This window comes from Nonomuraea sp. KM90, from assembly GCF_052246675.1.
In the GTDB taxonomy this organism is placed as follows: domain Bacteria; phylum Actinomycetota; class Actinomycetes; order Streptosporangiales; family Streptosporangiaceae; genus Nonomuraea.
On the sequence record NZ_JBQQCB010000092.1, the window covers coordinates 1 to 42,601 of the forward strand.

35 protein-coding genes and 2 pseudogenes are annotated in these 42,601 nt (G+C 69.2%); 19 read left to right on the forward strand and 18 right to left on the reverse strand.

The features are described 5' to 3' along the window. Positions 1 to 370 precede the first annotated feature (370 nt). Positions 371 to 1,258: a DUF1963 domain-containing protein gene (locus ACTWPW_RS47005; RefSeq protein ID WP_443172578.1), complete on the reverse strand. Its 888-nt coding sequence runs from the start codon at positions 1,256 to 1,258 to the stop codon at positions 371 to 373. A gap of 179 nt (positions 1,259 to 1,437) precedes the next feature. Between ACTWPW_RS47005 and ACTWPW_RS47010 the strand changes: the two genes are divergently transcribed. Then, positions 1,438 to 1,887 carry a hypothetical protein gene (locus tag ACTWPW_RS47010; protein WP_443172579.1) on the forward strand — a complete coding sequence of 150 codons (450 nt, stop codon included), beginning with the start codon at positions 1,438 to 1,440 and terminating at the stop codon, positions 1,885 to 1,887. Between the two features lie 8 nt (positions 1,888 to 1,895). Further along, positions 1,896 to 2,513: a hypothetical protein gene (locus tag ACTWPW_RS47015; RefSeq protein WP_443172580.1), complete on the forward strand. Its 618-nt coding sequence runs from the start codon at positions 1,896 to 1,898 to the stop codon at positions 2,511 to 2,513. 292 nt (positions 2,514 to 2,805) lie between these two features. Here ACTWPW_RS47015 and ACTWPW_RS47020 read toward each other — a convergent pair whose 3' ends face one another. Both ACTWPW_RS47020 and ACTWPW_RS47025 read right to left on the reverse strand, forming a co-directional pair. Next, the gene (locus tag ACTWPW_RS47020; RefSeq protein WP_443172581.1) at positions 2,806 to 3,264 is read right to left on the reverse strand and encodes an SRPBCC family protein; all 459 of its coding nucleotides are present in this window, start codon (positions 3,262 to 3,264) and stop codon (positions 2,806 to 2,808) included. Beyond that, on the reverse strand, positions 3,261 to 3,599 hold the full coding sequence (locus tag ACTWPW_RS47025; RefSeq protein ID WP_375117902.1) for an ArsR/SmtB family transcription factor: 339 nt from the start codon (positions 3,597 to 3,599) through the stop codon (positions 3,261 to 3,263). The genes ACTWPW_RS47020 and ACTWPW_RS47025 overlap by 4 nt, the downstream gene beginning before the upstream one ends. 87 nt (positions 3,600 to 3,686) lie before the next feature. Between ACTWPW_RS47025 and ACTWPW_RS47030 the strand changes: the two genes are divergently transcribed. Together ACTWPW_RS47030 and ACTWPW_RS47035 are read left to right on the forward strand one after the other, a co-directional pair. Then, complete coding sequence (locus ACTWPW_RS47030) at positions 3,687 to 4,175, forward strand: DUF1579 family protein (RefSeq protein ID WP_443172582.1); 489 nt, start codon at positions 3,687 to 3,689, stop codon at positions 4,173 to 4,175. A 147-nt stretch (positions 4,176 to 4,322) separates the two neighbouring features. Further along, the gene (locus ACTWPW_RS47035; RefSeq protein WP_443172605.1) at positions 4,323 to 4,538 is read left to right on the forward strand and encodes a hypothetical protein; all 216 of its coding nucleotides are present in this window, start codon (positions 4,323 to 4,325) and stop codon (positions 4,536 to 4,538) included. Between the two features lie 250 nt (positions 4,539 to 4,788). Here the strand turns inward: ACTWPW_RS47035 and ACTWPW_RS47040 are convergent, their stop codons facing one another. Beyond that, entirely contained in the window at positions 4,789 to 5,388 is a 600-nt protein-coding gene (locus ACTWPW_RS47040; RefSeq protein ID WP_375117904.1) for a TetR/AcrR family transcriptional regulator, read from the reverse strand. 97 nt (positions 5,389 to 5,485) lie between these two features. Between ACTWPW_RS47040 and ACTWPW_RS47045 the strand changes: the two genes are divergently transcribed. Then, positions 5,486 to 6,976 carry a carboxylesterase/lipase family protein gene (locus ACTWPW_RS47045; RefSeq protein WP_375117905.1) on the forward strand — a complete coding sequence of 497 codons (1,491 nt, stop codon included), beginning with the start codon at positions 5,486 to 5,488 and terminating at the stop codon, positions 6,974 to 6,976. Between the two features lie 784 nt (positions 6,977 to 7,760). Here the strand turns inward: ACTWPW_RS47045 and ACTWPW_RS47050 are convergent. Further along, complete coding sequence (locus ACTWPW_RS47050) at positions 7,761 to 8,426, reverse strand: tyrosine-type recombinase/integrase (protein ID WP_443172583.1); 666 nt, start codon at positions 8,424 to 8,426, stop codon at positions 7,761 to 7,763. Between the two features lie 775 nt (positions 8,427 to 9,201). Further along, the gene (locus ACTWPW_RS47055) at positions 9,202 to 9,348 is read right to left on the reverse strand and encodes a hypothetical protein (protein WP_375119191.1); all 147 of its coding nucleotides are present in this window, start codon (positions 9,346 to 9,348) and stop codon (positions 9,202 to 9,204) included. Between the two features lie 638 nt (positions 9,349 to 9,986). On the opposite strand from ACTWPW_RS47055, the pseudogene ACTWPW_RS47060 reads away from it, so the two are divergent. After that, positions 9,987 to 10,109: pseudogene (locus tag ACTWPW_RS47060) on the forward strand (TetR/AcrR family transcriptional regulator); the annotation flags it as partial. A gap of 863 nt (positions 10,110 to 10,972) precedes the next feature. Here the strand turns inward: ACTWPW_RS47060 and ACTWPW_RS47065 are convergent. Continuing rightward, entirely contained in the window at positions 10,973 to 11,665 is a 693-nt protein-coding gene (locus ACTWPW_RS47065) for a carbonic anhydrase (RefSeq protein WP_375119193.1), read from the reverse strand. A gap of 441 nt (positions 11,666 to 12,106) precedes the next feature. Between ACTWPW_RS47065 and ACTWPW_RS47070 the strand changes: the two are divergent. Further along, a pseudogene (locus ACTWPW_RS47070) lies at positions 12,107 to 12,297 on the forward strand (DUF4193 family protein). 757 nt (positions 12,298 to 13,054) lie between these two features. Here the strand turns inward: ACTWPW_RS47070 and ACTWPW_RS47075 are convergent. The 8 genes from ACTWPW_RS47075 to ACTWPW_RS47110 all read right to left on the reverse strand — a co-directional run bounded on the left by ACTWPW_RS47075 (position 13,055) and on the right by ACTWPW_RS47110 (position 22,518). Further along, on the reverse strand, positions 13,055 to 15,598 hold the full coding sequence (locus ACTWPW_RS47075; protein WP_443172584.1) for an ATP-binding protein: 2,544 nt from the start codon (positions 15,596 to 15,598) through the stop codon (positions 13,055 to 13,057). 487 nt (positions 15,599 to 16,085) lie between these two features. Beyond that, on the reverse strand, positions 16,086 to 16,877 hold the full coding sequence (locus ACTWPW_RS47080; protein WP_375119196.1) for a hypothetical protein: 792 nt from the start codon (positions 16,875 to 16,877) through the stop codon (positions 16,086 to 16,088). Further along, positions 16,874 to 18,802, reverse strand: coding sequence for a hypothetical protein (locus ACTWPW_RS47085; RefSeq protein WP_443172585.1), 1,929 nt, complete (start codon positions 18,800 to 18,802; stop codon positions 16,874 to 16,876). The genes ACTWPW_RS47080 and ACTWPW_RS47085 overlap by 4 nt, the downstream gene beginning before the upstream one ends. Next, positions 18,799 to 18,957 (reverse strand): hypothetical protein, encoded by a 159-nt coding sequence (locus ACTWPW_RS47090; protein ID WP_443172586.1) that lies wholly within the window; start codon positions 18,955 to 18,957, stop codon positions 18,799 to 18,801. Before ACTWPW_RS47090 ends, ACTWPW_RS47085 begins: the two co-directional genes overlap by 4 nt. Beyond that, positions 18,954 to 19,628 (reverse strand): carbohydrate ABC transporter permease, encoded by a 675-nt coding sequence (locus tag ACTWPW_RS47095; RefSeq protein ID WP_443172587.1) that lies wholly within the window; start codon positions 19,626 to 19,628, stop codon positions 18,954 to 18,956. The genes ACTWPW_RS47090 and ACTWPW_RS47095 overlap by 4 nt, the downstream gene beginning before the upstream one ends. Further along, positions 19,625 to 20,563, reverse strand: coding sequence for a carbohydrate ABC transporter permease (locus ACTWPW_RS47100; RefSeq protein WP_443172588.1), 939 nt, complete (start codon positions 20,561 to 20,563; stop codon positions 19,625 to 19,627). The genes ACTWPW_RS47095 and ACTWPW_RS47100 overlap by 4 nt, the downstream gene beginning before the upstream one ends. Then, the gene (locus ACTWPW_RS47105) at positions 20,553 to 21,788 is read right to left on the reverse strand and encodes an ABC transporter substrate-binding protein (RefSeq protein WP_443172589.1); all 1,236 of its coding nucleotides are present in this window, start codon (positions 21,786 to 21,788) and stop codon (positions 20,553 to 20,555) included. The genes ACTWPW_RS47100 and ACTWPW_RS47105 overlap by 11 nt, the downstream gene beginning before the upstream one ends. A gap of 76 nt (positions 21,789 to 21,864) precedes the next feature. Beyond that, positions 21,865 to 22,518: a GntR family transcriptional regulator gene (locus ACTWPW_RS47110; protein ID WP_375119200.1), complete on the reverse strand. Its 654-nt coding sequence runs from the start codon at positions 22,516 to 22,518 to the stop codon at positions 21,865 to 21,867. 119 nt (positions 22,519 to 22,637) lie between these two features. Between ACTWPW_RS47110 and ACTWPW_RS47115 the strand changes: the two genes are divergently transcribed. After that, entirely contained in the window at positions 22,638 to 25,376 is a 2,739-nt protein-coding gene (locus tag ACTWPW_RS47115) for a carbohydrate-binding protein (protein ID WP_443172590.1), read from the forward strand. A 181-nt stretch (positions 25,377 to 25,557) separates the two neighbouring features. Beyond that, positions 25,558 to 26,409, forward strand: a complete 852-nt coding sequence (locus tag ACTWPW_RS47120) for an alpha/beta fold hydrolase (protein WP_443172591.1) — start codon at positions 25,558 to 25,560, stop codon at positions 26,407 to 26,409. 99 nt (positions 26,410 to 26,508) lie between these two features. Here the strand turns inward: ACTWPW_RS47120 and ACTWPW_RS47125 are convergent, their stop codons facing one another. Continuing rightward, the gene (locus ACTWPW_RS47125; protein WP_443172592.1) at positions 26,509 to 27,000 is read right to left on the reverse strand and encodes a DUF7737 domain-containing protein; all 492 of its coding nucleotides are present in this window, start codon (positions 26,998 to 27,000) and stop codon (positions 26,509 to 26,511) included. 564 nt (positions 27,001 to 27,564) lie between these two features. Here ACTWPW_RS47125 and ACTWPW_RS47130 point away from each other — a divergent pair. The 6 genes from ACTWPW_RS47130 to ACTWPW_RS47155 all read left to right on the forward strand — a co-directional run bounded on the left by ACTWPW_RS47130 (position 27,565) and on the right by ACTWPW_RS47155 (position 34,098). After that, positions 27,565 to 28,884, forward strand: a complete 1,320-nt coding sequence (locus ACTWPW_RS47130) for an ABC transporter substrate-binding protein (protein ID WP_443172593.1) — start codon at positions 27,565 to 27,567, stop codon at positions 28,882 to 28,884. A 26-nt stretch (positions 28,885 to 28,910) separates the two neighbouring features. Then, positions 28,911 to 29,807, forward strand: coding sequence for a carbohydrate ABC transporter permease (locus ACTWPW_RS47135; RefSeq protein ID WP_443172594.1), 897 nt, complete (start codon positions 28,911 to 28,913; stop codon positions 29,805 to 29,807). After that, entirely contained in the window at positions 29,797 to 30,660 is an 864-nt protein-coding gene (locus ACTWPW_RS47140; protein WP_443172595.1) for a carbohydrate ABC transporter permease, read from the forward strand. Before ACTWPW_RS47135 ends, ACTWPW_RS47140 begins: the two co-directional genes overlap by 11 nt. Continuing rightward, the gene (locus ACTWPW_RS47145) at positions 30,657 to 31,967 is read left to right on the forward strand and encodes a Gfo/Idh/MocA family protein (RefSeq protein ID WP_443172596.1); all 1,311 of its coding nucleotides are present in this window, start codon (positions 30,657 to 30,659) and stop codon (positions 31,965 to 31,967) included. The genes ACTWPW_RS47140 and ACTWPW_RS47145 overlap by 4 nt, the downstream gene beginning before the upstream one ends. A 68-nt stretch (positions 31,968 to 32,035) precedes the next feature. Continuing rightward, positions 32,036 to 32,881 carry a PmoA family protein gene (locus tag ACTWPW_RS47150; RefSeq protein WP_443172604.1) on the forward strand — a complete coding sequence of 282 codons (846 nt, stop codon included), beginning with the start codon at positions 32,036 to 32,038 and terminating at the stop codon, positions 32,879 to 32,881. Further along, positions 32,878 to 34,098, forward strand: coding sequence for an ROK family protein (locus tag ACTWPW_RS47155; RefSeq protein WP_443172597.1), 1,221 nt, complete (start codon positions 32,878 to 32,880; stop codon positions 34,096 to 34,098). Before ACTWPW_RS47150 ends, ACTWPW_RS47155 begins: the two co-directional genes overlap by 4 nt. A gap of 1,199 nt (positions 34,099 to 35,297) precedes the next feature. Here the strand turns inward: ACTWPW_RS47155 and ACTWPW_RS47160 are convergent. Together ACTWPW_RS47160 and ACTWPW_RS47165 are read right to left on the reverse strand one after the other, a co-directional pair. Then, positions 35,298 to 36,269, reverse strand: a complete 972-nt coding sequence (locus ACTWPW_RS47160; RefSeq protein WP_443172598.1) for a pectate lyase family protein — start codon at positions 36,267 to 36,269, stop codon at positions 35,298 to 35,300. 430 nt (positions 36,270 to 36,699) lie between these two features. Then, a complete protein-coding gene (locus ACTWPW_RS47165) occupies positions 36,700 to 37,755 on the reverse strand; it encodes a pectate lyase family protein (RefSeq protein WP_443172599.1) in 1,056 nt (351 codons plus the stop codon). An 845-nt stretch (positions 37,756 to 38,600) separates the two neighbouring features. On the opposite strand from ACTWPW_RS47165, the gene ACTWPW_RS47170 reads away from it, so the two are divergent. The 4 genes from ACTWPW_RS47170 to ACTWPW_RS47185 all read left to right on the forward strand — a co-directional run. After that, the gene (locus tag ACTWPW_RS47170; RefSeq protein ID WP_443172600.1) at positions 38,601 to 38,819 is read left to right on the forward strand and encodes an AbfB domain-containing protein; all 219 of its coding nucleotides are present in this window, start codon (positions 38,601 to 38,603) and stop codon (positions 38,817 to 38,819) included. A 1,081-nt stretch (positions 38,820 to 39,900) separates the two neighbouring features. Beyond that, positions 39,901 to 40,035 carry a hypothetical protein gene (locus ACTWPW_RS47175; RefSeq protein WP_443172601.1) on the forward strand — a complete coding sequence of 45 codons (135 nt, stop codon included), beginning with the start codon at positions 39,901 to 39,903 and terminating at the stop codon, positions 40,033 to 40,035. After that, complete coding sequence (locus tag ACTWPW_RS47180; RefSeq protein ID WP_443172602.1) at positions 40,032 to 41,474, forward strand: family 43 glycosylhydrolase; 1,443 nt, start codon at positions 40,032 to 40,034, stop codon at positions 41,472 to 41,474. The genes ACTWPW_RS47175 and ACTWPW_RS47180 overlap by 4 nt, the downstream gene beginning before the upstream one ends. Before the next feature lie 400 nt (positions 41,475 to 41,874). Next, positions 41,875 to 42,601: RICIN domain-containing protein (locus ACTWPW_RS47185; protein WP_443172603.1), on the forward strand; the 727-nt coding region annotated here is incomplete at its 3' end.

Sequence of the window (42,601 nt, forward strand, 5' to 3'; positions counted from 1 at the left end):
TAGGGCTCGATGAACTCCCACTCCACATCCGTCAATTGCACTCGCGTCACGCAAAACGATCTACCGGATCGGACCCCGAAACGAGGGCGGATCCCGCAGATTGATCACAACCAAATACACGCCCTAGACCGCCTACGCGACGTGCCGCAAGCAGTGCGGTCAGTGCCGTACGTGACCGGCGGCGCGCGGCGGCGGTGGGAGCACGGCGCCTGGGTGATCCGCCCTTGCACAGGTTGGAGATCGTACTGATGAGTTAGCGGCCGGGACAGGCTCTGATCTGCGGCACGACACCCTGGCTCGGACGGTTTCGGAGCGGACTTGTTCAGGTCGCTCCGTGCTGAGAGGAACTCAAACGTCCGGCTAGTAGATGTCAGTGCCCTTGGACATAGGGGAAAACCTGGCTGAAGTCGCGGGCGGCCAGCCGGTCCCGGCGGATGCCGAAGATCAGGATGCCTCCGTCTCCGAAGATCATCCCGTTGTCCTCGTCAAGCTGGAGAAGATTGACCCACTGGGAGGCCTCCGCCGCGAAGCCGGGATCATCCGGCCTCAGCCCGGCCGCGGACGCGGCCGCGGTTTCGACCGGCGACTGCAGGGCGTCAGAGTAGCCGCCGACCTGATGCTGCGGCCCAGGCCTCTTACGCCGTTGGTCGTATAGCTCAAGCTCCCAGGCGAAGGTCTCGCCACCGTCCCCGATGTCGGGATCCTCGTCGTCGAGGTTCTCGGCGTCGGCGTACACCATGCGGTCCCACACCAGTTCCCTGGCCGCATCCAGACTCCCGAAGGCGTCCAGCACAGCGGGATGGCCAAGATCTGGCCAGCTCGGCTCGGTGACTGCGGCGAGCGGCACCTCGGGGAACACCCGCGCCTCCCCGCGGAGGGGCACCTCGCGCTCGGGGACGCGTACGGCCCCGGGAGGCAGCGGGACCACCTGCGCGGCCGTGCAGTCCCAGGTGGCGAAGAACAACAGCGTTCCCTCGGCGGGCAGGTCGATGTCCGACTCGTAGGCCGCGAGTGCCACGCAGTCCAGTTCGGCGAGGAACTGCATCGCGGGACCACCGTCGCCGGCGCGCGGCCACGGCATCCCTTCAGGGAGCCGGGGCAGGCCGCCCAGCCGGCCGACCGTGGTCGCGCCCATCTCGGCGATCGACAGCCGGATGGCCGGACGGGCCAGGGCGAGGAACGGCTCGGCGAGCTCCTCGGGTAACAGCTCCCGGACGTACTCCGCGAAATCCAGCATCCAGTCCTGCACGCCGCTCATACTGCCCGGACCTGATCTCGAACGGAAGCGGTGGGCGAGCAGCGACACAGCCTGCCGCCCACGGGGGCGTACCGGACCTCGAACCTCCCGTCCGAGGGACAACTCAACCTGAACACCGACACGAGCACCGCAACAACACGCGAACACCGGCACGTTCAACTGCAACCGACCTTGGTAGCGTGATCTTGGTAGCGGCAAAGCAGGAAGCAACATGGCGGGAGCGCGCCCTCAACGCCGAGGACGCGTTGAAGGCAGCCCACGCCAAGATCGTCCAACAGCGGGGCCGCATCGGCGAACTCCTGGGCCGGATCCGAGATCTTGAGGCTGAGTGGACGCAAGACGCCATCCGGCGCATCACCACCGAGAACACCACCCTCAAGCAGCGAGTACGGCAACTCACCACCGACAACCGGACCCTGGACGAGCGGTTGAAGGCCGCACGGGCGAACCTGCGGTTCCAGGACCGTCGCCTCGCCGACCTTGAAGCACAGCTCGCCGACCCCCGGCACGGCGACCTGAGACCCGACCCCGACTTGCCAGTGGCTGCCCGACTTGTTGACGTCGAGACCATTACGGTGTACAGACCCCTGCGGCCCACTCACCACAGGAGCCGGCGGGCAGCCCGATAATGGCGGACATGGTCATTGTCGATGTCGTCCTGGAAACCTACGACGCGGTTGACTTCACGGCCTGGCCAATCGCCGAGCCGTCCAGCGATCGGCTTCTCGCGCTCTCCGGCCAGATGTCCCCAGCTGAAGTCGGGACCGCGATGGCCGTCATCTTCAGCTACAACCGGCTCCCTGTCGAACCTGTCGCCAGCATGACCCAGGCCCACCTGGAACAGCACCTCGCCGAAGCCGAAGCCCTGATCGCTCCAGGCGGACTTCGTTTCCGTGACACCGGCACGGGCGTCGAGGTCGCGCCAGGCTGCTGCTTCGGACTGGAGAACTGGCGCGACTGGTGGGACGTGCCCCTCGGCCAGGAAACCTGGCTCGGACACGCCCCGACAACCCAGCTTGAACACCAGGGCCAGACCATCCGGCTCCGGCAAGGCGACCAAGACGATACCCCGGTCCACGCCATCGAATTCGCCTTCGGCGAGTTGCAGAGACTGCTCATCTCAGCGCAACAGCAGCTCAGCGGATTCCTCGAGCTCGTTCAGCGATGGGCCACCAACATCGCCCCCGGCCTGACCGACAGTCTCATCACTGTCCTCGATGAGCACCTGAGGATCAACGAACCACTGCCCTCTTGATCTTCCGTGGACTCCTGCGGTCGGTGAAGTCGATGAGGCCGACCGGCTCAAGACCGCGGGCCTGGAACAACTGCGTGACCATTACGACCGCAGCCGCCTCGGCATGCCCGGCATCGCGAAACGCCTGGCCCGCTACCCCAGCTCTACAGCCGTATCGAATTCGTCCACGAAGACCGGCCGGTGTCCGCCTACCAGCTCACCTTCGTCCTGCAGCGCCACCGAGCCGCCCTCGGACTACCGCTGTCGGCCGACGACTTCACCGACGCCGAAGCCATCGCCGTCGTCCACCGCATCACCACCGGCAACTTCCGGCTTCTCCAACGCCTCTTCGCAGTTCCTGGCGTTCTGCCGTTTCGCCCAGACGATGGAGCAGGTGCGCCCAGCCGTCGCTGGTCTCCTCTTCGAGTACGGCCGGCAGACCGCTGTGGCGCAGGGTGAGCTCGGTGCCGTCACCGTCCGGGGTCAAAGTGACTTCGACTCGGGATGTCTCTGGTGCCATGTCGGGCGCTCCCGGTGTGGCCTCCCAGCCGAAGGTGAAAACGAGACGTTCGTACAGCACGAACTCCACGAACCGTCCGCGCATCACTGGGCGTGGGCCCTCGTGCATCGCAACCTGCAAGCTGCCGCCGGGACGGGCGTCCAGTTCGGCCGTTCCCCACCATCGCGCCAGGCGTGCCGGGTCGGTGAAGAACCGCCAGACCGTCTCGGGACGCGCACGGATGTGCAACGTCTGCTCAATCGTCCTGCTCACAACGATCCCTTCACGTCCTGGGCACCAGTGTGCGCGCGTTCTTCTTGCTCGGCTTCGTACTGGAGGCGGCTGAGCGAGGTGGACCACATTGTCTCCAGGAACGTCACCGCCTCGGCCAGCCCCTCCGGACGCAGCCGATAGAAGCGGCGATTGCCTGCACGGCGGACGTCGACGAGGCCGGCCGCTGTCAGCGTTCGCAGATGTTGGGATACCGCAGGGCGACTGATCTCGGGAAAGCGCTCGGCGATCTCGCCTGCCGATACTTCGCGATCCCGCACCAGGACGAGGATGGCGCGGCGGGTCGGGTCCGCCACAGCGCGAAGCGCGTCGTCCATGGGCCACCGCCTTCGTTTGCGCACTACCGGGACAGTATGTAAGTGTTTAAGCAACATCTTACACTCTATCGATGACGAGGATCCGCCATGTCAGGAGACGACAGCACACGCGCCCCGCGATCGGAGAACCAGCGCCTGCATGCGCTGGTCGGCCGTTGGCGTTCGCAGGGGCGTATCGCGGCCACCGCGACCGACCCGGCGATCCGCGTCGCCGGGTCGGACACCTACGAGTGGCTGGCGGGCGAGCACTTCCTCATTCACCGTGTGGACGTGCGCATGAATGAGGAACACGTCGAGGTCATCGAGATGATCGGGCCCTACGATCCAGCGAGCCGGACCTATCCCATGCGCTCCTTCGACAATCAAGGCAACTTCGTCACCATGCGGGCAAGCGTCGACGACGGGGGTGTCTGGACGTTCGCCGGCGAGACGGAGCGGGCGACGCTGGTGATCGCCGAAGACGGCGACTCCATGACGGCCGAATGGGAGCGCACGGACAACGGCTCGAACTGGCGGCACTGGATGGACATGAGCTTCACGAGGGCTCCCAACCCCAGCGCCATCCCTCGCCGCTGAATCCCTCGCAGATCAAAAGCCTCACCGTCGAGTTTCGCCTCGCCGGTCCTGGCGCAGGCACCACAACACCATCATGCTTCGCGCGTCTATCCGTACGCGCCTTTGCACATGGAGGTGTACGCCGACACCTGATCACGGTTCCGGGTGGTGATCCCGGTCTGGGACAAGACGCTGCCGACCATCGTGGCCTGCCCGGATGCCACATGCGGCGGATCGGCGGGCCCGGTCACCGCTGAGATGTGCGCGCGGCTGTCGCCGATCCAGTACGACCACATCAACTTCCTGGGCCGCTACGCCTTCTCCCGAGCTGATGTGGCCGGGGATTTGCGCCCCTTCCACGACGGCGCCCACGAGAGCAGCTGAGCGTCGGTTCAGGGAACTGATCAGGAGGCCGCGCGAACATGGAGCCGGGTGAGGGTCAGCCGGTGGTTGACCGCCACGGTGCATGGGGCTCGGTACGGCGGGCGTCGGCGCGGACGCTCAGGACGTAGATGCGAAGGTCGTCGCCGGGCGCGGTGCCGAGGTAGAGGTGGCTGGTCAGATGGCACCAGGCCGGGGAGCGGCCGGACCAGAGCTGATCTTGTCCCCACCTGCCCCCGTGTCCGGGGGCAGGTCACGTACTCCTGAACAGCCGGTCCAGCTGCACGTCGATCGCGGCGAGCGCGTCCTGGGGCTCGATCACGTCGAGTTCGATCAGGGAGGTGAAGCCGGTGAGGGCGAGGAGCAGGTTGGTCTCGGTCGCCGGGTCGCGGCCGGAGTCGATGTGCCCGTCGGCGATCGCCTGGCGGACCAGCTGCTCGACGAGGGCCCGCCCTTGGACGAGGCCGCGGCGCGCCTGCTCGTGCACGGCCTCGTCGTGCAGCGCCTCCAGGACGTAGGCGGCGCTCATCCGGCTGGTCGCGCGGGCGTCGGCATGCAGGGGGAGCATTTCCGCGAGCGTCAGTCGCAGCACGTCACGGGGGTGCGGACGGTCACCGAGCTTTTCGAGCCCCTGGTGTACGCGCACCGAGGTCTGCTCGGACGCGAAGTCCATGGCGAAGGAGAGCATGGCGGTCCGGGAGGCGAAGTAGTGCTGCAGCTGCCCGAGTGACATGCCCGCCTCCTGCGCCACCACGCGCATCGTCAGCTGTGTGACGCCGCGCTGCTCCACCACCCGCCACAGTGCGCGGGCGATCGCTTCGCGGCGTTCGCGGTGATCCACCTGTTTCGGCATCGCCGGCCCCTCCCTCGTATCCCGGGACTTTTCCAATACGATTGACATAATACATCTGACCCATAATCCTGGGGTCCACTCGAGGGAAGGAATCGTCATGTCCGAACAGCCGAAGGTACGGACCACGGAAGGCGTCGTGCAGGGGCGCCGGCGGCAGGGGCACGCGGTGTTCCGCGGCATCCCCTACGCCCAGCCCCCGGTCGGAGCGCTCCGCTTCGCCGCGCCCGCGCCGCCGCACCGCTGGGAGGGGACGAGGCAGGCGGTCGAGTTCGGCCCCGTGGTGCCGCTGTCCCTGCCGATCGACGTGCCCCCGCAGGGCACCGACTGGCTGACGCTCAACGTCGGCACTCCGGATCCCGGCGCGGCGGGACTGCCGGTGCTGGTGTGGATCCCCGTGGGCGGCTACCTCTCGGCGGCGTCGAGCGACCCGATGTTCGACCCCGCAGCGCTGGCCGAGGCGGGACTCGTCGTGGTGACCATCAACTGCCGCGTGGGCGCGGAGGGATTCGCGTTCCTCGACGACGCGCCGCCCAACCGCGGATTCCTCGACCAGATCGCGGCGCTGGAGTGGGTGCAGCGCAACATCGCCGCCTTCGGAGGCGACCCCGGCCAGGTCACCGTGGCCGGGGTGTCTGCCGGGGCAGGGTCGGTCGCCGCCCTGCTGACGATGAAGCCGGCGCGCGGCCTGTTCCGGCGGGCCATCGCCCATTCGGTGCCGGGGCTGCACAGCACCCCCGCGCTGGCACGGCAGGTCACCGCCGCGTTCGCGGACCGGCTCGGCGCTGCGGCCCCCACCGCCGAGGCCCTGCGCGACATCGACCCCTGGCACCTGGCCGCCGAGCTCACCTCCTTCAACGCCGGCCTCCACGCGCACCGGGAGAGCTGGGGACGCCTCACGGAGACCGGCACCGCGCTGTGCCCCGTCGTCGACGGCGAGGTCCTCCCGGAAACGCCCTGGCCCGCGCTGACCGGCGCGCGCGCGAGCGGCACCGAACTGCTCGTCGGCCACACCCGGGACGAATTCCGGTACTTCAGCGTCATGAGCGGACGGTACGGCACCTTCACCGAGCAGGACGCCCACGCAGCCCTGGAACTGCACGCCCCGCAGCCGGACGGCGCGCGAGCCTACCGTGCCGCGTTCCCGCAGGCAGGCCCGGAGGAGCTGGTGGAGACGGTGTACTCCGACGCCCTCTTCCGCATGCCATCACAGAAGCTGGCCGAGGCGAACGCCGCAGCCGGCGGCACCTCGTACCTGTTCGAACTGTGCTGGGTCGCCCCGGCCCTCGGCGGCATCCTGGGCGCCTGCCACAGCCTCGACGTGCCCCTGGCGTTCGGCACGCTGGACAGCCCCGTCGGCACCCAGCTCATCGGCGAGAAGCCCATTCCCGAGGCCGTCGCGCTCTCCCGCGAACTCCAGCAGGCATGGGTCCGCTTCGTCACCACCGGCGACGCGGGCTGGGCCGCCCACCGGCCCGGCGGGCACCTCACCCGCGTCCTGGACACCGAATCGAAGACTCTGCCCTACCCCGAACAGGCATCCCGCCAGATCTGGGAAGGCCACTCCCCCGCCCCCTTCGATCTCTCGTAATTGTCCGGGTCGGCTCCTACGGCTGCGACGCCGCCACTCACCTGCCCATCGGGACAGCGCGAACTGGCGTACAACCAGGCAACACCCGGCCCGCTTGGCATCAGATCCCACCCGAGGGTGACGGACGACATCAAGAACCGGGAGAGGCCACGGGAGAGGGCCCAGGTCACGGACGATCCCGGCCAGGGCCCGGATGGGCTCGCTCTCCGCCTCCCTCCGCCGCACCAGCGCGTACGGCAGCGGCTCCAGATCGGTGACCGGCAGGTAGGCGATGCCCGGCCGTGCCCAGTAGCGGGTGACGTGGGCGGGGAAGAGCACCACGAGCCCGTCCATGCTGGCCAGGGTCATGGCCTCTTCCGCGTCTCGTACCACGGGGCCGCGCTCGATCTGACGGCCCCGTCGGGTGAAGCGCGGGGCGTCGCCTCGGTGACGCCGGTCTCTCACCCCCAGGGCAGCGGAGTGCCGACATCGGGCGCGGCCGAGATGTCCCGGTCGCCGGCTAGTTCGACGGGAGCGGAGGGGGCGGTGAGGTCGCGGAAGATGGCGGTGCCGGGCCGCCGCGAGCGTCAGCAGTACGGAGAGCACCTCGGTGCCGAGCAGCACCCCGAGGGAGAACGTCTGGTTCCAGGACAGGCCCGTGGTGTCGAGACTGCTGGTGAACGTCCGCGCGAACCCGGCCGGCGCTCCCCGGCCTGGGCCTCGGCCAGCAGCCTGTTCACGATCGGGGCCAGACCGAGTACGAGAGAAAGGGGCAGCGTCCCCTCCCACTCGGAGAAGTTCCTGATCAGTGGGTACGGCGGCGGGGTGCCAGGACCTCGGTGACCTTGGCGATGGCCTCGGCACCGGGTTTGAGGTAGCACATGACGGTGCGGGGGTTCTTGTGGCGGGTCTTGCCCATGATGAGCTGCAGCGGGACTTCGGCTTCGCCGAGGTGGGTGGCGGCGCTGTGGCGTAGCTGGTGCAGGTCGAGCCCGGCGTAGGTGTCCAGCAGGACGCGGGCGCGGTCGTAGCCCAGGCGGGCGCGGCCGGTGTGCGGGCAGATGTCGGCGGCCGCGGGGCGGCGGGCCGGGACCGGGCGGCGTTCGGACAGGAACAGCGGGCCGTGCGTGCGCGTGTTGCCGTCGGGGAGCCGGAGGAGGCGGGGTAGCAGGTGGGCGGTGCCGCTGTCCCAGTACACCCACTCGGTGGCGTCGCCCTTGGAGCGGACAGGGGCGCGGCGGTGCTCCAGGTCGAGGTCTTCGACGTTCAGCGCGAGGATCTCGGCGGCCCGGGCGGCCGTTTCGTACAGCATCCGCCACAGGGTCTTCTCCCGGAGCGGGATGTCGCGGCGGGACAGCAGCCAATGGATGGTGGTCTTGGCGACCGCGCGGGTCTCGTCAGCGCTCTCCTTACGGCGTTCGGCCTCAGCCGGGACCGACCGGCGCGGCCCAGTGGCTTCTTGGTGCGGCACCAGGCCAGCCAGGAGGTGACGGCGGCGCGGTTACGGTTCCAGGTCGCCGGCGCGCTGATACCCCACAGCTCGGCGAGCGCGGCGCCGATGTCGGCGTCGGTGACGTCGGCGAGCGGCCGGTCGCGGCCGAGTCGCTCGATGGTGCGGTCGATGGCCGAGGCGTAGGCGCGGTGGGTGTTGGGGTTGGCGGTGCGGGGGTGGCCAGGAAGGCGTCGGCGGCCGCGGCGAGCGTGACGTGCCCGCCGCGCAGGGCGGTTACCTTCGGCACGGCGCTCATGCCGGCCGCCGCGCGACGCCCGGTGCGATGTACCGGATAACGTGCCGGAGTCGCGCACCTCCCCAGCGAGGAGTGTTCCTGGTCGCCGCGCCACCATGACCGCTCATGTACGTGATGCGATTCGCTCACCACGCCTATCCACGCGCCCGACCGTATCCTGGCCGGCTTCGCCGCGCACACCTCATCGCCGAGCCCTCGTCATCGCCGACAGAATGATCAGCGGTTGACACGTTGCCGACAGATCATCGCGACGGCGAGGGCCATGCGGATCCGCGCGCACCAATCCATGGCCAGGATGGCCAACACCGCAACCGACTCCACTTCCAGCCCAGCGCTCAGCCGCCCTCGAACCCCTGCAGCAACCATCGCCGCCCTGCGACGTCCAACGACAACACCAGCACCCCCCGAAGCCTGCTCCGAACACGGCCTGCCCCCGATAACGCCACATATCGAGCCGAGCCTCGAACGGCAGATCCTCCCGCCACCACTGCCGTGTCCTCACCCACGCCCCAGCACCTCCTCCACCCAGTAGAAGCGTGCCCGTCCACCGCGGCGTGTCCAGGTGAACGTCGCCGGGCGGCCCAGAAGGAAGACCAGGTTGTCATCCTCAACGGTGACGACCTCCACCAGCCGCTCCTCTCCCATCCCGCCAACGTAGGCCGCCGAGCTACACCGGCCAGCCCGACGCGCCGCCACCCCCGCCACCTTCGTCCTGCCACAACCCCTCATCGCCGGACGCCACCACCGCACATCCCCAACGCGGCGCCGAGGGATGCCAGGGTAAGCGTGGAGTGAGCCGGGGCAGCCGCTCCCCCACCAGCGGATCTGCAGGTGCCGCTCGACAAGGAAACCGTGAGCGGAAAGGCCGACACGACGCCGTACAGCGCGCCAGGGAGATCGGCGGCATTGTCGGCCCGTCAAACCACAGAATCCGTCTTCGACGGTCTGTACGGGCGAAGCCCGTTCCCCTCGGGTTCTTACGAACAGACAGTAAAATTCATGCTGCCGCCTTTACGTTGTAGATTAATACAGCAGCGTTGCTGCAGGTCGCACATCACCCGGGCAAGATCTTCCCCGGGCGACCTCGCCCACCTCTCACTGCATGGTCGCGCACGCGCGGACGATGACTGGTCTGCCTCCCTGAGGGCCTCGGCCTGCTGGGCGTCGAGGGTGAAGCCTGCTGCGATGATCGCGTCCACATGCCGTAAGTCCCCGAGCCGTGGCAATCGCCTCACCGTGGTGGCGGATCGCCCCGCGCGGACGTCCAGCGCAACCGCGCGGCCCTGCTCGAAGCGGCGCAGCGGCACTTCCTGACGTACGGGGTCGGCACCTCTTTGGAGGCAGTGGCCATGGAGGCCGGCCTCGGGCCCGGCACGCTGTACCGGCACTTCCCCACCCGGGAGGCGCTGCCGGCGGCCGTGCTGCAACCGCGCTCGGAGGAACTGGTGGCCCGCCAGGCGGACATCGCGCAACTCGGCGACGAGTGCGAGGCGTTGCGGCAATGGTTGCGGGCGATGGAGGACTACTTCAGCGCCTTCAGCGGGCTGCCGAAACCACTCATGGCCGCGGCCGGAGCACAGGTGCCAGACAATCCGCTCACCCTCCCCTGTGACACCCTCATTGCCACGACCGACGAATACGTGCGGGCCGCGCAGTTCACGGGGCGGGTGCGAGCCTCGGTGACCGGGTACGACCTGTTCCTCGCGTCCGTCTCCAGTGAAGAACACGTGCGGCACCCGCGCAGACGTCAGCCGCTTGAACTGCGGACAGGCGGTTCGCTCGATCCACGTCATCCCAAGGCCGTCCCTCGCCTCGATCCCAGCGTCCAGACGCCGGAAACCGTAGCGACGATCAACTCCAGCAGATGCCTTGTTCACCAAAAACGCAATCAATCCCAGCGGAGGGTCACATCATCCGAGAAACGCCCCCTCTGACTAGCAGTTCAGCAGCCCACTGTCCCTTTCTCCCGTACGTGGTCTACCCCCAGAACCGGCGCGCCTGCAGGGCGACCAGCTCGACCAGCGATGCGGCGAACGGGCCGGCCTGCTCGGCGGGCAACGCCTTCAAGGCGGCCTGGAAACGGGCCGGGCGTGCGCTTCGGGGAAGAGCTCCCGGGCCCGTTCCTCGGCCAGGCGTGCCCGCTCGGCGCCCTCCATCAGCCGTGCATGCTGAGCGAGATAGTCCGCGCGTTCGCGCAATCATCCGACCTGGACCCTTCCGACGTAGCCGGGACCTGATACGCGCCAGCCCCGGCCACGTCGCGAAGCGGTCACACCAGCCGGGTGACCTTGCCGGTGTCGAGCGAGTAATACCCGCCCACGATCTTGAGATTCCGGTCGGCGATGCGCGGGGCGAGCAGCTTGTCGGCCTTGAGTTCGGCCACGACATTGGTGGTGTTGATCCGGATCATCCTGTCCACGTCCCCGCGGGCTTGCTCATAGGCCGGTCGCAGGTCGGTGACGATGCGGTGCAGGTGGCCGGGAAGCTTCGTGCCCGTCTTGAGGGCGTGGGCGGCGGCGGTGACCGCGCCGCAGCGCTGGTGGCCGAGCACCATGATCAGGGGTGTGTCCAGTTCGGCGGGGCCGTACTCGATGGCGCCGGCGATGAGGGGGTCGATGGTCTGGGCGGCGCTGCGTACGGTGAGGATGTCGCCGATCCCCGTGTCGAAGACGATCTCCGGGGGGACGCGGGAGTCGATGCAGGAGACGACCACCGCGTACGGTTCCTGCTTCTGGGCGACCTCCGCGCGCCGGCCGAGGTCCTGGTGGGGGTGGGTGGAGGCGTCGGCGGCCCAGCGCCGGTTGCCCTCGCGCAGCTTCGCCCACGCCTCGTCCGGGGTGGCGGGCCGGCGCGCGGAGGGTCGTGCGAGGCTGTGCGCCGCCCCGCCGTCTAACAGGACCTGTCCGGCGACCAGTCCAGCGGCGAGCAGTACTGTACGACGGCCCATGATCTTCTTAGGCATGGGATCCAGTATGCAGTACACCGACTACGCGTTGATCGCCGGGGCGCCCTCACGGACCTGCGTCACCCTGTTTCCGCGCGGAAAGACCGGTAAAGCGTGGGGCGACACCACCCTCCCGGCAAAGGCCCTCCGCCCCGGTACGTGTCCCTAGACGCAGCGCTTGCCAGAGGTGAGACGTTCGTCAGCGAGACCGCTCTCGCCGACCCTGCCCATGGCCTGCGCAGCCTGCCCGGCGCGGGACCGGCATCATCTCCGGACGGGCCGTCACCAAGCTCCGTGGCCGCCCAACCGGTCGGCCACCGCCATGAATCGTTCCTGACCGCTTGGAGCCGGATGGTTCGTTGTGGATTCGTGCGAGCAACGGACGGGAATCTCCCGGCGGATCGGTGCACACACAACAAGCGGCCCCGGGAAGACGCATAGATGAGGCGTAAGGACACCATGGCAACTGACTACGACAGCCCCCGCAAGACCGACGACGACCCGGCAGAGGAGAGCCTGGCGCCGATCTGTCGAACGAAGAGCTGTCCGTGCGGGTGATCCCGCCCCAGGACGACGAGTTCACCTGCTCGCGCTGCTTCCTGGTGCACCACCGCAGCCAGCGCGCCGCTCCTCTCATACGGTCGGCGTAACAGGCCGGTTCGGCTTCAGCGACTTCACAGTGAGCACGTAGGGAGTGCACCTCGTGGTCGGGTTCGGCAGCCAGACACAGGACTGCGGCACGAGCGGCACCTCCACGCTGGTCCTCCAACGCAGCCGCTGGTACGGCTGGCAGGACCTCGCCAACACGACGGTCACGGGACGCGGCTACGACGCCTACGTCCGTTACAACTGCTCGGGCACGGGAACCCACACCTATCGCACCATCCACGTGGCCGGACGATCGGCGGCAGCCCGGCGTTCAAGGAGTCCAACCACCTGCGCGTCTCCTGCTGACAGTCGGGATCGACACCAGCGGCACACGGTAGGCAGACTGCGGAAGATCTCCGACCGTATCCGGGTGAGCGCCTGACAGACAGCACTGCGGGGCCCCGCGCCTGCTCCCGGGATCCGGGCCCCGCCTGTACCGCGTCGCAAACGCAGCCACGAGGCTCTGACCTGTGGTTTGCCGGGACCTGGACCCGCAAGCAAATCGCGGGGCCTTCAGCTTCGCGATGGCGGATGGCGGCCTTCACCCTGCCGCGCCGGTTCGACCCGAGCCTGGCCCGGGCCGGCTTTCGCAACAGCCGCAACAGGCGGGCCTTCTCGGGTGTCGCGCAGGCGTACGCGGGAGCCGGGCGCGCGAAGACGATGGTCGGGGCGAGGGCGGCGAGGAATCGTCATGGCAAGCTTGGTCCGGCCACCCCGGCGATCAGGCGAGCCGGCGGGCGACGCCGCAGCAGTTCTCCTTCAAGATTCAGTAGATGCGGGTTCGAGCCGGGCCAGGTGGGCGCGGATGGTCTCGACGTCCACGCCCCCTTCGTCGCCTTGGTCGGTGCCGAGGTCGCTCAGGATGGTCAGCGTCCGGGACCAGTGGTGGCGGGCCTGTTCGTACTGGCCGAGTGCGGCGTGGGCGTGCGCGAGGCCGTCGTGGGCGCGGGCCTCGTCGCCCGGTTGATCGAGGTCCGAGGCGAGCTGCCGGGCCTGGTCGTGGCTGTCGAGCGCCTGGTCGTCCTGCCCGCAGGCGTGCTGCAGCCGGCCCATGCCGTGCACGGCCTCGAATTGCCAGTTGCGGTTGCCGATCTCGCGGGCGAGGTCGAGTGCCTGCTGGTAGCAGTCGCGGGCCTGCTGGTGACGCTTCTGCATGCGGTGCAGATCGCCGAGCGCGGTGACGCTGTCGAGCTCGCCGAGCCGATGGTGCGTGGCGCGCGCCAGGTCCAGGGCCCGCGTGAAGTGTTCGGTGGCGGGCACGTGCTCGCCCCGGCCGAGGTGGATGTGCCCGAGCCCGAGCAGGGCGCGCATCTCACCGGTACGGTGGCCGATCGTCCTGGCGATGTCGAGCGCCCGCACCAGGTTGTCGCCGGCCGGCTCGGGCCGTCCCGTCATCCGGTGGATGTGGCCCAAGCCGATCAACGCGTCCAGCTCGCCGGTCCGCTGCCCGATCTGCTGGGCGAGGTCCCGCGCCTGCGTGAAGTCCTCGGCCGACTGCTTGTACTGCCCGTGGATCGCGCGGAGCAGGCCCAGGGTGTTCAGGGCGCGCAACTGGCCGGAGCGGTTGCCGATGGCGCGGCCGATGTCGAGGGCACGCGAGGTGTCCTCCATGGTGATGGTGTACCGGCTCTGCTTGTAGCGGATCTCGCCCAGCCCGAGCAGCGCCTCCATCTCGCTCGTACGGTCGTCGGCGGCGCGGGCAGCGGCCAGCGCCCGCGCGTGCAGCGTCTCGGCCTCGGCGTAGCGGCCACGGGTGCGCAGGCACCGGTGCAGGGTGACCGACAGATGCTGGAGGTGCTCGGGGAAGCCCTGCTCGGCGGCGTGCTGGGCCAGCGAGAGCAGGTTGACCAGCTCCGCGTCCAGCCAGGCGGTGGCCTGCGCCGCATCGGCCATGGACACGGTGCCCGAGGGCGGGAGCGGGCGCGTGTCGGCCTCGTAGGGGTAGAGGCGGTCCATCGCCGCCGACGCGCCCTGGGCGTAGTGGTCCAGCAGCCGGTTCAGCGCGGCGCGCCGATCGGCCTCCGGCTCCTCCTGCGCGGCCACCTCGGCGGCGTGCGTGCGGATCAGGTCGTGGAAGCGGTAGCGGCCGGGCACCGGCTCCTGCATGACATGCACCTCCAGCAGCCGATCCAGCAGCGCAGAGGCGTCCTCGACGCTGGTGGCCAACAGCGCGGCGGCCGCGTCGGGCGGGATGTCCACCCCGGCGTGCAGCCCCAGCAGCCGGTACGCGCGTCGCTCGGCGCCGGTGAGCTCCCGGTAGGACAGGTCGAGCGCGGCGACGACGCTGCGCTGCCCGGCCCGCAACTCGCTCAGCCGGCGCTCGTGCTCCTCCAGGCGTCCCAGCAGGTGTGCCACGGTCCAGGTCGGATGCGCCTTCAGCCGGGCCGCGGCCAGCCGGATCGCCAGCGGCAGCAGCCCGCACCGATGCACCACCTCGGCCAGCGCCTCGCGGGGGGCGTCCGCGACCCGCTCCGGCCCCGCGGTGCCGGCGAACAGCGCGATCGCGTCCTCGGCAGGCAGCACGTCCACCGACACCGTACGCGCGTCATTCAGCTCGACCAGCCGCCGCCGGCTCGTCACCAGCACCAGGCAGCCTCCCGCGCCCGGCAGCAGCGGCCGCACCTGGGCCTCGTCGGCGGCGTTGTCCAGCAGGATCAGCATCTTCCGGCCGGCCAGCACGCTCCGGTAGAGCGCGGCCCGGTCGTCGACGTGCTGGGGGATCGACTCTCCGGCGACGCCCAGCACGTCCAGCACCCGGGCCAGGGTGTCGGCCGGGTCGGCCGGGGCCATGCCCTGGGTGTAACCGTGCAGGTCGACGAACAGGTCGCCGTCCGGGAAGCGGGCGGCCAGCCGGTGCGCGGCGTGCACGGCCAGCGCGGTCTTGCCGACCCCCGCCATGCCGTCGATGGCGGTGATCACCACTGTGGACGCGCCGCCGGCCTCGTCCAGCAGGGCCAGCTCCCGCGCCCGGCCGACGAACTCCACGTCGGCGGGCAACTGCCGCGGCGTCGGACGCAGCAGGGGCGGGGGCTGTTCGGCTCCGCCCGCGGCGCGCTTCAGCAGCCACAGCTCCTCGGCCCCCAGGCCCAGAGCCTCGGCCAGCAGCCGTACCGACGCGTGGCGCGGCCGGCGCAACTCACCCGTCTCCAACCGGCGGACGGTGCGGACGTTGACACCCGCCCGCTCCGCCAGCTGCGCCTGGGTCAGCAGGGCGCGATCACGCCAGGTGCGCAGCAACGTGCCCAGGTCCGGCTCCTCCTCCGGAGGGCTCGCATGAGGTCGGTCACTCGCTCCTGACAGCATGACGACATCTCCCGCGCGCACCGGCTTGGATCAGGGTCAGACTACGGTAAACGCGGCGAGTCAGGGCGCGGTTCACCGGCCCGCCACCCGCGCCGATCCCCGCGGCCGGGCGCTGGACGGACACGTCGCCGTCCTTCGTTGTCCGGCGGCGACGATCGCAACGTCTGGGTGCGCAGTCTCGACACCGGGCAACTTCTCGCCGACCCTTCGCCGGCCACACCGACACCGCCACCGCTCTGGCGGCGGACGGCCATCGACGCCATCGGCCCGAACCTCCTGCCGTACACGATCGGCACCCCCGCCTGCTACGGCCTCGCGGGTCGGGCCGGCGGTCGGATCGGTCGAGACCGGGGTCAGGGGCGGGCCGGCCCGCGGGGCCACCGTGCTCGCAAGCTCGACCGACTGGGACTACACCGGCCCGTTCCTGCTGCCCGACGGGCGCGAGATCGAGGCGACGTGATCCGGTCCAGTGATCGGGCCCGTGGCGTCAGAGGAGCGGCAGGCGACCGGCGTCGCGCCACGCCTCGTACTCGGCGCGGCTGTCCGGGCTGAGCGGGTAGTAGTCGGACAGCCGGGCCCCTTGTTCGAGCCGCATCCGGCTGAACTCCTCCCAGTTCTCGTGGTCCTCGGCCGACTGCACGAGCTCGAGCGCCTTGCCCGAGGGCACGATCACCGCGCCGTCGTCGTCGGCGACCACGACGTCGCCGGGCAGGCAGAGCACGCCGCCGGCGGCGACCGGGACGTCGTACGCCCAGGGGAACAGGTCGGTCTGGGAGGCGTAGTGCGGCGTCGTGCCGGTGCACCAGATCGGCACCCCGAGCTCGCGCACGCGCCCGGAGTCGCGGATGCGCCCGTCGACGACGATCCCGGCGCCGCCGCGGCGCTTGAAGTAGCGGACGAGCATGTCGCCGAAGCAGCCGGTGAACGAGCTGCCGTAGGCCTGGACGACGAGCACGTCGCCCTCCTGCACGGTCTCGAGGACGGCCCACAGGGCGGTGTCGCGCTCGACGTACTCCTGGCCCAGGCCGCTCGCGACGTCCTCGCGCTGCGGCATGAACTGCAGCGTCAGGGCGGAGCCGACGACGCTCCTGCCGCGTTCGAGCGGGGCGGGACCCTGGACGGCGGTGCGGGTGATGCCCATGCCGTTGAGCTTGGCGCAGGCCGTGGCGGCGCTGACCGCCTTCATGCGGCGCAGGATGTCGGGGTCGGCCCGGTCGAAGGGCTCACCGCGGACGGGCAGGGGCCAGACGGCCGACGGCGACTCGGGGGCGGTGTTCATGCGTGGTTCTCCTGAGCGGTGCGGACGAAGTCCTGGTGGGAGGCGCGGTGGACGCGCCGGGTGATCTCGAGGTCGAGGGCGATCCGCGTGCGCGCGGGCAGCAGCACCTCGATCCGCGAGGCGCCGACGGCGACGCGGTGGCGCGTGGCCGGGGCGGGCGGGATGTCGTATCGGCGGTCGTCGCCGGGGTAGCCGGGCTCGGCGGTGTCGTGGCCGGCGCTGACGATCTCGTCCTCGCCGAAGGCGCCGGCCTGGACGACGGCGAGCTGGTCGTCGTCACCGAGGTTGACGAGGTCGAGCGCGACGCGGCGTTCCTCGACCGCCCTGACCAGGGCCGCGACGCCGGGCGGCAGGCCGGGGCGGCCGCGCGCCCCGTCGCCGACCAGGACGCGGGCGAGCGCGAGGCCGCCGTAGTAGACGGCCGGTGGCGCGCCGGTCACGAGCTGGCTCAGCACCTCCGTCACGACGGGGTTGAGCCGCTGCCAGAAGTGGATGTCGCCGTCCGCCGGTTCGCCGGGGGCCTGCGCGATCAGCGCCATCCGCCGCAGGACCTGGGCGAGGGCCAGCTCCAATGCACGTTCCGGGTAGTCCGGGTTGCGTCCGGCGAGGTAGCCGATCCAGGGCGCCTCGTGGCCCTGCTCCTCCTTGTCGTGGAACCAGCGCACCGCCTCCCAGTCGGAGTCGGAGGCGGCCCGCAGCCGTTCGATGCGCGGGTCGTGGGCGATGTCGCCGCGCGCCCAAGCGAGCCAGAGCACGGGCGCGAGCGGCACCGGGTGCCGGTCGAACCAGCCCCGGGGGCCGTGCCGGTAGGGCACGAGCAGCTCGCGGGTGCTCTCGCCGGCGCCGAGCCGCTCGGCCCAGCCGGGGCCGAGGCTGCCGCGGGTGGCGATGCGGTCGGCGACCTCGCCCTGCGCCATCACGGCGTCGAGGGTGCCGCCGACGAGGTCGAGCCGGTCGAGTGTGCCGGTGAGCACCACGGTGTTGAGCGCGGCGACCGTGGCGGCGGGCGCGATCGAGTGCAGGCCGTGCGGCCAGGTCCAGCCGTAGTGGCCGCCGTACCAGGCGCCGCCGTGCAGCTCGCCGACGGTGCCGCCGGGGCCGACGTTGTCGGGCAGCACGCCGCCGTTCGCGGCCGCGCGCTCACGCCAGGCGTCCACGTACTCGAGCACCCATGCTTCGAGGCGCGGGTCGTGGTCGTAGAGCCAGGCGTTGACCGCGAGGGTGGTCGCGGCGAGGTTGACGGCGGTGTCGCCGCGCCCCATCCGCTCCTGCATCGCCTGCCCCATGGCGCGGGCCGCGGCCGGGTCGCGCAGGTCCTCCCAGTCGCGGACGCCGGGGACGTCGAGCAGCGGCAGGCCGTAGATCTCCATGCCGGGCTGGTCAGCGCGGTACTCCTCCCAGTCCTCGCCGACGCCCCAGCGCGGGCCGCCGGAGCCGGTGTGCGGGGCGACGATCGTACGGGTGAGCGGGTCGTAGTTGCCGGCGCCGGGCAGGTAGAGCTCGGCGAAGCGGCGCGCCCGCGCCCGGAAGGCGGCGTCGGCGGGGTCCGCGGCGCAGATCGACAGGAAGAACGGCAGCGACTCGCCCTGGTGGAACCAGTCGTAGCCGAGCTCGTACTCCTCCCGGACGAAGCCGAACTCGGTGAGCTGCCGGGTCACGCCCTCCCAGTGGTGCTTGGCCGCCTCCAGCAGGTCGCCGGACCCGCCGAGGCGGTACAGCACGGGCCAGTTGAAGAACGGCTCGTAGAAGTCGTCGACGCCGTCGCGGCCGTACATCCGGCCCCGGTAGCGCAGGCGGCCGTCGGGCTCGCAGAAGCGCCGCTCGAACTCGCGCCAGGCCCGGTCGAGGCGGGCGAGCAGCTCGCGCTCCAGGACCGCCCAGCGGGGCAGCTCGCGCAGGGGCACGGTGGCGGAAATCCTGATCATCCCTTGACCGCTCCCGAGGTGAGGCCGCCGATGATGCGCTTTTGCAGCAGCACGTAGAACACGAGCGCGGGCGCGACCGCGAGCAGCATGTTCGAGTAGACGATGGTGAAGTCGGTCGAGTACTTGCTGACCGCCGCGAACACCCCGGTGGTCACACCGTGTAGACGCCGGATCCGGGTCCCAGGATGATCCGCGGGTTCACGAAGTCGGACCAGACGCTCACGGAGTTGAGCACGACGGCGGTCGCGACGGCCGGGCGCATCAGCGGGAAGATGATGCGCCAGAACGTGCCCATCCGGCTCGCGCCGTCGATCCGGGCGGCCTTGTCCAGCTCGCGCGGGATGCTCTGCACGAACGCGGTGAACAGGAACACCGTCGTGGGGATCGTCAGCGCCGTCTGGAACAGGACGAGCCCGGGCACGGTGCCCATGAGGCCGATGGTCCGCAGCACGTAGATCACCGGGATGACGATCGCCTGGCTCGGGATGAACAGGCCCATCAGCAGCACGAGCAGCACCAGGCGGTGGCCGCGCCGGGTCCCGCGGGCGATCGCGTACGCGGCCGGCCCGGTGACCAGGATGGACAGCACGTTGACCGCCGCGACGAGGAGCGCGGTCGTGCCGTACGCGCCGAGCACGTTGAAGTCCGCGGAGGTCGCGGCCCGCACGATGTTGTCGAGCGTGAACCCGTCGGCGGGCACGCCGAACGGCGAGCCGACGATGTCGTCCTGGCTCTTGAACGCGTTGGTCGCGAGCAGGTAGAGCGGGGCGGCCATCACGGCGGCGAGCACGACGAGCACGACGCCGCGGAGCAGGCGGGCGGTCATGCGGCCACCGCCTGCTCGCCGCGCCGGCGGAGCTGGGTGACGACGACCGTCATCGCGATGATCGCGATCATCAGCACGACCGACTGGGCCGCGCCGTAGCCGAGCTGCGAGCGGCTGAAGGAGGTCGTGAGGATGGTGAACACCGACGTCTGGGTGGCCCCGGCGGGGCCGCCGGCGGTGAGCGCGAGGACGAGCTCGTAGACCCGGAGCAGCCCGATCGCCGCGAGCACGACGTTGAGCGTGACGGTCGGCGCGAGCACGGGGAGCTTGACCCGCCAGAACGTCTGCCAGGGGCCGGCCCCGTCGATGACCGCCGCCTCCAGGAGCGAGGCGTCGATCGTCTGCAGGCCGGCGAGGTAGAGCACGACGTTGACCCCGAAGCTGGCCCAGATGATCACCACGACGGTGGTGGCGGTGGCCCACACGGGGTCGGCCAGGAAGGGCAGCCGCTCGACGCCGAAGCCGGTCAGCAGCGCGTTGACCGCGCCGTTGCTGCCGAGGATCGACGCCCAGAGGAAGCCGAGGATGACCGGCCCGATCACGTACGGCGAGAAGACCAGCACGCGCATGACCGTGGTGACGCGGTTGCTGCGGTTGAGGAGCACGGCGATGCCCAGGCCCAGCGCGTTGCAGGCGATCGTGCCCACGACGGCGATCACCGCGGTGAAGCCGGCGGCCCGCAGCACCTCGGGGTCCTGCACGAGCCGCTCGTAGTTGCGGGTGCCGACCCACGACGGCGGGATCGTGAAGCCGTCCCAGTTCGTGAGGCTGAGGTAGACCGCGATCGCGATCGGGACGAGCACGAACAGCGTGACCAGCGCGAGCGCCGGCGCGATCATGACGGTGTCGGTGAGCAGGTCGAGGCGGGCGCCCCGGACGCGGCGGGTGGCCGGCGCCGCCCCGGCGGCACCGGCCCGGGTGCTGCTAGCCGGCATTCAGATCCCACCACGAGTCCAGCGCGGCCGCCGCCTTCGCCGGTGCGGTGCCGACGTAGAGAGCCTGGACCTGCTTGTTGAGCTCGTCGCCGAACCCGCCGGGGATCGTGGGGCCGGAGGTGCCGAGCACCAGTCGGGGCGCGGCGTCGTGGATAGCCGCGACCTGCTGGTTGAGCGGGCTGCCCTTGTACGGGTGCCCCTGGCGGAAGTTGCCCTCCGAGGCGAGCGACGCGGCGACCGCCGCCTTGTCGCTGACCAGGTACTTGACCAGGCTCAGCGCGAGATCCTGGTGCTTCGAGGCCTGCAGGATCGAGTACGGCTGCGCGGGTCCGCCGAGCTGCCCGGCCGGCCGGCCGTCGAGCGACGGCGCCGCGAAGACGCCCACGTCGAACGAGGGGGCGGCCTCGTCGATGGAGGGCACGATCCAGTTGCCGATCACGTACGTGGCGGCCTTGCCGGAGGTGAACCCGTCGATCGAGTCCTGGTACTTCAGGCCCAGCGCGTCCCGGTCCACCAGCCCGTCGGCGATCCAGCCGGCGTAGGCGTCGAGGTAGTTCTTGTACGGGCTCGCCGCGAAGGTGGCCGTGCCGGCGTTGCGCTGGGCGTAGAAGTCGCCGGACCCGAGGAGCTGCGGGTTGGCCAGCATGGCGAACTGCGCTCCGGTGACCCACTCCCCCGCCGTCTGCAGCGGGAGGTAGCCGGCCTTCTTGAGCGCCTTCAGGTCCTGGGTGAACTCCTCCAGGCTGGCCGGCGGCCCGTCGATGCCGGCGTCGGCGAAGGCCTTCTTGTTGTAGAAGACGAGCGACTGGATCTGCGCGCCGGTGGCGACCTGCCAGATCTTGCCGCCGACCTTGTTCTCCTGGACGAGCGGGGTGTCGAGCACCCAGTCCTCCTCCGGGAAGGCGAGCAGCTGCGGCGCCACCACCGGGTCGAGGTTGCTGGCGACGATGTCGGGCACGTCGCCCGAGGCGAGCTCCTGCTGGAGGGTCGCCTGGACGTCCTCCGCGCTCGGCACCTCGATGGTGACCTTCACCCCCTTGTTCTGGGCGACCCAGGGCTGGACGAGTTTCTCGTAGTACTGCTTGGTCAGGACCGGGGTGATGTTGGCGAGGATGCGGAGCTCGCCTCCGCCCTCCTCGGCGCCACCGCTCGCGCATCCGGTCAGGAGTCCGGCCGCCATCGCCGAGCCGAGCAGGATCGCGACGCCGCGCATGCTGTATCGCATGATTTTCCCTTGCTAAGACAATCGCCTATCGATAGGCGAGTGGCACAGTAGACCGTGGTCCATCTGTCTGGCAAGCCTAGGACGACGACCGGTCGGTCCCGAGGTCGCCCGCCGCGTGCGCCGCGAAGGCCACCGCGGCCACCTCCGGATCGCCGCTCACCAGGGCGTCGATGAGGTCGGCGTGCCAGCGGACGACCTGGGCCCGGTCGCCGAGGTAGGAGGGGTCGCCGATCGCGCGCTGGCTGATGAGCATGGGTTCGAGCGTGTCCCAGAGCCGGGCGAGCACGGAGACGCCGGTGGAGGCGATCACGCTGCGGTGGAACTCGACGTCGAGCTTGCGGAAGGCCGCCCAGTCCCCCGAGGCGACGACCTTCTCCATGCGCGCGACGATCGCGCGCAGCCGGGCGAGGTCGGTGGCGGTCGCGGCCGTGACGGCGAGGCGGGCACCCGCCGCCTCGATCGAGGCGCGCATCTGCCGCGCGATCGCGAACTCCTCGGGCGAGATCTCGGTCACGTAGCTGCCGTGGCGGGGCACCGAGACGACGAGCCCCGCGTGCACCAGCCGCTTGACCGCTTCACGGACGGGCGCCTGGCTGATGCTGAGCTGCCGGGCGATCTCGGACTCCACGACGCGGGATCCGGGGGCGCGCGTGCCGTCGAGGATGGAGGTGAGAATCAGGTCGTACACCTGGTCCGAGAGCAGTCCCCGGTTGATGCCGGTGTCGGTCATGGCGCCTTTCCTTGCGTTCCGATGGTGCTGCCTAGGCTAGCGATAGTCGATTGTCCCCATTGACGCGGCACGACCCTGGTCACTAACTTCTCGATAATCGATTAGTGATTGGATCTTGGATGGCCCGTCGGATCGTCGCGGCCCGTGCCGCCGCACTCGCCACGACCACCGCCGCCGCGTTACTCGGTGGCACCCTCACCAGCACACCCCCCGCCGCAGCCGCGGGAGGCACCACGTACTACGTGAGCACCTCCGGCTCCGACTCCAACCCGGGAACCTCCGGCTCCCCGTTCCGCACCATCCAGCGATGCGGCACGGTCATGACCGCCGGTGACACCTGCCAGATCGCCTCCGGGACGTACCGCGAGACCGTCAAGCCGGTCGCCGACGGCACGGCGGCGAACCGCATCACCTACACCGCCGCCCCGGGCGCGGCGGTGATCGTCGACGGCAGCGACCCGGTGACCGGCTGGTCCCAGGTCACCGGAGCCCAGCTGGCCGCGCTCCAGGCGGCCGACCCCACCCTCACCGGGTCGGAGTTCGCCGCGGCGGTCGGGGCCGGCCGGATCTACCGGGCCCCGGTCACCGTCAACGGCGCCCTGCCCGGGCAGCAGGTGTTCGTCGACGGGGCGATGCAGCCCGAGGCGGCCTGGCCACACCCGGGCAACAACCCGGCCGAGCCGGTGCTCGCCTCCGCGCAGTCCGGCACCCAGACCTCGCTCTCCGACGCGGCGCTCACCCAGCCGGCCGGCTGGTGGGTCGGCGCCCGCCTCACCTCGCACAACTGGTTCGTCAGCGAGTCCGGCACCGTGACCAGTTCGGCGGTCGGGTCGGTGACCGCGAGCAGCCTGCCGGCCTGCGTGGGGCTCAGCCCCAACCAGCGCAACCTGTACTCGCTGAGCGGCAAGCTCGCGCTGCTCGGCAAGGCGGGCGAGTGGCACCACCGCGCCGCCGACGGCCACCTCTACCTCTGGACCCCCGACGGGGCCGCCCCGTCCGCCCACACCGTCGAGGTCAAGCAGCGCGAGCTCGCCTTCGACCTGTCCGGCCGTTCGTACACGACCGTGCTCGGCATCGGCATCAAGGGCTCCACCGTCCAGACCTCGTCCTCGACCCACCACGTGACGCTCGACGGGATCACCGCCCGCTACGTCTCCGCCTACAGCGACCTCGTCGTCGACCCGGCCAAGGTCACCCCCGCCGACCCGTGCGACGTGCTCACCGCCGGCGAGACCACCAGCGGCATCCAGCTGCGCGGCACCGGCAACGTGCTGCGCAACAGCACGATCGACTGGAGCGCCGGCAACGGCGTGCTGGTGGCGGGCACCGGCAACACGGTGACCAACAACCGCATCACGAACGCCGACTACATGGGCAGCTACGCGGCCAGCATCAACGTGCTCGGCAGCGACCACCTCATCAGCCACAACACGGCCTGGGGCAGCGGGCGCAGCAACCTCAACATCGACAACAAGGTCGCCGGCACCGTCTCCTCCGGCCACCTGATCCGGTACAACGACTTCGGCGACTACGGCAAGCTCGTCAACGACGTCGGGGCGATCTACGTGTGCTGCCGGGTGAACCTGGCGAACACGATCATCGACCACAACCTGCTGCACGACGCGGCCCCGGGCGTGGCCCAGGACGGGCCGGCGCCCGGCGTCTACCTCGACCTGGAGACCTACAACGCCACGGTCGCCGACAACGTCGCCTGGAACCGCACCACGTACGGCGTCGTCCTGATCAACCCGAACGGCGGCACGACCTCGGGCAACAAGATCTACGGCAACACCAGCGGCACCGACCCCAAGGCGGTCAGCCTGTTCGGCGGCACCTACTCCACCTCCGAGGTGAAGAACAACATCGGCATCGTCGACACCATGCCGGGGGTCACGGTCTCCAACAACCTGCCGAGTTCGACCGACCCGCAGTTCACGAACGCCGCCGGGCTCGACTTCACCGTCACCTCCGGCTCCCCCGCCCGCAACGCCGGCGCGGTGCTGCCGCCCTGGACGGACGGCTCGACCGACGCGACCCCCACGATCGGCGCCTACCAGTACGGCGCGACGAAGTGGACCGCCGGCGTACGCTCCGTCGGCGCGACCATCCAGGCGGAGTCGGCCGCGGCCTCCTCCGGCACGAACACCCGCTCCGGCGGGACCGGCACGGTCGTCGGCAGCTTCGACGGCGGCGACTGGCTGCGCTACGCGAACGTCGCCTTCGGCAACGGGCGCACCATGTTCGCGGCGACCCTCGCGACCGAGGTGCAGTACGCCAACCAGCGCTTCGAGATCCGCATCGACTCGCCCACCGGCCCCGTCATCGGCACCGCGACGGTCTCGGCGACCGGCGGCTGGGACCGCTTCGTGCCCCAGTACACGCCGATCACCCCGACCAGCGGCACCCATGACGTGTACCTCATCGCCCTGGGCACGGGACCGGGCGTCGGCGACATCGACACCATCTCCTTCACCCGCACCCCGGCCAAGCTGGAGGCCGAGCACGCGGACGCCGGCTCCGGCACCAGCGTGGCCGCGGGCGGGACGGGGAAGTTCGCCGGGAGCTTCGACGGCGGCGACAGCCTGACGTTCCGGTCGGTCGACTTCGGCATGGGGCGCACGTCGTTCTCCGCCTCGGTCGGGGTCGACCCCGCGTACGCGGGCCAGAGCTTCGAGGTACGGATCGACGGCCCGGCCGGTCCGGTGATCGGCACCCTCACGACGGCCTCGACCGGCGGGTGGACCCGGTTCGCCACGCAGAGCGTCGGCATCGCCGGCACGAGCGGTGTGCACGACCTGTTCCTGGTGGCGAGCGGGGGCGCGGGCGTCGCGAACATCGACTGGGTGGCCCTGGAGTGACCACCCGGCCGGCCCGCCGGTAGCCGGGGACCTGCTGTCCCGTACCGGGCGGCAGCGCTACCGGAGGAGCCGCCGCCCCGAACCCGGACGGCGTCCCCGGCAGCCGATCCATCCGGGATAGCAGATCCCCAATTCTCCCCCAAGTTGTCACATACCGGACAGCTGGCTGGTCTTAGGAGGCATGATTGCGACCTCAACCCCTGAGACCAGCCCCTCCTGGATCCGTACGACCCTGGCCGGCGCCGGCCTCGCGATCGTCACCCTGGCGACCGTCGGCCTGACCGGCACCCCGGCGGCGGACGCGGCCGCGGCCGAACGCGCCATGCCCACCGTCATCCTGGAACACGGCGCCTTCGCCGACGCCTCGAGCTGGACGGGTGTCGTCAAGCGGCTGCGGCATGACGGGTATCCCGTGATCGCCGCGGCCAACCCGCTGCGCAGCCCGGCCAGTGACGCCGCCCACCTGCGCGGCCTGGTGGAGAGCGTGCGAGGTCCGGTGGTGCTGGTCGGTCACTCCTACGGCGGATCGGTCATCAGCACCGCCGCCGACGGGGACGACCAGGTCAAGGCACTCGTCTACATTGCGGCCTTCGCGCCGGACACCGGTGAGAGCGCCGCGGACCTGGCCGCCAGGTTCCCCGGCAGCACGCTGTCCGAGACGCTCGAGCCCGTGCCCTTCACCCTGCCGGACGGAACCTCCGGCACCGACCTCTACATCGACCAGGACAAGTTCCGCCGGCAGTTCGCGGCCGACGTCCCCGCCACGATCACCAAGGTCATGGCCGCCGCCCAGCGCCCCGTCACCGCCGCCGCGCTGGAGGAGAAGGCCACCAAGGCGGCGTGGAAGACCATCCCGTCCTGGACGCTGATCACGACGCGGGACAGGAACATCCCGGCGGCCGCGCAGCGCTTCATGGCCAGGCGCGCCCGCTCGCACGCCGTCGAGGTCGACGCCTCCCACGCGGTGTCCGTCTCCCGGCCCGACACGGTCACGCGCCTGATCGAGCAGGCCGCCAATGCCACTGTCCGCTAGAACACACCTCCCCCGCTCGGACCCCCGGGGCGCTCCGGCGCGAGCGACGTCGGAGCGCCCCGGGCACCACCTCGCGTGTCGCGGCGAGCTGCGGGACCGTCAACGCGGACCAGAAAGTACGGAGAGCGGGCCAGGCTCCGGCCGCGCGAGGCAGCGCAAACCCGAGCGGCCGAGACCCCGGACACAGCCCTGCACCCGGACCTGGCGGAGGATGCTCTCGTCGGCGATCCGGGCATCGCGCCTACGGGCCGGGACGACGCACAGGTAGGCGCCGTCGGGTTCCATGAGGACGTTCGCGCTGCCTAAGTGGATCTTGTACGTGCGCAGATCCCCGCCTACCACCAGGAACCGTTCGGTGAGCGTGAGCCGGTCGGCGATGGCCGCGCGGGGCGGCCGCGCCAGCGCGTCGCGGCGCACCTCGGCCGACGGGGGCAGCGGGCCGACGGAGGTCTCCCTCCAGTAGTCCCGGTGTTCGTCCTCGCCGCGGTCCTGCCATTGCGGGTCGGCGGCGATGGAGGTGACGGCCACGAAGAGGTCCACGTCCCGCATCGCCTCGCTGAACACCAGCGGCGGCACCTCGGCCGTCTCCACCTGTACGAAGCCGCGCCCCTCCCGCCGGTCGAAGCGAACCCGCCCGGTGGTGGCCAGCGACCGAGCCGCAGCGTGTCGAAGGGCTGGGTCTCACGGCCGTCATCCGCCCGGGCCGGATACCTGCCGTCCTTCCGCCTCGGGCCCCGGTTTCGCCGCGCCGTCGCCTCCAGCGCCGGAGCACTGAGCCGGATGCTCTCCCCGTCCCGATCCGCCACTCGCGATGTCGCCGACTGACAGCATCATTCCTCGGAATCGATGAACTCGCCGTAGTGCCAGTGGCACCGTCGACCGATGCGGTTGGTTCCGCCGACGGCTGGAGCCATCGCCTGCGGCGGCGGGGTGGCGCGAACGATCACGGAGCTCTTCGGTGCGGTAAGGCGGAGCGCGGGTGTGGTAAGCGCTTGCTACCAGTGGTGACGGCAGTGTACGAGCGGGCTCGAATGAGAGTCAAAGACTTTGGGCCTTTATTTGTTTCATGGATTGACGTAACCAGCCTGCGGCCGTAACGTGACCGTCAACTCGGGGGAGACATATCGACACATTGCATGAAGGGACCGCGCCCCGATGATGGATAGAGCCCACATCGCGCCCAGCCGCCGCGAGCTGATGAAGATGACCGGGCTCTCCGGCCTCGGCCTGGCCCTCGCCGCCTGCGGGCGGGGCTTCGGCGGGGGCGGCGAGTCCTCCGGCGGCGGGATCGAGCTGAACATGGTCTGGTGGGGCGACGCCGACCGCGCCGCCAAGACCCAGGCCGCGCTCGACCTGTTCATGAAGCAGAACCCGACCATCAAGATCAAGACCGAGTACCAGGACAGCGGCCCCTACAAGGACAAGTTGGCCACGCGTTTCGCCGGGGGCAATCCGCCGGACCTGATGATGATGCGGATGGACTCCCTGCGGGAGTACGCCGACCGCAAGGCGCTGCTCAACCTCAACGACCACGCCGGCGCCGTGGACATGGCCAGCCTCAGCCAGGCGGCCAAGGACCTCACCAAGGTCGGCGACGCCACCTACGGCATCCCCTCGGGCCTGAACACCATCGGCTTCGTCGTCAACAAGGCGATCACTGACCAGTACGGCGTGGCCATCCCCGACGGCAACGCCTGGACGTGGGAGGACCTGGCCACGTTCGCCAAGGAGATCTCCGACAAGAGCGGCAAGAAGGTCTACGGCACCCTCGTCGACCCCGCCACCATGGCCAACGTCATCGTCTATGTCGCCCAGCAGGGCGAGGACTTCTTCACCGCCGACGGCAGGTTCGGCGCCGGCGAGGCCACGCTGACCAAGTGGTTCCAGATGTTCGAGGACATGCGCAAAGAAGGCGGCTTCCCGCCCGCCGGCTTCGTGGAGACCGTCGGCTCCTCCCCCGAGCAGTCCTACATCGCCAAGGGCTCGGTCGCCTCGCAGATCATCCCGACCAACAACTTCCTGCGCTACAACCAGGTCTCCGGCGGCAACCTGCAGCTGCTGCGTATCCCCGGCGAGGTGGGCGGCAAGCGCCGCGGCATGAACATCGGCACCCCGGCTCTGTGGTCGATCGCCGCCGCCTCCAAGCACCCCCAGGAGGCGCTCGAACTGCTCAACTTCCTCATCAACGACGTCGAGGCGGGCAAGGCGCTGAAGACCACCCGCGGCGTCCCGGCCAGCAGCGCCGTCGCCGACGCGATCAAGCCTTCGCTGGACAAGGAAGACCAGGTGGCCACCGACTACCTGATCGGTCTGCAGAAGGAGAAGCTGCTGGTGGTCCCGCCGTACCCGAAGGGCGCCAGCGCCATCCAGGACGCGCTGACCGCGGTCGCGCCTGAGGTCGAGCACGGTCGTGTGACGCCGGTCGAGGCCGCCAAGAAGATCATCGCTGAAGCGGCGAAGGCCCTGCCGCAGTGACAGTGACGCACGTCAAGGACCGGGCCGTGTCCCTGGTGACAGCGGCGCCCAGGAAGCCGCGCCAGGACCGGTCGGGTTACCTGTTCATCCTGCCCTGGTTCCTCGGGATGGCCTTCACGGTCATCCCGTTCTTCGCCTCGCTGTACCTGTCATTCACCGACTACAACCTGCTGAACGCGCCGAGCTGGATCGGACTGGAGAACTTCGCCAAGATGTTCTCCGATGCCACCTGGTGGCAGTCGGTGAAGGTCACGGTGGTCTACACGTTCGTGTCGGTCCCGCTCTCGCTGGCCATGGCCCTGGGGATCGCCATGCTGCTCAACCGAGGAGTGCGCGGCCTGCCGGTCTACCGGGCGGTCTTCTACCTGCCCTCGCTGCTGGGCGGCAGCGTGGCGCTGGTGCTGCTGTGGCGCTACATCTTCGGCCTGGACGGCATCGTCAACAGCTTCCTCGGCTTCTTCGGCATCGAGAAGATCGCCTGGACCTCCGACCCCGACTTCACCCTCACCACGCTGATCATCCTGCACATCTGGACGTTCGGCTCCCCCATGGTGATCTTCCTGGCCGGACTGCGGCAGATCCCGGCGATGTACTACGAGGCAGCCGCGATCGACGGGGCGAACAAGTGGATGCAGTTCCGCAAGATCACACTGCCGCTGCTCAGCCCGATCATTTTCTTCAACCTGATCCAGTCGCTGATCTCGTCCTTCCAGACCTTCACGCAGGGCTACATCTTCAGCGGCGGCAAGGGCGGGGCGGCCAACTCCACCCTGTTCTACAACCTCTACCTCTACAAGCAGGGCTTCGAGCAGTTCCACATGGGATACGCCTCGGCCATGGCCTGGATGCTGTTGATCATCATCGCCGCGTTCACCGCGCTCAACTTCCTCCTGGCCAAGAAGTGGGTGCACTATGACAACTGACGACAGCTACGTCGAGCGCATCGGCCACAGCCGCGGTAAGCGCTTCGGCAAACATCTGCTGCTCTGCCTGGCAGGTGGCGTCATGCTCTACCCGCTGGCGTGGCTGGTGGCCAGCTCGCTCAAGCCCAACGACCTGATCTTCAAGGACCTGTCGCTGTGGCCCTCGGAGTGGGACCTGTCCAACTACACCGAGGGCTGGACGGCCCTGGCGTATCCATTCGACCTCTACTTGGTCAACTCCCTCGTGATCGCGGTCCTGACCATCATCGGCAACCTGATCTCGTGCTCGCTGGCCGCCTACGCCTTCGCCCGGCTCAACTTCCGCGGGCGCAAGCTGTTCTTCGCGCTGACGCTGGGCACCATGATGCTCCCCGGTCACGTGCTGCTGGTCCCGCAGTACATCCTGTTCAACAGAATGGGCTGGCTGGACACCTTCTACCCGCTGATCGTGCCGAACTTCCTGGCCACCAGCGCCTTCTACATCTTCCTGATGGTCCAGTTCATCCGGTCGCTGCCCAAGGAACTGGACGAGGCCGCCCGCATCGACGGCGCGGGCACGTTCCGCATCTTCTGGAGCGTCATCCTGCCGCTGTGCAAGCCGGCCTTCGCCACCACGGCGATCTTCACCTTCATCTCGTCCTGGAACGAGTTCTTCAGCCCCTTGCTCTACCTGACCGAGCAGGAGCTCTACACCGTGCCGCTGGCGCTGCGACAGTTCATCGATTCGGAGGGCCAGTCGCAGTGGGGGCAGATGTTCGCCATGTCGTTCGTCTCGCTCGCGCCGGTCATCGGCTTCTTCATCGCCGGCCAGAAGTACCTGGTCAAGGGCATCGCCACGACAGGACTGAAATGAGACGCTACGCCTTCGTCGGCACCGGCTCGCGCGCCCAGATGTACCTGAGCGCCCTGCTCGGCCCCTATGCCGACGTCGGAAGGCCGGTCGCCTTCTGCGACACCAACGAGGTGCGCATGGCCTACTACGACCGTTTCGTCCGGCTCCCCCACTTCGGCGCGGAGCAGTACGACGAGGTTCTCAAGCTCGCGGACGTCGTCGTGGTCACCTCGCCCGACCACACCCACGCCGGCTATGTCGGGCGCGCGCTGCGGCACGGCGTGGCTGCGATCGTCGAAAAACCCATGACCATCGACGTGGCGGGGGTCCGCGAGATCCGCGAGGCCCTGGATTCCGGTACGGCGGAGCTGACGGTCACCTTCAACTACCGCTACTCCCCGCGCAATTCCCTGGTGAAGGAGCTGATCCCGCAGATCGGCGAGGTCACCTCGGTGAGCTTCGAATGGTGCCTGGACACGGTGCACGGCGCCGACTACTTCCGCCGCTGGCACCGGGACAAGTCGGCCTCCGGCGGGCTGCTGGTGCACAAGTCCACCCACCACTTCGACCTGGTCAACTGGTGGCTCGACGACGTGCCCGAGGTCGTCTTCGCCCGCGGTGGGCTGCGCTTCTACGGTGCGGAGAACGCCCGGCGAAGAGGGCTCGGGCCACGGCCGGAGCACGATCAGATGGATGGGGATCCCTTCGGCATCGACCTGGCCGCCGACGATCGCCTGCGCGAGCTGTACCGCGACGCCGAGCACCTGGACGGCTACATCCGCGACCGCGACGTCTTCTCCGACGGCATCACCATCGAGGACAACCTCAACGTCGTGGTGGGCTACCGGCGCGGGGCGTCGATGTCCTACTCGCTGCATGCGCACTGCCCGTGGGAGGGATACCGCGTCGCGATCAACGGTACGGCGGGGCGCATCGAGCTGGAAGTCGTCGAGCGCGCTCACGTGGAGGCCGGGGGCGCGGCGGTCAGGATCGGCGCGGCCACCGCCTCGGCCGTCCTCGACCCCGCCGCCGAAGATGACGGGAGCGTCGGCCCAGAGGGAGGGCCACGCATGCGCGGCAGCCGCCTGCTCCTCCAGCGGCACTGGGAACCGGCACGTCTGATTCCCGTACCCGAAGGAGCGGGTGGCCATGGCGGTGGCGACGCGATGCTCCTGCGCGACGTCTTCCGCGGTCCCGCGGAGGACCCGTTGTGCCGGGCGGCGGGGTTCGAGGCGGGCGCGGCGAGCGTGCTCACCGGGATCGCCGGGAACGAGTCCCTGCGCACGGGCCGTGCCGTCCACTTGGAGGAGCTCGATCTGACGGGATGAGTGTCCTCATCGAACTGCCGTACGCTGGGGAATCGCAGCGGCTGAGACGGAGAATCGGCGAGGTGACCATGCGAGTTGCTCCGGAGGGCGCCGCCATGCTGAGCGTGTCAGGGCAGGAGGTGGCCCGCTACGTGTGGCACAGCGAGCTGCCCTTGTCGAGCTCGCCCCGGCCGTTCCTGCACCCGGTGCGCACGCTCGGCGGCCACACGGTCACCGACGCCGCGCCCGATTCCCACTCCCACCAGTTCGGGATCAGCATCGCCTTTCCCGACATCGAGGGGACCAACTTCTGGGGTGGGCGCACCTTCGTCGCCGGACACGGACCCGCCTGGCTGGACAATCATGGTCAGGAAGTGCACCGGCGCTGGCTCCGCCGGGCCGACTCCCACCTGTCGCACCTGCTGAACTGGGTCGGCGCGGACGGAAACGTCCTGCTGCGAGAGAGGCGCACGATCACCTGCCGGGCGCTGGACCTGACCGCCTGGACACTGAGAGTCGACAGCCGGCTGACCAACGCCACCGACCGGCCGCTGACCGTATGCAGCCCGGCGGCCAAAGGCCGGATCGGCGCCGGATATGGTGGGCACTTCTGGCGAGGCCCGACCGAGGCCGGCGCAACCGTGCTCTCGCCGTTCGGTGAGGGGGTGGAACAGATCCACGGGCGGGAAGCGGACTGGGTTGCGGTCACCACGAGCCGGTGGAGCCTGATCTTCGTCCCCGGTGACGCGGCCACCGCGCGCGACAGGTGGTTCGTGCGCGCCCGCGACTACCTGGGCGTCTGCTCCGCGCTGGCCTGGGACGAGCCGCTCGCGCTGCCTCCCATGCAGACCGTCAGCCGCCAGGTGATCACCGTCGTCGTCGACGGGCCCGTCGATACCGAGCTCGCCGCGAAGCTTGCCCGGACGGCGACATGACGGGACGCCTCCAGCCCAACCCCCTGCCGAACAGCGCCGTCCGGCAGGAAAGCCTGCGCAGCATCAACCTGGAGCTGGTCTTCCGCCACATCGCGGCGGCGAACCGCCCCATCTCCCGCACCGAGCTGGCGACCGTCACCGGTCTGACGCGGCCCACGATCACCCGCATCGTCGAGGAACTCCTGTCCGGCCGCCTCATCATCGAGTCCTCGGTCGCCCACAACGGCCGCGCCGGACGGCCCCGAGTCGGGCTCACCCTGTCCAGAACCGGCCCCGTCGGCCTCGGCCTCGACATTCGCGCCGACGAACTGGCCATCTGCGTGGTCGATCTCAGCGGCACCGTGCGCCACCTGTCCTTCCATCGCACGGCAAGCCGCGACGCGCCGACCGTACTGGCCGATCTGGCGGCGATGGCTCGCACCACGATGGAAGCCGTCGCGACCGATGAGCTGACCGTCGTCACTGCCACCCTCGCCGCCCCCGGACCAGTCCACGACGGCGTCGTGCAGTCGGCGCCCGCGCTCGGCTGGCGTGGCGTCCAGGCCGCCGGCCCACTGCGCGACAGCCTCGGCATTCCGGCCTTCGTCAACAACGAGGCCAACCTGGCCGCCCTGGGCGAGATGTACGCCTCCGGCACCACGGACGCCAGCTTCGTCTACGTCTCCGGCGGGCTCGACATCGGCGCGGGGATCGTCCTGGACGGACAGCTCATGCGTGGCACCCGCGGCTGGAGCGGCGAACTCGGTCACGTCACGGTGTATCCGGAGGGCGAGCCGTGCCCATGCGGATCACGCGGATGCCTTCAAACGTACGCCAGCCTCCCGGTCATCCTGGGCAAGGAGCACCCGCCGACAGGCACCACGCCGGAGGCTGCGATCATCAATCAGGCCGAGACCGGCGACCCTCAGACTCTGGCGGCCCTCGAGCGGGCCGGTACAGCGCTGGGTATCGCGCTGTCGAACGTGCTGAACATCCTCGACATCAACACGGTTCTGTTGGGAGGCAGCTTCGCGCTGCTGTCGTCGTGGATCATCGCCAACGTCAGGGCAGAGATCGACAGACGCGTGCTGACCGCCTCATGGGCGCCCATCGCGATCCGGCCCGCGATGCTCGGCCCCGACGCCGCCGTCATCGGCGCGGCGCTGACCTCCATCGACCAGACCCGGCAACATCCGACGACCTGGCTGGCACAGCAGCCGCATCCGTCCTGGTCCTGACGAGGTAGCGTCCTCCGCGTTCAACAGGTCCAGTGCTTGACGCGCTCCCCGCGCGGAAGCCCGGAGCATGGGCGACTCGCGAGCGCAGGTAGTGCCGGCGACGCTGCACACTCCTCGTCTCCTCAAGAACAGGGTCCACGATCTCGAACGGAACGAGCGCGGTCAGCTCACCCAACGCCCTGACACGAACACCCTGTGGGCCCTCGGGCGCGGCGAAAAGGCTGTCGTAGTAGCACTGAACACAGCAGAGCCAGCAGGCTCGGCGATCAACGGAGATCCATCCCGACGGATCGTTGCGGAAGATCACCTATCTACTAGATCTCTCTCCCCATGTCCCAGGAGCTCACGTGCTTGACAGCATCACGACCACCTTAAGTACGCGGCCTTGGGGCAACTTTAGTCTCGCGCTGGCCCCAGACCACCGCCGCCCTCAGTTGTTAACAGCGCCCCACAGTCGACGCAGCTGGTAAGGCGTGTTCCGGCGCGGGCTGCTCTCCGGCTCGCTCGTCCTCGCCGAGGTCCTGCCTCGATGATCTGTTCGCGCGGTCGCCTGGTCTTCCTCCGGGCGTGGGTTCAGAGCCAGTCGCGTTGTGGAAGGCCAGGTAGAGGCCGGCCGACGCCACGAGCCCTGGCGGAAGCTTGGAGCGGCGGCGCGTGCCATCAGGGGACGAAGCCCGGCTCGTACGTGGCGAACACTCCCTGGGGCCGGAGTCGATCTCCTCCGACTCGCTGTCCTTGGACGCGCCCGTGCCCGGTCCTGCGGACGGTGGCCCTGGCGTAAACGGAGGCTCAGCTGCAGCGGGCACTTTCGTAAAGCGGCAGGTGACGCTGTCCATCACCATGTGTGCCCCCTGGGCGGGTCGCGGTGGCGACCCGCGCAGGGGGCTGTGGTGCTGGAAGACCCTGGCCGTGCGCGGGCTGACGCCGCCGCCGTCCACCAGGTAGATGACGGGGGAGTTGGATGATCTGAAGCTGGCGTTGCTCTCCCTACGCGTTGCGGATGATGCAGGAGTTCGCTGCGTGGCTGCCGCCGCCGGAGCCGCGATGTCTGAGGTTGTCGTCGTTGCCTGGGTTGCCAAGGGCTTATCTGTTCGTCGCCAGCCCGGCGCGTTCGGTGTCGTGCCGGGCTCAGGTCAGCGATTCTTGGTTGCCGGTTCGGGCGCCGCAGGTGGGCAGTGTACGGATGTGCGAGACGCTGCCTACGGCGTCACGTTGACGACGCCGACGCCGGCGTTCTGCATGACCTGTGTCCTGGCATCCTGCGGGGTAAGTGCGTTGTAGGCGTACGGCACAGTGAAGTCGGTGGTCGACTTCAGGTGCTCGTGCGGGGTGTTCACGTAGGCGTTGTTCACCAGGTTCCAGTACCCGGTCGCGTTGCTGCCGTAGAACCAGCCGACCGGTCCGTGGATGTCGCCGGTTACCTCGTCCACCTGCCCGGTGCCGACGTTCTCGAAGTAGTTGCCCTCGACGAGGACCTGCGCGCCCATCCGGGCGTTCACGGCGGTATCGGCCACGTCCTGGAAGTAGTTGTTCAACATGTGCACATGCGACCGCCTGATCAGCGGCACGCGGGAGTTCACGTTCTGGAACCAGTTGTTGGCGAAGGTGATGTGGTCGCCCGCCGAGCTCTGACTGTCGCCGCCGGCGGTCAACGTGGTCTTCCACGAATCGTGCAGGTGGTTCCACGAGATCGTGACATACGCCGCGCCGTCTTTGACGTCGATCAGGCCGTCGTAGTGGTCCTTGTCCACGTCCGGGAACTCGTTGTAGATCTCGTTGTGGTCGATCCAAACGTTGGAGCTCGACTTCTGGACGGTGATCCCGTCCCTCTCCCCGGTGTCGACGTGGTGGATCCTCAGGTTCTGGATGACGACGTTGCGTGACTTGCGGAGGCTGAGGCCGACCCCGTCGAACTCGCCCCGCGTCCCGACCCCCAGGATGGAGACGTTCTCCACGTCGTTGACATGCATCTTGTCCCGGCCGAAGTCAGCCGCCCTGATCGTCTCGTCGACGTAGATGACCAGGCCCTCGCCGGATCGGTCATCGTGCTCCTTGAACAGGTCGTACATCGCGTCGCCCGGGTTGGAGTAGCCGGCGCTGCGCCAGTACTCGCTGAGGGTGTACTCATGGACCACGTCGGCCCCGAACCCGCCGGTGGTCCCACCGTTCATCGAGGCATACCCGACCGGCTGGCCGGAGCCCGTGAACTGGCGGGCGTTGCTGCCTTCGCTGTTGCTACCGAAAGCAGCGGCAGCGCCAACCGGACTTACCGGGGAGACGATGGTGGTGACAGCCACGGCTGCCAGGATGGTGAGCCCAGATGTCAGAACGGCCGCGCGCCGACGATGGCGAGATGGCCTAGATAGCTTCATGATTCTGCCTTCCCTTGGGACGAAGGGGATCTCTCCATGGCGACTGACTCGGTATGAACCGCGCAATCGTCCTTGTTGCCAGGGGGTACGGAGTAGCACCGGGTGAACACCAGGTCATAGGAGCGTTCGGCGAGTGCGCTGGTGGCCGAAACAGCCAGACGGCGGGGACCGCCGCCTGGCTGTGCTGAGTCAGCGTGTGAGACGTGGTGCCGGTTTCGCTCCGCGTCCGTCAGGTGCCGATGTTGGCCTGGGGACCGGCGTAGGTCCGCAGGAGACCGGGTACGTCGGCGGCCGGGTCGAGGGTGTAGGAGTAGAAGCTTCTGGGGTCGAACGCGGTGCCCTTCTCCTTGACCTTGCCGCTGCCCCAGGTGCTGTTGACCACGATGTTGCCGCGCTGCACCAGCTCGCCGGCCTCGACGTAGTAGGGGTCCTTCACGGTGTCGTAGTAGCTGTTCTCGATGACCGCCTTCGTCTTGCCGCGCACGAAGTTGCCGTACCCGGTGATGTTCTGCAGGTAGTTGTTGTACATGTGCAGATTGGCGATGTTGTCCGCGCTCGGGTTGCGCGAGTTGGTGTTCTGGAACCAGTTGTGATGGATCGTGATCTTCGAGGTGACGTTGTCGGTCCAGCCGATGCCGAAGGTCTTGTTGTTCTCCACGAAGTGGTTCCATGACACGGTGAGATTGGTGGTGTCCTTGCGGCTGTCGAGCAGGCCGTCGTTCATCCGGGTCAGCCGGTTGTGGTCGATCCAGATGTGGTTGGCGGTGTCGATCTGGATGGCGTCGTAGTCGTAGGAGTCGTCGCCCGGGTCGTCGTCGGGCATGCGGGTGTCGCGGATGGTCAGGTTGCGGATGATCACATTGCTGACGCCCGCCTTGAGGAAGAAGCCGCCGCCGACGATCTCGCCCTTGGTCCCGACGCCGACGATGGTCTTGTTCGAGCCGACGCGCAGCTCCGTGCCCTTCGGACTGATGTTGATCGTGCCGGCGACCTTGATGATGTACGGCTCGGCGGCCGTCACGTACTTGTTGAGGTCGGCCTGGTTGGTGACCGTGACGGTCTGCCCGCCCGCGCCACCGGTGGTCGGGCCGCGGCCGTTGCCCGGCAGGGCCGCGAAGCCGTCGGGGGTGGACGGCCAGGAGCGCGCCGCGGCGGCCTGCTTCTCGCTCGTGGTGGCGCCGGCTGGCGAGACGGCCGTGATGACGGCGACGGAGGCGAGCAGCGACAGAGCCGCTGCCGAGGCCAGTGCGGTGACTCCGCTACGGGATGACGTGATCGGCTTCACGGTGTTCTGTTCCTTCCTGTGGGGGCCACCCGGCAGTTCACCGGGTCGGTCGGTTCTGGAACATGTGTTGACGGTTGCGGCCGCCGCCGGAGCCCCCTGAGCATCAGGGCAGGCGGACGCCGACACGCGCAGCAGAAGACAGGGTCCGGCGAAGCTGCGGGGCCGTACGAAAACGCGGTCCAGCCGGTCCGGGACCGACGCATCATCGCAGTTCAGCGGCCTGGACATCTCGCGCACCGCTCCCGAGCGTTGTGAAGGCCCGAATCCCGGCGATGCCCTCACATAATCGGGGGTGCGCCCTCACTGTAAGGAGCCACCTTAATTAGAGTCAATGGCTTTCGGTAATTATTTGTTACATGGATTTCCCCAACCGGACATCCCACCGAAGCGAGCAACCCATCTCGCGAGTTTCCCCGTTATCGCAGGTCGACGCCCCGACAGCACAGATGATCCCTGGACCGCCAGCCCAGGACCCGGCTTCTGCCATCAGCCGCAGCCTCGGTCGCACCCTCGCGACTTGACTCCGACGATGATGCTCGTGGTCAAGGCAGTCCGACCGGCGTTCACCTCGCCGTGGTGGTACGGGCGGCAGGCGGGCGCTGGTCCGGCCTCGCGCCTGATGAAACTTGCACCTCCCAAGGCCCTGGAGTCGGCTTCCAGACGCGTCGACCTGGCCGGATGGCGAAATCGGCGTTCGCAGCGCAACTGAGGGCTTCTCCCCGATGCCCTCTTGTGCTTCAATCCTTCGCACAGGGATCGGAAAGCGCTTACCGCAACTTCGGGGGGTGTCCGGCGCACCGTTCGGATCACGCGAAAAGGGGGTTCAACAAGGAAACGGCAGGCTAGTGAACGATGAAGAGCGGCTCTGGACGAAACCACTCCCGGCCGCCGAAGCCGAAGGCGGGTGGGGTTCACCCGGCTCCAACGGCGTGTCGCTCGAGTCGGTGAACTTCCCCGGCACCTATCTGCGGCACTCCAACTGCGCGCTCCGGCTCGCCCCCGACGACAACACCGCGATATTCCGTGCCGGCGCCACCTTCGACCGCACCTCGCACAGATGGTGAAGGAGCGCCGGCCTGTCCATCTCCGGGAGTACGAGCCACCGACAGCGGCGGTTCGTACCGGGCGAGTCTTTGCGTGTCGTCAAGTTCGAGTGCCACCGGCACGAGATGGCCACCCTCCAGCTCAGGCCGGACACGGCGGGACACGCCGGCGGCAGGTCGGTGTCCTTCTGCCGCCCAGAACCACTCCAGCCACAGCCGCGACGTAAGACCGTGCGCAGCGTACATCCCGACGGAAACAGCGAGATAGACGTGACAGAGGACGCGCCATGGCCGTGTTCTTGCAATCGGTTGTTGCAGAAATACCGACACAACCAGGCATAACTCCTTGTAGCGTTTGCAATTTTACCTGAACGTCTTGACGTTTCCTGCGTGTAACGTCAATGTGACTGCAACCGGTTGGTATCGGATGCACCGAGGCGACACGTGACAGCAAACCTGTTAACCCTCCCACACCCCTCACCGCTACATCCGGCCTGCTTCATCGCGCTAGCCCGCAGGACCGCAGCCATCGCAGTGCCACTCGGATGGCCGCTCCGGACTCGGGAGTCCTCCGTCCCGAGGCGCTGCAAGGACGTCGTGCTCCTCCTCCGAAACAACCTCAGTCAGGCCAGCAGTGATCGGCTCGCCTTCGCGATCGCGCGATTCCTCTCTGGCCCGGACATGCCCGACGCCTCGCCCTCCGCGGACGCGCTCTCCCGGCAGCGTTGTCGCGGCTGCTGTGTCGAGGGCGCAACGGCCAATGACAGCATGCATGGAGGTGATGGAACTGGTCCCCGACTCGCCGCCTGTCGGCGAACGGTCCTTCTCCGGGGCCGTTGCGTAGTCGATCTGGAAGGGACTGGGTTCGCCGGCTGCTTCTGTTCACGCTGGTTCCCGTTCTGCTGAAGCTGGACTTCACCCTTCGGCCGAACTACGGCCTTGCCGCGGAGGTTGCGGTGGGCCAGCGCGGAGCTCCGGCCAGCGCCCTGACACGGTGGCGTCAGCCAGCCGAAGTCGACAAGGAGGTCGGCTCGTTCGCCTTCGTCCTTAGCTGGAACAACCTCCTTTCGCCCATGTTCATCAACGACCAGGAGAAGCTCACGTGCCCGTGGTCCTTGCCTCCAACCTCGGCGAGAACAGCGTCGACTTCGGCGCCGACGGCGTCGTCGCCGCCCTGCCCGTCGTGATCGTCTTCGCACTCGTCCAGCGGATGTCCTCCGGGGCGGTGAAGAGGTGACCGCCACCTACCGCAACCCCGTGCTCAACGCGGACTGGTCCGACCCCGACGTGATCCGCGTCGGCGCGGACTTCTACCTGACGGTCTCCACCTTCACGAAGGTGCCGGGGCTGCCGATCCTGCACTCCCGCGACCTGGTCAACTGGACGATCATCGGCCACGCCGTGACCAGGGGCTACGACGACGTGCGGCCGGGCTGCGGGGTGTGGGCGCCGTCGCTGCGCCACCACGACGGCCGGTTCTGGATCTTCTACGGCGACCCGGACGTGGGCATCTGCTGGATGAGCGCCGAGGACCCGCGGGGCCCGTGGACCGAGCCGCACGTGGTCAAGCCGGGGCTCGGGCTCATCGACCCCTGCCCGCTGTGGGACGACGACGGCCGGGCGTACCTGGTGCACGGCTGGGCCAAGAGCCGCGCCGGGGTGAACAACCGGCTCACGCTGCACCGCATGGCCCCCGACGGCGAGAAGGTGCTGGACGAGGGCACCCTGGTCATCGACGCCGACCTGCTGCCGGGCTACCGGACGCTGGAGGGGCCCAAGCTCTACAAGCGCGACGGCGTCTACTGGATCTTCGCGCCGGCAGGCGGCGTGGAGCAGGGCTGGCAGTCGGTGTTCCGCGCCGAGTCGGTCTTCGGCCCGTACGAGGACCGCATCGTGCTGGCGCAGGGCGGCACCGACGTCAACGGCCCGCACCAGGGCGGCTGGGTGGACACCCCGTCCGGCGAGCACTGGTTCATGCACTTCCAGGACCGCGGCCCGTACGGGCGGGTCGTGCACCTGCAGCCCATGACGTGGGGCGAGGATGGCTGGCCGGCCATGGGCGACGACGGCGAGCCGGTGGCCGAGTACCGGGTGCCGGTGCCCGGCGGCGCGCCTGCCACGCCCGCGACGTCCGACGACTTCGCCGGACCAGAGCTGGGGCTGCAGTGGAGCTGGCAGGCCAACCCCGATCCCGCGTGGTGGGAGCTGCGGGACGGCAGGCTCCGGCTGGCCTGCGTGCCCGGCCCGGACGACCTGCGCGTGCGGCCGTCTGTCCTGGGGCAGCGGCTGCCCGGCGTGCCCTGCACGGTCACCGTCACGCTCACACTCACGGGCCAGGGCCGGGCGGGGCTGACCGTAGTCGGGGACACCGCCGCGTTCATCGGCCTGGAGGGCACCGCGGCCGGCAAGACGGTCCTGATCTGCGGTAACACGGAAACAACGGAGGATGGGGAGCCCGTACCGGTCGAGGAGGGCAGGGCCGTCACGATCGGCGCCCGGATCGGCGAGGGCGCGCTGGTCACGTTCCTTGCGGACGGCAGGGATGTGGGCGCGCCCTTCCAGGCCACGCAGGGCCGATGGGTGGGGGCCGTGCTCGGCCTCTTCGCCGCGGGGGACGGCACCGGTCAGGCGATCTTCGAAGCGTTCACCGTGGACATCGAAAGGCACAGCCAATGAAATGACCTTTGCCGGTGACACGACGGCGGTGCTCCAGGCCCCGGCCCTCCCATCCCGAGACGGCTCCGGCGGCAAGGCCGAGTTCACCCTTCTGAGACACCAACAAGGTCCGGCCCGGGTGCCCCGCGACGGTCAGACAGGGCAGATCGAGGACCCCGTTGGCTGACGCGACCGGCTACCTACACCTGGTCAACGTCCACAAGGACGCCCACACGCGCATCTGACATCGACCACCGATTTCACGGTGCCTCATGTCGACGATGAAGGACCACCCCGAAAGCCCCGGGACTCTACGAACCTTCCTCGCTCAACCGCCTCAGTCCTCTCGGACCCTCAGGCTCAGTTTCGTCATGCCTCGAACCGACACATCAGCAACCCGATTGTATGAATGGAGCTGGACGTGCGTAGAAGAGAACATCTCGGCAGAAGGCTGGCGGTCGTCCTGACCGCTGGCCTCATCACTACCGGCGGGTCGGTGGCCGCGCTCAACACGCCGGCCTCGGCAGCCCCGTCCAACGGCAGCTACACGCTGGTCAACGCCGGCAGCGGGCTGTGCGCCACCGTACCAGGGCAGAGCACCGGCGACGGCGTGCAACTCGTACAGAACGCCTGCGCCGACGCCGTCGGGCAGATCTTCACGATCACCGCCTCCGGGGGCGCCTACCAGATCAAGGCCGAGCACAGCGGCAAGTGCCTCGGCATCCGCGACGCCTCCACCAGCGCCGGCAAGGCGGCCCAGCAAGAGACCTGCACCGGCGCCGCCTCACAGACCTGGCAGCTCACCGCTTCGGGGTCCAGCTACCGGGTGGTCAACACCAATGGTGCCAAGTGCCTCAATGTCAAGGACAACTCGACCGCGGCGAATGCCGTCCTGCAGCAGAACTCCTGCGACTCGGCGGCCACCAAGCAGTGGACGCTTCGCCCGGCCGGGAGCGGCCCGACGACCAGCCCCACCCCGACCGTGACGCCGACCGTCACCCCGCCGCCGTCGAGCGGCACCCTGTACGTGGCTCCCGGCGGCAGGGACAGCGCGGCTGGGACGCAGGCGGACCCGACCACGCTCACCTCGGCGATCACCCGTATCGCCGCCGGCGGGACGATCTACATGCGCGGCGGGCGGTACGACT

Coding starts and splice junctions, on each gene's coding strand:
- ACTWPW_RS47160 (WP_443172598.1), bottom strand. CDS start 36,269: ATGAACGGTGGGACCACCGGCGGGTTCGGGGCCGACGTGGTCCATGAG.
- ACTWPW_RS47025 (WP_375117902.1), bottom strand. CDS start 3,599: ATGGACGACGCGCTTCGCGCTGTGGCGGACCCGACCCGCCGCGCCATC.
- ACTWPW_RS47105 (WP_443172589.1), bottom strand. CDS start 21,788: ATGCGATACAGCATGCGCGGCGTCGCGATCCTGCTCGGCTCGGCGATG.
- ACTWPW_RS47030 (WP_443172582.1), top strand. CDS start 3,687: ATGTCAGGAGACGACAGCACACGCGCCCCGCGATCGGAGAACCAGCGC.
- ACTWPW_RS47095 (WP_443172587.1), bottom strand. CDS start 19,628: ATGACCGCCCGCCTGCTCCGCGGCGTCGTGCTCGTCGTGCTCGCCGCC.
- ACTWPW_RS47155 (WP_443172597.1), top strand. CDS start 32,878: ATGACGGGACGCCTCCAGCCCAACCCCCTGCCGAACAGCGCCGTCCGG.
- ACTWPW_RS47100 (WP_443172588.1), bottom strand. CDS start 20,563: ATGCCGGCTAGCAGCACCCGGGCCGGTGCCGCCGGGGCGGCGCCGGCC.
- ACTWPW_RS47065 (WP_375119193.1), bottom strand. CDS start 11,665: ATGCCTAAGAAGATCATGGGCCGTCGTACAGTACTGCTCGCCGCTGGA.
- ACTWPW_RS47120 (WP_443172591.1), top strand. CDS start 25,558: ATGATTGCGACCTCAACCCCTGAGACCAGCCCCTCCTGGATCCGTACG.
- ACTWPW_RS47115 (WP_443172590.1), top strand. CDS start 22,638: ATGGCCCGTCGGATCGTCGCGGCCCGTGCCGCCGCACTCGCCACGACC.
- ACTWPW_RS47110 (WP_375119200.1), bottom strand. CDS start 22,518: ATGACCGACACCGGCATCAACCGGGGACTGCTCTCGGACCAGGTGTAC.
- ACTWPW_RS47130 (WP_443172593.1), top strand. CDS start 27,565: ATGATGGATAGAGCCCACATCGCGCCCAGCCGCCGCGAGCTGATGAAG.
- ACTWPW_RS47040 (WP_375117904.1), bottom strand. CDS start 5,388: ATGCCGAAACAGGTGGATCACCGCGAACGCCGCGAAGCGATCGCCCGC.
- ACTWPW_RS47085 (WP_443172585.1), bottom strand. CDS start 18,802: ATGATCAGGATTTCCGCCACCGTGCCCCTGCGCGAGCTGCCCCGCTGG.
- ACTWPW_RS47080 (WP_375119196.1), bottom strand. CDS start 16,877: ATGAACACCGCCCCCGAGTCGCCGTCGGCCGTCTGGCCCCTGCCCGTC.
- ACTWPW_RS47075 (WP_443172584.1), bottom strand. CDS start 15,598: ATGCTGTCAGGAGCGAGTGACCGACCTCATGCGAGCCCTCCGGAGGAG.
- ACTWPW_RS47015 (WP_443172580.1), top strand. CDS start 1,896: ATGGTCATTGTCGATGTCGTCCTGGAAACCTACGACGCGGTTGACTTC.
- ACTWPW_RS47150 (WP_443172604.1), top strand. CDS start 32,036: ATGCGAGTTGCTCCGGAGGGCGCCGCCATGCTGAGCGTGTCAGGGCAG.
- ACTWPW_RS47055 (WP_375119191.1), bottom strand. CDS start 9,348: ATGGGAGAGGAGCGGCTGGTGGAGGTCGTCACCGTTGAGGATGACAAC.
- ACTWPW_RS47045 (WP_375117905.1), top strand. CDS start 5,486: ATGTCCGAACAGCCGAAGGTACGGACCACGGAAGGCGTCGTGCAGGGG.
- ACTWPW_RS47005 (WP_443172578.1), bottom strand. CDS start 1,258: ATGAGCGGCGTGCAGGACTGGATGCTGGATTTCGCGGAGTACGTCCGG.
- ACTWPW_RS47140 (WP_443172595.1), top strand. CDS start 29,797: ATGACAACTGACGACAGCTACGTCGAGCGCATCGGCCACAGCCGCGGT.
- ACTWPW_RS47145 (WP_443172596.1), top strand. CDS start 30,657: ATGAGACGCTACGCCTTCGTCGGCACCGGCTCGCGCGCCCAGATGTAC.